The sequence below is a fragment of the Plantibacter sp. genome, assembly GCF_059073635.1.
Genome location: NZ_JCACOF010000005.1, coordinates 223,084 through 267,286 on the forward strand (window position 1 = coordinate 223,084; position 44,203 = coordinate 267,286).

The following is a 44,203-nucleotide window of genomic DNA, read 5'->3' on the forward strand; positions in this document are numbered from 1 at the left end:
GCCCCGCGCTCCAGCTTCGCGTAGTACTCGACACTGACCCCGGCGAGCGCCGCCACCTCGGAACGCCGCAGCCCGGCCACCCGTCGGTTGGGGCCCGCGGTGAGGCCGGCGAGTTCCGGGGTCAGCCGTGCCCGACGCGTCATGAGGAACTCGCGTACGTCTGCTCGATCGTCCATGCCTCCGACGATACGTCCTCGAAGCGAGCCGACAGGTGCCCTCTCGGTACACCTCTCAGGCGGGACTCCCTCCCGGGTCGGGCGGGGCGTTGACTGGTCGCCTGCACCACCCGACAGAAGGAGCACACATGCGCGCAGTCGTCATGCACTCGCCCGGCGACGTCCGGGTCGAGGACCGACCGGACCCCACCATCGTCGACCCGACCGACGCCGTCATCCGGCTCACAGCGACCTGCATCTGCGGGTCCGACCTGTGGCCGTACCGCGGGGTCGAGCCCGTCGACCACACGAACATGGGGCACGAGTACGTCGGTGTCGTCGAGCAGGTCGGCGAGGACGTGCGGACGGTCGCCGTCGGCGACTTCGTCGTGGGCTCCTTCGTGACCTCCGACAACACCTGTGAGATCTGTCAGGCGGGGTACCAGTCGAAGTGCGTGCACGCCGAGTTCGTGTCGGTCGCCGCGGGCACGCAGGCTCAGCTCGCACGCATCCCCCACGCCGACGGCACACTCGTGGCGACGCCCGGGCAGCCGGACGCGGAGCTCATCCCCTCGCTGCTCGCCGCGTCCGACGTGCTCGGGACGGGCTGGTTCGCCGCGGTCGCCGCCGAGGTGGGGCCGGGGAAGACGGTCGTGGTCGTCGGTGACGGGGCCGTCGGGCTCATGGGCGTCCTCGCGGCCCGGGAGCTCGGGGCGGAACGCATCATCGCGATGTCGCGTCACGCCGACCGGCAGGCGCTCGCCCGTGAGTTCGGTGCGACCGACATCGTCGAGGAGCGCGGTGCGGCGGGTGTCGCACGGATCAAGGAGCTGACCGGCGGTCTCGGCGCGCACAGCGTCATCGAGGCGGTCGGCACCGAGGAGTCCATGCTGCAGGCGATCCGCTCCACTCGCGGTGGCGGCCACGTCGGCTTCGTCGGCGTCGCCCACGAGGGTGTCTCGCTGCCGCTCGACGAGCTCTTCTTCGCCGAGGTGCACCTCCACGGTGGGCCGGCGCCGGTGCGACGGTTCCTCCCCGAGCTCATCCGGATGATCTGGGAGCGGAGGATCGACCCGGGGAAGGTCTTCGACCTCACGCTGCCGCTCGAGGACGCCGCCGAGGGGTACCGGGCGATGGACGAGCGCCGTGCGATCAAGGTGCTGCTGACGCTGTGAGCCCCGCAGCACCGATCACCTCGACGCCGGACGCGCCGGTCGGGGCGTCGACCCTCCCCGTAGCCGGGACGCCCACCCGGATGCCCTGGTTCGCACTGGCGGCCCTCGCCGCGATGGGGTTCGTCCTCGTGGCCGCGGAGACGATGCCGGCCGGGCTCCTCCCGGTCATCGCCCGGGATCTCGACACGAGCGAGGGCCTGATCGGTCAGTTCATCAGCGTATGGGCGCTCGGGACCGTGATCGTGACGGTCCCGGCGCTCGCCCTCACCCGTGGCATGCGTCGCAAGCCACTCCTCCTCGGCGCGATCGTCGGGCTGATCCTCGCGAACACCGCGACCGCGGTCGCGGGGGACGTCGTCGTCGCGCTGGTGTCGCGGTTCGTCGCCGGTGCGTTCTGCGGGGTGATCTGGGGCATGCTCGCCGCCTACGGGCGTCGCATCAGCCCGCCCGACCGTGGAGGCCTCGCACTGTCGATCGTGTCCGTCGGAGCACCCGCCGGGCTGGCACTCGGGACACCGCTCGGCGCCTGGCTGGGCACCGCGTTCGACTGGCGCTGGGCGTTCGGAGGACTCACGGTGCTCGCGCTCGTCGTGCTCGTGTCCATCGCTGTGTTCGTACCCGACGCGGCAGGGCAGCCTCGCTCGGCACGGCTCCCGCTTCGGCGGGTGCTCGTCCTGCCCGGTGTCGCGGTCGTCCTGGCGGTGATCGTCGTCTGGATGCTGGCTCACAACACCGTCTACACCTACATCGCGCCGTTCCTTCGGGCTTCGGGCACGGGGCTCGGGGCCGATCTCGTGCTGCTCGTCTACGGTGTCGCATCCATCGCGGGCATCGGTCTCACGGCGGCGCTCATCGATCGGGCTCCGCGCGCGCTGCTCCACGGGAGCGTCGCGACGTTCGTCGTGGCGGGCGCGCTGCTCCTGCTCGGCCACGCGTCGATCGTCGCCGTCCTCATTGCGACTGTCCTGTGGGGGCTGGCGTTCGGTGGCTCCTCCGCCCAGCTGCAGTCGGCGCTCACCCGATCGGGACGCGAGCACTCGGACGTCGCGAACTCCTTCCTGCCCGTCGCGTTCAACCTCGCGATCTTCGCCGGCGGTGTCCTCGGGGCTCTCCTCCTCGGCACCTTCGACGGGCTGATCCTCCCGGTGGTCATGATCGCCCTCGGACTCGCTGCGCTGCTGCTCACGATCGTGGGACGCCGGTCGGCCTTCGCCGCGGGGTGACGCGGAGGCCGAGCCGGTGGCGGCGGTCGCGTGAGACCATCGGGCATGGCTTCCATGGACGACGCACCGCGGATCGGGGACCTCGAGGTCGACGGCGACGCACTCACCGGCGACGGCACGACACTCTCGGAGCTGGCGGACGAACTGGCCTGCGGCGTCGACGAGACCACCGCCGGGGCACCGCCGGCTGGTTGGCGGGTGCTCCGCCGGTTGGAGAGCGGTGCGGTGTATCTCGGTTCGCCGGTCGACGCGGACCACCGGCACCTGGCGCGTGGCACAGGTGCATCCGGGAGAGCAGCCTCCGGTGGTGCGCGTGCACCCGGACACGTTGGTCGTGCGCCCGAGCCGGGCCGAGCGGCGACAGGGCTTGGTGCTGCGCTGGCCGTCGTTCGTGGAGGAGGTCAGCAGGACCCGAGCGAGCTCGTCGATCGACATCGTCAACGCGGGCGCCACCAGATGGACGCCCGAGAACGAGGGATTCCGTGCCGTCGGGGCGCTCACCGCACCAGGCGGAGACCGAATTCTCCTTCGGCTGGATGAGTTCCGCCAGCAGATCGCGCGGTCCCGCTCGACCCCGGGGAGTACGCCCGAGTCCCGGTGCAACTGCAGCTGCAGTCCGACCCGACCTCACTGGAGCCCGGCCGCCGTACGACCTCCACGTCGTGGTCGTCGAACTCGGGCTCCGCCTCGCCGAGCCGCTCCGGGTCGAGCTGACCGCTGAGCATGGTCGCGCGTCAGGTCGCCAAGCAGAACCGCCACCGGGCCGACCCCGCGAGCGAGCGCCGAGCGTTCGATCGACAGATCGAAGCAGAGCAGCTGCGAGTCGGCGCCCGGCGGTCCTGGCCCGCGATCGCCGAGGTGGTCGGGAGCGCGGTGTCGGACGACGAGGCGTTGGAGCGCATCGCGGCAGTGCTCGGGACCACGACGGAGCAGGCGGCATCGGTCTACGACGCATCACTCCGCGCGATGGTCAGGGCGGACGCCGACCGCCGTGACGAGCAACTGCAGGAACTCATCCGACAACGCGACGCCCTCGGGTGACGGCCCACCCACCGAGAGTGCAGAAGATGTCCGCTCAGGCCGCGTTTGAGAGCGTCTTGCGCACTCTCGCCGAGCGCATCAGCGCTCGCGCTCGCTCAGCCGGGCCGGATACGCTGGCGGGCGGGGCGAGACGACCGCTCGACCCACGAGGGGATGCCGGATGCTGACTGACGCACTCACCATCGTCCTGGCGGTCGTGTCGGCACTGCTCCTCGGATTCGCCGCGCGGCGGGTGCTCGACGCCCCGGTCGGATGGCCGCGCAGCATCCTCGTCGGGCTCGTCGTGTTCGTCACCGGCCCACCGTTCGTGAACTGGCTGCTGCAACAGACCGGCCTGGTCCAGCCTGGTGAGGCCGGAGATGCTCGAGCGGCCTTCGCAGCGATCGCCGTGGCGCTCCTCGCGATCGGTTGGATCTTCGCGCTCGGGCTCGGTGTCCTCGTCGCCATCGAGGTCATCATCCCGACCCGGCCGCTGATGAACCCGATCGACGTCGTCCGCTCGGCGATCAAACGACGGCGACGGACGAGGCGATACCTGCAGATCCTCACCATCGCGTCGCGGCACGGCGCGGGCTGGCTCGTGCACGGCCGATCCCGCGTCCAGCTCGAACTCACCACGAGTGAGCAGCGCGCCAACGCGATCATCGCCACGATCAACGACTCCGGCGTCACCTTCGTGAAGCTCGGACAGGTGCTCTCGACGAGACGCGACCTGGTGCCCGAGCCGTACCTCAGCGCCCTCGCGTCGCTGCAGTCCGAAGCGACCACGCTGCCCTGGCACGAGGTCCAGGTCGTCATCGAGACGGAACTCGGTGCTCCCATCGACACCGTGTTCGCGTCGATCGACTCCGAACCGCTCGCGGCCGCGTCCGTCGCGCAGGTGCACACCGCCGAGCTGCTCGACGGTACCCCCGTGGTCGTGAAAGTCCAGCGACCGGCCGCCCGGGTGCAGGTCGAGGCCGACGCCGACATCGTCGTCCGCCTCGCCGAGCGCGCTGAGACGCACACCAAGTTCGGGCAGGACCTCCGCCTCGCCTCCGTCGCGCGGGCCTTCACCTCGACGCTGCTCGAAGAACTCGACTACCGGATCGAAGCCCGCAACGTGGAGATGATCCGCAGCACCTTGAAGCGTCGCGAGGAGCGCGACGAGGGCGTCCGGATCACGGTGCCACGCGTCTACCCGGCGGCCTCCGGCGCCCGCCTGCTCACCATGGACCTCGTCGACGGGTTGCCGCTCAGCCGAGCACGGGACCGCATCGCGACCATCCCGAAGGAGGAACGCGAGACCCTCGCGACCGGCCTCATGGAGGTCGTGCTCGAACAGATCCTCGTGCACGGCGTCTTCCACGCCGACCTCCACCCGGGCAACGTCATCCTCCGCGAGGACGGATCGCTCGGGCTGATCGACTTCGGGGCCGTCGGCGTCATCGAGCGCAGCCAGCGGCAGCGACTCACCGCGGTCATGCTCGCGACCGTCAGCGAGGACGACATCGCGGCGACCGACGCCCTCCTGCTCATCGTCGACCTGCCTGAGGACGCCGACCTCGACGCCCTGCGCCACGACGTGGGCATCGTCATCACGACCGAGCGTCACCGCCCCGGTGGCGACGGCTCGATCTTCAGCCGACTCCTCGACGTCATCCGGCAGCATCACATCGCGCTCCCCGGCGACCTCGCCGCCGCGTTCCGCAGCTTCGCGACCCTCGAAGGGTGCCTCAAAGCGCTCGACCCCGACTTCGACATGTTCGAACAGGCCCTCCCGATGGTCCCGCGTCTCCTCCGCCGCTCGCAGTCCATCCGGCAGACCGCGGTCACCCTGCAGGCGCAGGCCGCCGTCACCGCCGCGTTGGCCCGCAACCTCCCACGTCGACTGGACTCGCTGCTGTCCGGACTCGAGGACGGGACCGTCGGCGTGACGCTGAAGGGCTTCGCCGACGAACCGGCGAAGGGGCTCGTGGAAGGCGTGACCGCTGAGATCGTCGGAACCCTGATCTCGATCGCCGCCCTGGTGATCGCCGTGGTCCTCGTCGTCACCGGTGCCGGCCCGGTCCTCCCCGGCGGCCTACGGGTGTTCGATCTCATCGCGGCGTTCATCGGGTTCCTCGGCTTCCTGGGGCTGCTGCGCGTCCTGCGGCAGACCGTCGTCCGCAGGGGTCGGTGACCGGAGCACCCCACTGTTCACCTGACGGCGCTACCGTGATCGGGTGAGCGACCCCCGACTGCAGCGACGCCTGGGCACGAGCGCCGCGGTGTTCATCGGCCTGGGCTCGATGATGGGCGCCGGGGTCTTCGCGGTGTTCCAGCCGGCGGCGCAGGTCGCCGGCGCGGGACTCCTCATCGGGCTCGTGATCGCCGCGGTCGTCGCCTGCTGCAACGCGATGTCCTCCGCGCAACTCGCCGCGCAACTCCCCTCGGCTGGCGGCACCTACCTCTACGGCCGCGAACTCATCGGGCCGTGGTGGGGCTTCGCCGCCGGATGGAGCTTCGTGGTGGGCAAGACCGCGAGCGCGGCAGCCATGGCGGTCGCTTTCGCCGCGTATGCGGCACCGGCCGAGTGGAGTCGTCCGGTCGCCGCGGTCGCGGTCGCCGCGGTGGTCCTGACCAACTGTCTCGGGGTCACCCGCACCGCGACCGCGACCCGGGTGATCGTGGTGGCCGTCCTCCTGGTGCTCGCCGTGGTCGTCGGTTCAGGCGTCGTCGGGCCGGAGGCCGGTTCGACCGGGGTCGCGTCGCTCGGGTTCGACGCCAGCCCGCTCGCCGTGCTGCAGTCGGCGGGGCTGCTGTTCTTCGCCTTCGCCGGGTACGCGCGGATCGCGACCCTGGGCGAGGAGGTCCGCGACCCGGCCAAGACGATCCCCCGCGCCATCGGGATCGCCTTCGTCGTCGCCGTGGTCGTCTACGTGGCCGTCGCCGTCGTGTCGTTGCTCACGCTCGGCGCGGACGGCCTCGCGTCCAGTGCGCGACCGTTGGCCGCGGTGGTGGAGACGAACGGGTGGCCGTGGGCTGCGACGCTGGTGCGACTCGGTGCGGCGGCGGCCTGTCTGGGGGCGCTCCTCGCGGTGTTCGCGGGCATCGGCCGGACCGCCTTCGCGATGGCGAGGACCGGCGACCTGCCGCGCGTCCTCGACGCGGTGCACCCGCGCTTCGCGACCCCCTACCGCGCGGAGCTGCTCGTCGGGGCGGTCGTCATCGTCCTCGTCCTGCTCGTCGACCTCCGGAGCGCGATCGGGTTCTCCTCGTTCGGCGTCCTGCTCTACTACGTGGTCGCCAACGTCGCGGCGTACCGCCAGACGCGCGAGCACCGACGGTACCCGCGGGCGGTGAGCGTGTTCGGCGCCGTCGGTTGCGTCGTGCTCATGTTCACGCTGCCGCCGACGTCGGTCATCGTGGGCACGGTGGTCGTGCTCCTCGGGTTCGCCGGGCGGGCGATGCTGGCACCTCGACAGGCTCGGTGACCGGAGGTCAGGCTCGGTGACCGAAATCGGTCCCTGCCCTTCGACACGCTCGGGATCCGCGTGTCGAAGGGCCGACCGGTTACAGCTGCGCGGAGAGGCGGAAGATGTTCTCGACGGCCAGCTCGGCGGCGATCGCGTCGCCGGCCTCGACCGCCTCGCGGAGCGCCGGGTAGCCCTGCTCCTTGGCAGCCCAGTCGGTGTTCTCCTCGGTGCGCGTCGCAGAGGACCGGTAGGTGAGGCCGTCGATGATGTCCTTCGTCGCCGCGACGAGCGTGGCGTTCGGGCAGGCGGCGATGAACGCGTCGAAGAGCTCCCAGCTGAGTCGCCCGTGCTCGGCGATGTCGCGCTGCTCGACGACCACGATCACCTGGTTGATCGAGCGGACGAGCGCCTTCTTCTGCGTCGCGCCGAGGCCGGGGACGGTGACGCGGACGACACCGCCGAGCATCGCGCCCAGCGTCTGCATGACCTCGGTGCGCTGCGCCGGGTCGGGCAGGGCGACGCGGGTGTACCGCTGTGCGGCCATCTCGATGAGGCCGACGCGGGCGAGGTCGTTGAGGGCCTCGCGGATCGGCGTGCGGGAGATCCCGAGCCAGGACTGCAGTTCGCCGTCGTTGAGGTGCTCGCCGGGCTCGAGGGTGCCGTCGAAGATGGCCGTGCGGATGCGCTCGACGGCGACCTCGCGGAGTGAACGACGCTCGACGGGCGGGTTGGCTGAGGGCACGGGCATGCGGGATCTCCTTCGTCGGCGAATGCTATGCCATCAGCGTACCGAATATCAGCGGATCCACCCGGGGTTGACGGGAGATTCGACGACACCTGACGGGCGGGGTCTCCGCGCGGACATCGCCGGGACGCCCTCCCGCAGGCGGCTAGTCCTGAGGGATCAGCGGGACGATGTCGCGGCTCGGCGGCACGACCTCGCCGCTCTTACTGCCGCCGATGACCTTGCCCTCGGGGCGGTCGTAGACGAGGTCGAACTCGGTCTCATCGGTGCGCACCCAGGCGCCGATCCAGCCGGTCGCCGTCTCACCGGCCGGTGTCGCCTGGAGGAGCGAGTAGCCGGCGGACGCCATCGGGGCCTTCAGCTCTTCGGGCGTTCCGAGGCCGAGCGTCACGTAGTCGAGGTTGACGGCGCGGGTGGTGACGGAGACCCGGTACGGGAAGACGCTGCCGCCGTACTCGTCGCCGGCTTCGAGTCGGACCTGCACGAGCATCGGACGCAGGCCGTCGGTGGTGCCTGCAGGCGCGGGGAAGTCGTCGACCATCGCGAGGGCGGTCACCTTCGTACCGTCGACGTCGTCGGTGAGCGTCTGCTCCTGGAGCGGCGTGCTCGGCGGCTGCGACACCGACGGCGTCGGCGAGGCGGAGGATCGACCCGCGTCCGACGAGGAGCCGGTGGAGCAACCGGTGAGGGCGATGGCAGCGACCGTGAGAGCAGCGGCCAGGGTCGTTCGACGAGAACTGATGCGCATGACTCAATTCTGCCAGACGCGCCCTGGTGCGATTCGTCGCCGGGTGGCCGGTCGCGGGTGACGCGGTCGGGCTCCAGAAATGTGCCGGGCGGCCTTCTCGGAGAACCGGCGACGGGCGCTCGCGCTGCAGCCGCTCAGACGGCGCCGCCGAAGTAGACCTCGACCTCCCGGACAGTGCCGTCGACGACGCGAGTCGCCTCCATATTGCGGTACGTCTTCCCGTGCACGACGTACTCGTAGCGGTGGAGGACGATGCCGTCGGTCTCGACGATCTGGAGCGTCACCCCCGGGGTGTCGAAGTGGTCGGCGCTCGGGAAGCAGCGTTCGAGCCAGGCAGCGCGATCGAGGTGGTCGTCCTGTGGGCTCGTGAAGACGAAGTCCGCGTGCATGAGCGCCTCGGCGGCAGCCCGATCCTGCTCGCGGAACGCACGCATGAACGCCAGAACCGTGTCGATCGCCGATGAACGCATGCGGTGATCCTACGCGCGGGCCTGGCGCTGCGGTCGGGGAAGGTGTTCGCGTGGGGCCCTTCCCGGACCGCACCTCGACGACTGCGGAGACTCGTTCCCTGAGCCTGTCGAAGGGCCCACGAGCAACCTCCCCCACCGCACCTCGACCGGCTCGGCGACCGCGTCACGGCCGGTCCCTGAGCTTGTCGAAGGGCGCCCCGAGCGAAGCATCAACTGTCGGATAAATACCCAGATCAGGGGCTGATTCGGTGCGCGTTCGAATGTCAGTGGTCCGTGTTTGGATGGACCCATGACCAGCACCGCACCGAACCCGCTCGCCGCCGCCGCGGCCGGGTTCGATGCGGTCTGGCAGGGCGCGCTCGATGCGATCCGTCCAGGCTCCGGTGTCGCGGAGCAGCTCGAGAACATGAACGACGAGGCGGTCCTCCGGGTCCTCGACGAGCTCGGTGCCGTGCAGCATGCGGTCGAGGTCCTCGCCGCCCGCGTCACCGGCGCGATCGCGTTGCGCCCGTCGCCTACTCGCCGCGACGGCACGCTCGTGCGCGCCGCTGGTTACGCGAACCCGGGCGTCATGGTGTCCGAGCGGTGGCGGGTGGCACGCGCCCGCGGCGCAGCGATCGCGGAGGTCGGTGCCGCCATCACGCAGCCGCGCGGGCTGCTCGGCGAGCTGGAGGAATGCCCGTTCCCCGCGGTCGCTGCCGCCCTCGAACCGGCACGCCGGTTCCGACGCCACAACCGACCCAGGCCGACGGACCCAGCGGGTCATCCTCGTCGGCCACCACGGATGGTGACGCGTCGGCTGCCCTCGGCAGCCCACGCGGCACCCCTGAGCGTCGACGGTGCCGCGGTCATCGTCCGGGAGCTCCGCAACGCCGGCCGCATCTGCACCAGGGTCGAACTCGCAGGCGGCGTCGGTCATCGCCATCGAGCACGCCGCCCACGCGCCCCTGCAAGACGTCACCCGCATCGCGAAACTCGTCCGCACCCGCCTCGACCAAGACGGCCGCGAACCCCGCGACGAACTCCTCCGCCGAGCAGAACGCTGCACCATCCACGAACTCCCCACCGGCATGACCCTCCTCCGCGCCGAACTCGCCCCCGAAAGCGCCGCCTTCATCCGCGCCGGCCTCGACGCCCTCATCGGCGCCACCACCCGCAAACCCCACTTCATCCACCCCGACACGGCCGACCCCGCCGACCAACCCGACGGATCCGGTCACCCCATGCCCGACGGACCCACGCTCATCCCCACCGACCGGCGACGCGCCATCGCCCTCACCGAGACCTTCCGACACCTGGCCGGCTGCAGCAGCGCCGCCACCGAACTCACCCCCGTCACCGTCATCATCCGCACCGACCACGACACCCTCGAAACCGGCCTCGGCGCCGCCACCATCGACGGCATCGACGAACCCATCGGCCCCGGCGCCCTCCGCCGCCTCGCCGCCGACGCCAACCTCATCCCCATGATCCTCAGCGGACCATCCCAAGTCCTCGACCTCGGCACCAGCACCCGACTGTTCACCCGCGGACAGAAACTCGCCCTCGCCGAACGCGACGGCGGCTGCGCCTGGACCGGCTGCACCCACCCACCATCCTTCACCGAAGCCCACCACATCACGATGGTGGTCACAAGGCGGCCCCACCAACCTCGACAACGGCATACTCCTCTGCCCCTTCCACCACCACCGCATCCACGACGACCACTGGACCATCACCATCCAAAACGGCATCCCCTGGTTCATCCCACCCAGCCACATCGACCGACACCAAACCCCCATCCGAGGCGGACGCCTCCACCTCGCCGCCTGAACCCGGGGCACCCCTCTGCCTGCACACCCGCCTGCCCTCCGACAAGCTCAGGGACCGACACGAGAACCACCCTTCGACAAGCTCAGGGACCGAGACGGGAACCCACCCTGCCTCGGACACGCTCAGCGACCGACGCCGTCCTCGACAACCCAGCCACCCCGGTCCCTGAGCCTGTCGAAGGGCCCACGAACAACCGTTGAACCTGCCCTTCGACAAGCTCAGGGACCAAGACGCGAACCACCCTGCCTCGACAAGCTCGGTGAACGTCGCCGTCCTCGACAACCCAACCACCTCGCCCCCTGAGCCTGTCGAAGGGCCCACGAGGAACCAACCCACCTGCCCTTCGACAAGCTCAGGGACCGAGACGGGAACCACCCTGCCTCGGACACGCTCTGCGACCGGCGCTGTATTCGACAACCCAGCCATCCCGGTCCCTGAGCCTGTCGAAGGGCACACGAGCGACCACCCGCCCTTCGACAAGCTCAGGGACCGAGGACACCGACTCAGGGACCGAGGACACCGACCCAGGGACCTGGGACACTGCCTCGAGGACCGTGGCTGCTGCCTCGGGTGCGGGGCGCCGGGCCGAGGAACGGGATCGAGCCCAGCTCAGGCGCTCGGCGCCGCCGTCGACTCCCGCACGATGAGCTGCGGCACCGAACGCACCACGCCGACGGAGTCCGCATCGCTCAGCACCTCGAGCAGCGTCGACATGATCGTCCGCCCGAGCGCCGGGAAGTCCTGCCGCATCGTCGTCAGCGGCGGCGCGAAGTGCTCAGCCTCCGGGATGTCATCGAACCCGACGACGCTCACATCACCCGGCACCCGCAGGCCCCGCTCCGACAACGCGTGGATCACCCCGAGCGCCATCTGGTCGTTCGCCGCGAACACGGCCGTGAACAGCCTCACCGACCCGCTCGCCGGACCGCCCGTCGTCATCGTCTCCGACACCGAGGCTCCGCCACGAGCTCCCGCCCGAGCCGGAACCCGCTCGCCGGCGTCCAGTCGCCCACCAACGGCTCCCGGGCGACGAGCCCGTGCTCGGACAGCGCGTCACGCCACCCCCGCACCCGCTCCAACGCGTCCACCGAATCCGCCGGACCCGCGAGATGCGACGATGCGGCGATGCCCCAACCCGACGAGGTGGTCGACGAGGATCCGCGCCCCCTGGTACTGGTCGATCGAGACACGGTGGAACCCGTCCCGACGACTCGACTCGACCGCGACGAGCGGCACCCCGAGCTCGATCCCGCGCACCGCGTCGAGCGCCCCACGATGCGCCGCGATGAGCACGATCGCCTCGACGTTCTGCCGCAGCAGCAACTCGACGGCCTGCCGCAGCGACGCCGGATCCGACTCCAGCATGCTCGCCATGCTCACGGCATACCGGGCATCCCGTGCAGCCTCGTTGAAGCCGAGCGCCGTGCTCGACGGCCCGTAGTCCGGCCCACCGGTCGTGATCAGACCGATCGTGCGTGAACGGCGGGTGACGAGTGACCGTGCGGCCTGCGAGGGCGTGTACCGCAGTTGGGCGATCGCCTGCTCGACCCGTTGCCGCGTCGCGGGGCGCACGTTCGGCAGATCGTTGAGCACCCGCGAGACGGTCTGGTGTGAGACTCCGGCCAGACGCGCCACATCGAAGATCGTCGCGACCCGTGTCTTCTCGTCGTCGTTACCCACCAGCCCCACCGGCTCCCACCTGGCGACGTCCGCACGTCTCGCTGAGAGCAGCGTATCCGTCGATGCGCGGCGTGTTCGCGCTCTCAGCGCACCTCCAGCGGTTCGTCAGGTCCGCCGCGATGGGCACCGCTCCCCATCGCGGGTGGACAGCCGACCTCGGTACCGTGATGGACGAGCCGACGGTCGCGCGGGTGCCGCGTGATCAGCTGCGCGTCGCGACCGACACCCGAAGAGGAGCACACATGATCATCTGGACCCGTTGGGGCATCGTCGTCTTCCTGATCTTCGGGCTCTCCGTCGGCGCCGGCTTCCTCATCAAGGCGATCGTCTCGCCCGACGGCGGATCGGCGCAGTCCGGGGTGTTCGTCGGCATCGGATTCCTGCTCGGCGCCGTCGCGTGCTGGGCCTTCGGGAAGTTCGCGCTGGCGAAGCTGGATGCGCCGCGGCCGGTCGTCGTGTGGCAGCAGCTCGCGCAGCCGTACGTCAACGAGCACGGCATCACCGTGAAGCAGGAGGCCGTGCCCGTGCGCCACCCGCAGACCGGCGAGCAGCTCTACAGTCGCCCGAGCTCCACACTCTTCTTCATCCCCGTCCGCTTCTGGGCGTACGTGATCGCCGCACTGGGTGTCGTCACGATCGTCGTGAACGTGGTGCGCGGCTGACGCTCAGCCCTGGCGACCCTTCCACCGCGGGTTCTGCTTGTTGATGACGAACACCCGGCCACGGCGGCGGACGATCTGCGACCCCGGCTTGTCCTTGAGCGACTTGAGTGATGCGCGGACCTTCATGGCGACCTCCTGGTGATCACGATGCGTGCTACCTTGTTGAGAACGATTCTCAACAGAACGCACTGTAGCACCCATCGACCAGGAGAACCCGCCGTGACCACGCCTCGCATCCCGCTGACCGTGACGCTCGTCCTCGGCACCTGTCCGCCGGAGCGTCGCACCGTCGCCCGACAGGTCGCCGGAAGGTCCGCGGCGCTCGTCACGATCGAGCGGCAAGACGACGCCGAGAGTGCCCACCCTGACATCGACGACGCGATCGACGCCGTCGCGCGACACCCGCTCGCTCCCCGGCACCTCGTCCTCGATTGCGGGAGCACGGTCCGCCCGGTCGACGCGGTCTCCGCCGTCCTCGGGCACCGCGACACGGCCGTCCTGGACGCCGTCGTGACCGTCGTCGACGCAGCCCATCTCCTGCACGACCTCCAGGACGACGAGTACGTCACCCACGACGAGGACGGCGACACGGCGTACACCGCGCGGTCGATGATCACCGTGGAGCAGCTCGAGTACGCGGACACCATCGCCGTCGCCGGCCGACGTGGCGTCACTCACGAGCGGCTCGCGGTGCTCCTCGCGCTCCTCAGCCACCTGAACCCGACGGCGCTGACGCGGATGGTCGAACCGGTCGCAGCCCGACCGCGCGTCACGCCCGGCACTCCGGCGACCGCGAGCAACCGTGAGCCGCTCGCGCGCTACCGCGACTCCCCGTTCGAACTGGACCGCTTCAGCACGTCCCCCGGGTGGATCGCGATGCTGAACGGCGAGCACCGGCCGTGGGTGGATCACGAGCGCGTGACCACCCTGCGGTTCGACAGCCCCCGACCGATGCACCCGGAACGACTCCTCGCGTGCTTCGACGGACCGATCGAGGCGGGGCGGTTCGGCCAGGTCATCCGTACGGCGGGGTTCCTCGTCCTCGCGACGCGCGCCTCCCGCGTCGGCGTCCTGCAGCACATCGGCTCGATGATCGATCTTGAACCCACCTCGTTCGAGACGAACGACCCCGGCGCACCGCTCGGCCAGGAGCTCGTCGTCACCGGGATCGACCTCGACGAGGTCGCCATCACCGCCGCCCTGCACGCCTGCACCCTGACGGACGAGGAACTCCTCGCCGGGCCGGCGGCGTGGGCGCACTACCCGGACGCCTTCACGCCATGGAGCACCACCCACGAGCACTGAGCGGCGGGCCCGTCAACTGCCCGAAACGGTTCGGATCCCGGTCGATGTCGTGCAGGTTTGGGCGACTCAGTGGATCCGCGCGCTCACCCACTCCTCGCGGACGAACCGCACGAACTGCTCGACGGCCGGCGACACCGCCCGGGCACGGCTGGTGGCGACACCGATCACCCGGACCGCCTCGTCGTCGAGCGGGACGAGCACGACGCCCTCCATACTCGTGGAATCGGGGAGGACCGCGATCCCGACACCGGCACGCACGAGACCGCGGAGCGTCGACAGCTCGGACACCTCCATCGTCACGCGGGGCACGACGCCATGCCTCGCGAAGTACGCGTCCGCGATCTGCCGGAGCCCCGAGTCCGTCGTCATCGCGAGGAACTCCGTCTGCTCGAGGTCGGACGCCGCCAACGACGTCCGATCGGCGAACACATGCCCGACCGGCACGCCGAGCGCGAGCCGCTCGGAGGTGAGCGGACGCCACTCGATGTCCGGATCCCGCGGTTCCGGGCTGAGGAAGGCGACGTCGGCCGAGCCGGAGCGGAGCGCGTCCAGCACGCTGTCGGCCTTCCCGCCGTCGAGGACGAACCGGATGTCCGGCAGCAGCTGGCGGTACTCGCTCACGATGCGCGGAATGAGCCAGCCACCGAGGGACGAGACGTAGGCGATGGACACGAGTCCGGCCGAGGGGTCGCGGAGCTCGTCGATCCGCGACTGCGCGTTGTCGAGCTCGGTCTGCGCCCGGAGCGCGTGCACGAGGAGGATCTCGCCGTAGCGGTTGAGTTCGAGCCGGCTGCGGTGGCGATCGAACAACTCGACCCCGGCGTCCGCCTCGAGCCGACCGATCGCCCGCGTGAGCGTCGACTGGGAGATACCGAGCGCCTCAGCGGCGTACGGGACGTGACCGTCTTCGGCGAGCGCCCGAAGGTACGCGAGTTCGTCGATCCTCATGCCCTCATGATGCCGCACCGGCGAGCCCGGCTGGGGCGGCACCTCGACAAGCTCGGGCCGGTGAGGCTCGGCGACCGGGCGCGCTAGCGTGGTGCAGTGATCCGCAGACCGCGACCGAGCCAGGCGGCGACCGGCGCCCTCCTCGTCCTGGCCGGACTCGTCTGCCAGGAGCTCGGCGCGTCGATCGCGGTCACGCTGTTCCCGCAGGTCGGTCCGATCGGCATGGTGACGCTGCGGCTCGTGTTCGCCGCGCTCATCCTGCTGGCCGTCGCCCGCCCGGCCCTTCGCGGACACCCGAGGAGCGCCTGGGGATCGGCGGTCGGCTTCGGGCTCGTCCTCGCCGCGATGAACGTCTGCTTCTACCTGGCACTGGACCGCATCCCGCTCGGCCCGGCGGTGACCCTCGAGATCCTCGGCCCGCTGGCGCTCAGCGTCATCGCGGGTCGTCGATGGACGAGTGCGCTCTGGGCGGGCGTCGCCCTCGTCGGCGTCCTCCTCCTCGGCGGGGTGCTCCTCCACAGCGGACCGACGGCCGCACTCGATCCGCTCGGCGTCGTCCTCGCGCTCGCCGCCGGCGCCCTCTGGATCGGCTACATCCTGCTGTCGGCGCGGACGGGGACGGAGTTCCCCGGCTTGAACGGTCTGGCGATCGCCGCCGCCATCGGCGCCCTCGTGACCATCCCGCTCGCCGCGACGACCGCCGGCACCGCCCTGTTCGATCCCGTCATCCTCCTGCTCGGGCTGGGTGTCGCCGCGCTCTCGTCGGCCGTGCCGTACGCGCTGGAGTTCGTCGCCCTCCGCCGACTCAGCGCCGCGACCTTCTCGATCCTGCTCGCGTCCGCGCCGGCCATCGCCGCGATCGCCGGACTCCTCGTGCTCGGTCAGGAGCTCACGACACCGCAGTGGCTCGGCATCGCCTGCGTGGTCGGTGCCGGAATCGGCGCCGTGCTCTCAGCTCGGCGCGGTCGCGCACCCGAGGTGCAGCCGAGCATCGCGCCGAGCTGATCGTCAGGTCAGGAAGCGGCGAAGCGGGCGTGCACCCGGGAGGACACGGTGATGTCCTCCGGCTTCAGGTCGAGGCCGGTGTCGCCGGCGGGTGCGGCGGCCCCGCGCATCATCGGCGCCGCGGTCTGGGTCCCCGAGGTGCGGGTCTCGTCACCCAGCATGCCGGGATCGGCCAGCGCAACAGGCCGCACGGTGCCCAGCCCGAGGCTCCGCGCGTAGGCGGTCGCGCGGTCCACGGCGTCGCGGACGGCGTTGTGCTGGGCCTCGGCCGTGATGCGGTGCTTCGTCGCCTCGGTGAGCGCCCACGTGACACCCGTCACCGTGACGCCGTCCTGGACCGCGATCTCCTCGGCCCAGCGGGCCAGCGCCTGGAGGTCGGCGAACTTCACCTCGAGCGCGACCGACGCATGGTGCACGAGCGGCAGCTGCTTCCCGTCCTTGTTCCACGGTCGCTCACTCCACACCCGCAGCCGGTCGGCCGACCACCAGGTCACGGCCGACTGCGCGCGGAACTGCTCCGCCGTCTGGCTGAGCGCCCGGTGCAGCGCGGTGGTCCGGGAGACGACGGGCTCACGTTCCGGCCCCTGGAACCCCGCCGAGATGAGGACGGTCCCACGCTCAGCCGGGTGGTGGTAGTCGAAGCGGCCCTCGACGGTGATGATCGTTTCGCTCATACCCGGCACTCTATCCCGCGACGGCGGCTACGCTCTGGACCATGACGGACGGCGGAACCTGGGCGGATCGACGACGTGGACGGCAGCGGGACGCACACGGTCCGGCGGGACGCGGGCTGCCGCCCGGCGACGTCGAGACGGTCGCGAAGTACCTCAAGGAGCGCGTCTACGCGACCTTCACCGGCCTCGCGATCGTCCTCGTGCTGGCGGCGAACGTGGAGCACCACGACGCGCCGGATGCGCTCTTCTCGCTCGTCATCGGCGTGGTCGGCATCACCCTCGCCGGCCTGGTCGCCGAGATGATCGCGCACCTCGCCGCCCACGGTGCGTTCCCCGACGAGCGCGGGTGGCACTCCATGCTCCGGATCGCGTGGGGCTCGCTCCTCACCGTCGCGACCCCCACCATCCTGCTCGTGCTCGCCGTGTTCGACGTCATGGAACTCGAGACGTCCCTCCGCGTGTCCGCGATCGTCTACCTCGTCACGCTCGGGCTCAGCGGGTGGGTCGCCGTCCGGCGCGCCCGGCTGTCCGTCTGGCAACAGCTCATCGCGCTCGCGGCCCTCGTGCTCCTGGGTGTCCTCGTCATCGGCGTGCAGGTCCTGGCTCACGGCTGAATCGCGGACCCGAGCTCGGACGCCGTCGGAAATGCCGGAGCGGTCGACGACGTTGCAGAGCACGTGAGCACTCCGGAGACCGTCGACGTCGTCGTGATCGGCGCGGGTCAAGCCGGACTGTCGGCCGCGTACCACCTGCATCGCCGCGGATTCGTCCCGCTGGGCACCACCGAGGCCGCGACCGCAGCACGCACCTTCGTCGTCCTCGACGCGAACGACGCCCCGGGCGGCGCCTGGCAGCACCGATGGCGGTCGCTCACCATGTCGACCGTCAACGGGATCTACGACCTGCCCGGCATGCCGAAGCCCGAGCTCGATCCCGCCTCGCCGAGTGTCGACGTCATCCCGCCGTACTTCGCGGCGTTCGAGGAGCGTTTCGCCCTCGCGGTCCGCCGCCCGGTGCAGGTCCGCGCCGTCCGCCGCGAGGACGACGACCCGCACGGTCGACTCCTCGTCGAGACCGCGGCGAGCGCCGACTCCTCAGGCACTGACTCTTCTGGCACCGACTCCCCCGCCGCCGTGTTCCGGGCGCGGGCGGTCGTGAACGCGACGGGCACCTGGACGAAACCGTTCTGGCCCGCGTACCCGGGACGGGAACGCTTCGCCGGACGCCAGCTGCACGTGGCCGACTACGTCTCCGCTGACGAGTTCCGCGGCCAACGCGTCGTCGTCGTCGGTGCCGGCATCTCGGCCATCCAGCTGCTCGAGGAGATCTCGCGGGTGGCGGAGACGGTGTGGATGACACGACGCGAACCGGAGTGGGTGGAGGACGACTTCGACACCGCCGCCCGGGTGGAGGCGATCAAGGGCGTCGAGGAACGCGTGCGCCAAGGCCTCCCACCGGGCAGCGTGATCTCCGTGACGGGGATGCACTGGACGCCGTGGGCGCGAGCGGCCGAGGCGCGCGGCGTCCTGGTGCGTCAGCCGATGTTCCGCCGCATCGAGGAGCACGGGGTCGTCCTCGCCGACGACTCGTTCCTCCCGGTCGACGCCATCCTCTGGGCCACCGGGTTCCGAGCGGCGCTCGACCACCTCGCACCGCTCGGCATCCGACTGCCCGGGGGCGGTATCCGGATCGACGGCACCAGGGCGGCCGACGAGCCGCGGGTGCACCTCATCGGGTACGGCCCCTCAGCGTCGACGGTCGGCGCGAACCGGGCCGGGCGGGCGGCGGTCATGGCGATCCTCGCCGACCTCGACGCCGCCGTCCCTGTCTCACACCGCTGACCCCGTCACTGCACCGCGACGGGGATCGGCACGGCGGGAGCCCGCTCGGAGCGCACGAAGCCGATCCCGAGCAGGATGCAGACTCCACCGAGGAGCTGCGCGAGCGACAGCTGCTCCCCCAGGAGGATCCAGGCGAACCCGGTCGCCGCGACCACCTCGAGGAGGCCCGCGAAGGAGGCCAGTCGGGAGCCGAGCATCTGACTCGCGGTGATGCTCGCCGCATAGGCGACGGCCGTCGACACCACCCCGACGAACAGGAGCGGCACCCACCACACGACGTCGGTGCCGAGCACCGTGACGTCGGCGTCGGAGGTCGTGAAGGGCACGCCGACGAGCCCCGCGAGCCACAGACTGAGCGCCCCGATGAGCAGACCGATGGCGGCGAACGCCACCGGAGGCAGCCCCTTCGCCGGCCGCGCCGAGATGACGTAGTACGCGGCGCAGCCCACCATCGCGAGGATGGCGAACAGCAGGCCGACCGGGTCGAGCGTCGAGCCACCGCTCGGAGCGACGACGAGCACGAGCCCGACGAGCGACACGACGGAGCCGACGAGCACGACCGTCGCAGGACGACGTCGGGTCAGCACCCATGCGACGGCGACGAGCAGCAGCGGTGCCATGTACTCGACGAGGATCGCGGTCCCGACGGCGATGGTCTGCAGCGCCGCGAAGTAGACGAGCTGCGTCGCCGCCACCCCGATGAGGCCCATGCCGAGCAGTCGCCAGCGTCCACGCCAGACCGCGTCCCAGCGACCGCGGAGCGCGATGAGGGCGAACGGGGCGAGTACCAGGCCACCGATCAGGGCACGGACGGTGACCGCGGCAGCGGGACTCCACCCCGATGCGAGCACCGGTTTGATGAACGCTCCGGAGGTGCCGAACGCGACCGCGGCGAGTACCGCGACGAGCAGACCGACCGTGGTCGAGGACGTGTGCTTCATGGGTGTCTCCAGCTGCCGCGAGTGGGGCCGGCAGAAGAGGTGGACGCCCGGCTGAGATGAAGCTACTCTCGGAGAGAGTAAGGAGTCAACTTGCATTTTGCCCCTGACACCGAGGATGCGCTGCTCTTCGCCGCGCTGCTCGTGAACACCCGCGCATCGGCGTCCCGGAGCGGACTCGACGAGCTCGCGACACCGCCGCAACTCGTCGAGCTCCTGCGGGTCAGTCGGTACTCGGGTCGGGTCGACGGCGATGAGCCCGAGCGGGCCGCGGTGGCCAGGCTCCGGGAACGGATCCACGCACTCTGGGCCTCCGACGCGGACGCCCCGGACACCCGCGACCGCGCCGTCACCGAGATCAACGCGATGCTCCGGGAGTCCGCCGCGCTCCCCCAGCTGCGCCGCCACGACGGCTTCGACTGGCACCTCCACGCCACCGAGTTCGACGCACCGCTCGTCGACCGCGTCCAGACCGAGATCGCCATGGCACTCGTCGACGTCGTCCGGTCCGACGCCTGGGACCGCCTGCGGCTCTGCGCCGCCGAGGATTGCGACGGCCTGCTCGTCGACCTGTCCCGCAACGGTTCGAAACGCTACTGCTCCGTCCGCTGCAGCAACCGCGTCAACACGATCGCGTTCCGCGCGCGGGCGCAGTAGCGGTCGTCAGCAGGCCCGGACGACGCTCACGACCGCGCGCTCGTCACATCCCAGAGATGGTGCACCGGGTCGTGGATGAAGTAGCGGCCGAGGGTCTCGGTCGTGAAGCGCGCGCCGTCGCTCCGTCGACCCGTCCGCGTGAGCGCCTCGTCCGGTACCCGCTCGAACGCTGCGGCGAGCACCGTCGCGGCCTCGACCAGCTCCGCCGAGACCCGCTTCGGGTCCTGCTCGCCGTAGCGCTCCTCGAGAGCCGTCGCATCCTGGTCCCAGTTCTCGAACGCGGGATCGTCCTCGTCGAGGACGAGCCGCAGCCGGACGTCGAAGATGCGGAACACGTCGCGCACGTGGGCCGCGTACTCGAGCGGCGACCAGGTCTGCGGGTCGGGCCGCTCCCGGACGTCGGCACGCTCCAGCACCGCCGGCCACGCGGCGGCGTTCGCCAGGATCAACCCGGGGAGGTCCCGGAACCCGAACCGCGACGTGTCCATCCCGCACTCGGGACAGGCGCGCTCGAGGACCCAGGTCCAGTTCTTCGTGTCCGGGACGATGGTGTCGTCGTCGGGGGTGTTCGTCGTCATGGGTTCACTCTAGGAAGCGGCACGGCCCAGCGCCCTCGCGAAAGCGTCATCGTGCCGCGATCCGCCGCCACCGTCCGCTGGCGGCGCCGTGCCGATGCCTCCGTTACCCGGCGGGGGCGACCGGCGGGGCGCAGACCATCGCCGAGGCGGCGAGCTGCTCCGCCATCTGCTGCTCGGACCACGGGAGTGCGATCTCGGGGGCCTTCTGCCCGCTCGCCGGTGCCGCCTTCGCACCGATCGAGGCGAGCTGCATGGCGAGCGTCTGCGCGAAGCCCGCACCGAGCGTCGAGTTGTTGAGCATGACGACGACCGTCAGTCCGGAGGCCGGGTCGGAGAAGGCCGCCGAGAGCGAGCCGGGGATAGCGCCGGCCTGCCCGCGGAACGGACCGATCTGCAACCCACCCACACCGAAGCTCTTCCAGGTCGGCTCAGCCTCGCCCAACGAGACGGGGTCCTTCCACTGCTTCTTGTAGGTGCTGTCGTTCAGCAGCGAGCCGGACGCGAAGGACTGCGTGAACTTCCGCAGATCGTCGACCGAGGAGACGACGCCACCGGCGGTCCACACCATCGAGGGCGACAGCTCGGTCTCGTCCGTCGGTGCGTCGCACTGGTAGGTGCCGTCCGCGATGCGCGGCGTCAGGTACCCCTTGGGGTGCGACCCCGGAAGCTCGACGGTGGAGGCGTCGGGGAAGCTGGACTTCGACATGCCGAGCGGCGAGAAGACGTAGTGGTCGTACAGGGACTGCCAGGACTGACCGGTCAGCTCCTCGAGCGCCATGCCGAGCAGGATGTAGCCGGTGTCACTCGAACCGAAGAGCGCCCCCGGAGCCGTCCGCGTACCGCTCGCGAGGCCGTTCGCGAGGATCTCGGCCATCGACCAGTTGCGGGTCGGGTTGGTGACGAACTGCGCGTTGAGCGCGGGCGTGTAGGTGCCGAGTCCCGACGTGCCGTTGCACAGCTGCTGGTAGGTGATGCCCTCGATGCCCTGGACCTGCGGGAGGGTCTTGTGGACCTGGTCGGTGAGCTTGATCTTGCCCTCGTCGACGAGTTCGAGGAGCACGGTGCAGGTCATCGGGCGCGTGGTGTCGCCGATGCGGTAGACCATGGACGGGTCCATCTTGGTCTTGCCACCCGGCTCGGTCGTGCCGACGCCGGCCGTGAAGCTCCCGGCCCACGGCGCCCAGACGCCGACGATGGCACCGGAGGATCCGGACTGGGTGACGGCGGCCTCGACCGCCGCCGTGATGGCGTCGGTCGTGTCGCCCGCGAGCGTGCCGCTGACCTGGTCGGGGAAGTCGGTGTCGGACACCGAGGGGCCCGAGCATCCGACGAGCACCGTCGCGAGGGTCGCCGCGGTAAGGAGTGCGGCGAGACGCCGGCGCCTCGGAGCTGTTGCAGTCAAGTCATCCCCCTGATGAGCGGTCTGCGGAGCTGCAGACTGTTCCCGATTGTAACCGGGCGCGGCTGAGAGCTGCGGTCGCACGCCGCGTGCCGGTCACTCGGACGGCGGACCTGGTGCGGGGCCCGTCGATGGTGTTCCCTGGAGAGGTGACCTCGAACGCCTTCCCCCAGACCACCGTCGACGCCGTCCTGGCACACATGAACGGCGACCACCCCGACGACAACGTGCTCATCGTGCGCGCCTTCCTGGAACCGGCAGCCGAAGCCGCCACCATGATCGCGCTGGACGGGACGGGTGGCGAGTGGACCTGGACGGTCGACGGCACCGCCGCGGGTGGGCGGGTGCCCTGGCCCGCCGGCACCATCACCGAGCGCGGCGAGATCCGACGCGAGGTCGTCGCCCTCTACGACGCCGCGTGCGCCCGTCTGGGCGTGGAGCCACGCCCGCACGACTGAGCGACGGCCGCCCCTCGGCCGTCGACCGCCGATGACCGCCTCAGGTGACCAAACCGTCGACGCCCGCACCTCCGAACTCCTCAACGCCCCGAGACGATTCGCGGCACGAAGGATCAGGAGGCATTCCCATGCGTCATTCACCCAACCGGCTCCTCGCCGCCGTCTTCGGCGCGGTCTACGTGGTCGTCGGACTCCTCGGCGGGATCGTCGCGGGCGGCCTGCCGTTCCTCACCACCGAGGGCGGTCTCCTGCTCGGGGTCTTCGAGGTCAACCCGCTGCACAACATCGCGCACGTCCTCATCGGCGCGGCACTGCTCATCGCCGGGCTCTCGAACGTCGTCGCGGCCAAGACCGTCAACACGGTGATCGGTGGTTTCTACCTCCTGCTCGGTGTCGTCGGATTCTTCATCGTGGGCTCCGCGCTCAACATCCTCGCGCTCAACACGGCCGACCACTTCCTCCACCTCGCGAGCGCCGTGGTGCTGCTCGGTGCCGGACTGGCTGCGGACAAGCGCACGCACCGGGTGGCGACGGCCTGACATGTCGGTCTCCGTCGAGCGTCAGGACGTCCGAGCGGGAGGCGACACCGCGGTCCGCACCGGTACGACGTCGATCTCGAACAGCCTGCTCGCGATGTGCGCGCTCGGCGCCGGTCTCGTGCTGATCGCGACCGGCGCCGGGTCCTCCCCCGTGGGCGCGATCCCGCTCGTCACCCTGGGCGTCGCCGCACTGCTGTGGTCCGTCGTGGTCCTCGTCCGCGACCGGGTGCCGGGCCTCCGAGCGTCCTTCGCCGGCACGGTGGGCACGGTCGTCGTCTGGGTGGCGCTGTACGGACTCGCCTCCCTCGGTGTCACGACCGTGCCGCCGTTCCTGCCGACCCTCTCGTCCACGGTCCTGCTGCTCATCGTCGCCGGGGTGCTCGCACGGCGACTCCGGCGGGTCACCCTCGCCTCGACGGCGCCGGACGAACTCGAGCTCGACGCCCTGCTGACGCGAGCGAGCCGTCGGCGACGTCGCGAGCCGAGCACCGGACGGTACGTGCTCACCCTGCTCGCCGGGGCAGCGGTCGTGGCGGCGATCACCACACCGGCACTGGCCCAGACCAACGCCGGTGCGTTCGCGGTCCCGCACGGTTCCCTGCACAGCAGCCACTGATTCCCTCCACAGCGACAGATCCACCCTCCCGTTCACGAGCCCTGCCCGTTACACTTAGGCAACCCTTACCGAACCAGCCGACGCGGAGTCCGACATGAGCACTGTGATCCCCTTCTCCCAGGCCCTGCGCGAGCGCACATCCTCCGGCCACTCCTCCAGCGAGGGGGCGGACTTCATGAGCGACCTCATGACCGGGAAGGGTTCGAAGGAGGACTACATCGCCCTCGTCGCGCAGCACTTCTTCATCTACGAGGCCCTCGAGGCCGCAGCCGACCGCATGCGCGCCGATGCCGTCGCCGCTCCGTTCATCAGCGACAAGCTGACGCGGCTCCCCGCCATCGTGCAGGACCTCGAGTTCCTGATCGGTCCGGACTGGCGCGAACAGATCACGCCGCTGCCCACTACCGCCCGGTACGTGGCACGGATCAACGAGGTCGGCGCCGTCTGGCCCGGCGGCTTCGTCGCGCACCACTACACCCGGTACCTCGGCGACCTCTCGGGCGGGCAGATCATCCGCACGCTCATGCAGCGCCAGTTCGGCTTCGACACCAACGGCGTCGGCTTCTACCTCTTCGGCGACATCGCGAAGCCGCGCGAGTTCAAGGACACCTACCGCGAGCAGCTCGACGCCGTCCCGTGGGACGACGAGGAGCAGGCCCGCGTGATCGACGAGGTCATGGTGGCGTACCGCTTCAACACCGACCTCTTCCGCGACCTCGCGACCGCGAAGGCCGCAGCGACCGCCGTCGCCTGACCTGTCCGCCAGGCCTCGGCCGGGTGCCGTGCGGTCTGCGAAACGCCCCTCCCGCCGCTCGCCTGCCGGGCGTAGCATCTCGGGCATGGACGTCATCCTCGTACCCGGCTTCTGGCTCGACGCATCCTCGTGGAGTGCGGTCACACCCCCGCTCGAGGCAGCCGGCCACCGGGTCCGACCGCTCACCCTCCCCGGCCTCGAAAGCGTCACTGCTGACCGCGCCGGCATCGGCCTCCGCGACCACGTCGACGCCGTGGTCGCCGAGATCGACGCCGGCACCGAGCCCGTCGTGCTCGTCGGGCATTCGGGCGGCGGCGCCATCATCTCCGCCGCGATCGACGCCCGCCCTGACCGCGTCGTCCGCGCCGTGTACGTCGACTCGGGTCCGCTCGCCGACGGCGCGTGCATCAACGAGGAACTCCCCTCGTCGGGTTCCGATATCCCACTGCCCGACTGGACGGTGTTCGACGCGGAGGACCTCGTCGACCTGGACGAGGGGCTCCGCGAGCAATTCCGGGCCAGGGCCGTCCCGCAACCGAAGGGCGTCGCCGTCGACCGACAGCAGCTCTCGGACGACGACCGCCGCCTGTCCGTCCCGGCGACGGTGGTCGCGTGCGAGTTCTCGTCTGAGATGCTCCGCGGCCTGATGGAACAGGGCCACCCGTACGTCGCGGAACTGGCGCGGCTGCAGGACGTCGAGTTCGTCGACCTCCCGACGGGCCACTGGCCGCAGTTCACGAAGCCGGCCGAGCTCGGCGCGATCCTGCTCCGGGCCGTCGACCGCACCTGACGTCTCCTCAACCCACGACCAGGCTGGTCAGCGCGAAGCGTCGACGGGCGCTCAGGTCATGAGGTACGCGAGCGGCAGGATGCCGAGTATCGCGATGAAGACCACTGCCAGCACGGCGTACACCGCGATCTGCGCGCCGCGTCCCTTGATGACCGCCTGACCCCTCGGAGCGAGCGAGCCTGAGACCCACTGCTGCGCCGGCGCGATGTAGTCGAGCGTCGGCGCCTCGCCGGGCTGCAGCAGGTAGTCGGCACGGCCGAACTCCCACAGCCACGCCATCGAGCACGAGACCTGCACGGGCCGGTCGGCCGGAACCGTGAACTGCGACGGTCCCCAGGTCGGGCGGTGCTCGAAGCCGTCGATGCGCACGACGAGTGGGATGAACCCCCAGTATCCGGCGAACGGCGGCTTGCTGGCGTTCAGCTCGAGCGTGCGCCAGGCGGTGATCGGACCGGGCTGCGGCCAGCCCTGCTGCATGGGATGCGTCATAACCGACAATCGTAGGGTCATCGACCCCGTTCGTTCGCCCCTTTTCGGGCGACGGAGCGCCGATTCGCCCAACAATGGGCGAACGGACGCTACTGCCCCGACATGAACCGCTTCACGTCGGTGTCGACGATGATGTCGCTCGGGCGCAGCGGCCGGGAGAGGTAGAGACCGTCGAGCGTCGAGATGCGGCTGAGTGCGACGTAGCTCTGCCCCGGGCTGAACGCGCGGCTGCCGAGGTCGACGATCGCGCGGTCGTAGGTCTTGCCCTGCGACTTGTGGATGGTGACCGCCCACGCGAGCCGCAGCGGGAACTGCGTGAACTCGGCCACGATGTCGCGCTTCAGCTGCTTCGTCACCGAGGAGTAGGAGTACTTGTACTTCTCCCACGTCGCCGGCTCGACCTCGAACTGCTCGCCGTCGACCTCGACCCAGACGGTGGAGTCGATCTTCACCACGGTCCCGAGCGTGCCGTTCACCCAGCGACGCTCGCTGTCGTTGCGGAGGAACATGACCTGCGCACCGACCTTGAGGTCGAGCGCCTCGTCGGCGGGGAACGCCCGCCCGCCGAAGTCGCCCGAGACCTCCGCGTTGGCGGTGAGCGGCTTGCCGTCGAGCTTGGCGAGCGCCGCCTTGTTGATGCGGTCGACGGTGTCGTTGCGGCTCGCGAGGGTGATGACGCCGTCCTCGGGAGGGGTCCTGGCGCCCATGCCGTTCAGCCGGCCGGCCATCTCGGCGGTGACCTGGCCATGCCGGACGCCGTTGAGGAGGTACTTGAACTCGGCCTCGTGCTGGCGGTGGATCTCCGTGAGCTCGACGAGCTGCAGCGGCGTCTCGGACCACACCTTGGCGTCGAAGAACCAGAACGAGCGGTAGGTGTCGGCGATGTACGCCCGTTCCTCGAGGCTGCCGGGCACCGGAGCGAGCTGGTACGGGTCGCCGAAGAGCACGATCTGCACGCCGCCGAACGGCTCGCGCGGCCGCTGCCGGGCCTGCCGGAGACTCCGGTCCATGGCGTCCATGAGGTCGGCGCTCACCATGGAGACCTCATCGACGACGAGGGTGTCGATGGAGTTGAGCAGCTTGCGGGTCTGATCGTTCTGGTCGATCGTGTGGTCGGCGATGAGCCCGATCGGCAGGCGGAACAACGAGTGGATCGTCTGGCCGCCGACGTTCAGCGCGGCGACACCCGTCGGGGCGCAGATGGCCAGCTGCTTCGAGGTGTTCCAGGCGAGGTGGTTGAGGAGCGTCGACTTCCCGGTGCCCGCTCGACCCGTCACGAACAGGTGCTCGCGGGTGCTCTCGATGCGGTCGAAGACGGCTTGCTGCTCGGCGGAGAGGGCTACGCTCATGATGCTTCGGTTCCCTCCCGTTTTCGCCCTCCAATCCTACGCGAGGTGCCCGCCTAGGATGTCAGGATGAGCCATGTCGCGACACGTGGGGAGCTGCGACGCCCGGGAACGGTGCGCGGTGCGCTCGTCCGCGCCGTCGTGCTGTGGCTCTGCATCGCGGCGCTGCTCGTCGCGGCCATCGTCTCCGCCTGGTCGGCCGTCGCCCGCGACGTCTACGGCGCCGGTTCCTTCGCGCGCGGCTACCTGGACGCCCTCGCAGACGACGACGCCGCGACCGCGCTCGCGTTGCCCGGAGTCGCCCTGAGCTCCGCCGAACTCGCCGACGCGGGCCTGCCCGCCGAGAGCTCGGACGCCCTGCTCCGGAGCGAGGCGCTCGGCACCATCGAGAACGTGCGCCTCGTCTCCGACGTCACGACCGCGTCGGGCGTCCACCAGGTGACCTTCTCGTACCGACTCGCGGGGCAGCCGCACAGCACGGTGTTCTCGATCACGAGCGGCGAGCGCACCTTCGGATTGTTCCCGTCGTGGCGCTTCGAGACGAGCCCGTTGAGCGTCGTCCAGCTGACGGTAGCGCACACGACCGGGTTCCGGGCGAACGGTTTCGAGCTCGACACCCGCCGCGTCGCGGAGGGGACCGAGGGGGCCTTCACCTCCACCATCCCGCTCCTCACCTTCACGCCGGGCAGCGTCGACTTCGACGTCGACACCACCTACCTGGCGGCGTCAGTGGAGACGGCGACGACGACCGAGGTCGCGAGCGTCGTCGACGCCGAGGTGACCGCGAGTGCCACCTCGGACTTCGTCGGGGAGGTCCAGACGCAGATCGACGGCTACCTCGACAACTGCGCCACGCAACAGGTCCTCCAGCCCACCGGGTGCCCGTTCGGCATGGTGATCCGCGATCGCGTGGACGACCTACCGGTGTGGTCCATCGCGGCCTACCCCGTGGTGGCGGTCCAGCCGGGCGACACCGGTTGGCAGATGCCGGCGACGGCCGGAGCCGCGCACCTCGTCGTCGACGTGAAGTCGCTGTTCGACGGCACGGTCTCGACCCTCGACGAGGACGTCCCGTTCACGCTGTCGGCATTCGTGACGATCCGCGACGACGGCTCCCTCTACATCGACCTCCGCTGAAGCCCGCGAACTGTCACTTCGACACAGTCCGACACCCCTCACACTGTTCCGGAGTGACAGTTCGCGGGCTAGGAGCGGGTGTCGTTGGCCGCCATGCGCGCGAGACGCTCGTTGTACTCGTTGAGCTCCGCGTCGTTCGTGCGGTCCGCGTTGCGATCGAGTCGCTTCTGGTCCTTCGCGTCGCTCTTGCTCCACGAGATCGCGACGGCGACGGCGAGCGCCAGGGTCGGGATCTCGCCGACGCTCCAGGCGATCCCGCCGCCCGTCTGCTGGTCGAGGAGCGGTGCCTGCCCCCACGTGCGTCCCATCGCCCCGAACCAGTCGGCGAGGAACAGCCCGGTCGAGGAGATGATCGCCAGCCCGAAGAACGCGTGGAACGCCATCGTCGCGAAGAGCAGCAGGAGCCGCATCGGGTACGGCAGGCGATACGGGACCGGGTCGATGCCGATGAGCGACTGCACGAAGAGGTAGCCGGTGATGAGGAAGTGCACGACCATCCACTCGTGGCCGATGTGGTCCTCCATCGACCAGCGGAACAGCGGCGTGTAGTAGAACACCCAGAGTGATCCGGCGAAGAGCACCGCGGTGACGATCGGGTTCGAGATGATCCCCGCGAACTTCGAGTGCACGGCCAGGAGCACCCACTCCCGACCCCCTCGGGAGTCGTCCGAGCGCTTCCGCACCGCCCGCGCGAGCAGTGTGACAGGCGCTCCGGGGACGAGGAGCACGGGGACGAGCATGGTGAGGCCCATGTGCCCGAGCATGTGCACGCTGAAGAGGTACGGCTGGTAGACGTTGATGCCACCGCAGGTGAGGTAGAAGAGCACGAGCAGCCCGAGCACCCAGCTGACGGTGCGCAGGATCGGCCAGGAGTCGCCACGGCGGTGGAGGCGGACGACACCCGCGATGTAGAAGAAGATGCCGAAGGCACAGGCGAGCAACCACAGCAGGTCGATGTTCCACTCGGTGAAGTACCGCGCGAAGGTCAGTTCCGGCGGCAGTTCCTCCCCGGTGAGCAGCACCGCGGGTGTCGGCGCGGTCGGCACGGTCTGGTCGACCGGCGGGGCCGTCTTCGCGAGGGCTGCGGCGGCACCGGAGGCGATGCCCATGAACCCGAGCTCGAGGGCGACCAGCCACCAGAAGGTGCCCGTGCGGCCCGCGGGGGTGTCCGCACGTGCAGCGGCGGACCGCTCGATGCGGCCGATGAGCACCCGACGCTGCAGCGCACCGAACAGGCCGAGCGCCAGCAGTGCGAAGACCTTGACGAGGACGAGGATGCCGTACGGGGTGCCCAGGCGGTCGAGCGAGCCGATGCGCAGCTCGGCGCTCACGTATCCGGAGACGGCCACGACGACGAAGGACACGAGTGCCACGGTCGAGTACCGCATGAGCACGGGGGCGAGCCGGCCGTCTTCGAGGGTCTTGCGGATGAAGACCAGCGTGAGCAGACCGCCGAGCCAGATGGCGGCGAACACGAGGTGCAGGCCGAGCGCGGTGACGGCGGCGTTGTGCCCGCTCGCCTCGGCGGAGTGACCCTGCTGGGCCATCGGCAGCAGCGACACGAGGGACAGCCCGAAGACGAACACGAGCACCGTGTGGTTGCGGACGGCGAAGCAGAGCACCGTCACGGCCGCGGCGATGAGGGTCGTCTGCAGCCAGGCCTGGCCCGACTCGATCCCGGTGAAGAAGAGGCTGAGCTTCGCGCCGAACGCGTCGTCGAAGGTGAGCGGCACCTGCGTGACGTTCAGGAAGGTGAAGAAGCCCGTCACGCCGGACGCGACGGTGAAGACCGCGGCGCCGGCTGCGGCGACGTCGAGCGCCGCGCCGTACTCGCGCCGGTCCGGGCTGAGCGCCCAGCAGGCCATGAGCAACGCGCCGATGGTGACGGCGGCGCTCAGGTTGACGAGCAGTTGTGCGATCGGGAGCCCCCACCGCACGACGGCGCCGGGGTCGCCCAGGAGTTGCGCATCCGCTCCACCGCCGAAGGCCAGACCCGCGAGGAGGGTCGCCACAGCCACGAGGAGCAGGAGGGCAGGACCCGCGAGGCGGACGACACGATTCACGCTGCAAGCCTACGCGGCGCTGCTGGGAACCCCGACCGCAGCGGGCTCAGCCGGCGCTCCGGTCCCTGAGCCTGTCGAAGGGCGCCGCTCACGCCCGGACGAGCAGGGTCGAGGAGCCGTCTTCCAGCCGCCGCACCTCGATGCGTTCGCCGATGCGCTGCTTCATCTCCTCGACGTGGCTGACGACGCCGACGACGCGGCCGCCGGCCGAGAGCCGACCGAGCTCGGCCATCACGGTGTCGAGCGTCTCGGGGTCGAGGCTGCCGAACCCTTCGTCGACGAAGAGCGTGCCGAGCTCGACACCGCCGGCCTCGCCCGTCACGACGTCCGCCAGCCCGAGTGCGAGGCAGAGCGAGGCGTAGAACGTCTCGCCACCGGACAGCGACTTCGGATCGCGACGCCGGTCGGTCCGGTGATCGTGGACCGTGAGCGACAACCCGACGCGCTGGCTGCGGGAGGGTCCTTCCTTGACGTCGCTGCGGACGAGCTCGTAGCGCCCGCCTGACATCGACTCCAGGCGCGCGTTCGCCGCCGCCACGACATCCTCGAAGCGGCGCAGGAGGACGTAGGTGCCGAGGGTGACCTTCGTGCTGTTCTCGCTGCCCGTGGCCGACACCACGTCGGCGAGGCGGACGACGGCCGCGGCCTCGCGGACCGCGTCGGCGTTCTCGTCGGCCGCCTCGGCGAGCGCCGTGCAGGCCGCCGCCGCGTTGGTCGCTCGTCGTGCGGAGACGGCGGCCGCTGCGGTCGCGGTGCCTGCCGCCGCCTCGGCGTCGGCCAGTCGTCGGGCCGTCGCTTCGACGTCGGGGGCGGCGGTACCGGCGACTCCGGCGATGGCCGGGCTCGCGAGTGCTTCCGCGTTCGCGGTCGTGTGACGCAGGTGGTCGGCCACCCGCGCCTCGGCGCTCGCCCGTTCGACCCCGTTCATGGCTGCGGCTTCCGCGGCCGCGCGGTCGGCGAACCCGGCCCGCTCGAGTGCCGCCTCCAGCTCGACCGCGCGCTCGGCGTCACGCAGGCGCCGGTCAGCGACGGTCGCTCGTGCCGCCGCGAGCAGGGACAGCGAGGAGAGCTCGGCCTCGAGCATCGCGTCGAGCTCGGCAAGTGAAGCCGCTCGACCGGCGAGGACACCGGCCACCTCGGCGCGGGCCTGCTCGTGGGCGCGCTGCGCGGCGGCGAGCCGCTCGGTCAGTGTCGCCCGAGTGGCGGTGCGTTCCGACACCGCGACCACGCCGGCCAGGTGCTCGTCCGCGAGGCGCCCGGCCTCCGCGACCTCGGCGTCCGCCTGCTCGGCGGTGACCACGGCCTCCGCGTACTGCCGGTCGGCCTCCGCAGCGGCCGCATCGACGGCCGCCCGCGCAGCGACCGGGTCGAAGCCGGTCGTCGCCGTCGAAGCGTCGGACGAGCCGGTTGCAGCCACGTCGCCCGGGTCGTCGGCCAGCGCGAGGAACTGCTCGACGAGGCGACGACGCTCCGCCCGGGCGATGTCCCGGGCGTTCTGCGCCGACTGCATCGTCGCCTCGGCATCGGCCCGCGCGACGGATGCCGCTTCGACCGCGTCCGCGTCGGGGTGGTCTCCGTCGAGCACCGCGGGCGCCGGATGGCTCAGCGAACCGCAGACGCTGCACGGCTCGCCGTCCCGCAAGCCGGTGGCGAGTTCACCCGCCATGCCCTCGATCCTCCGGAGGCGCAGCGACGTCTCGACGTCGATCGCCGCCTTCGCGGCCGTGGCGGCCTCGGTGACCTCGTCGGCGAGCCCCTCGAGGCGTTCGTCGGCCGCGTCCACCCGATCCAGCACCGCACGGCGTTCAGCCACGCGCTCGACGGACCGGGCGGCCCTGGCCGACTCGGTGGCCGCACGCGAGGCGCGCTCCGGTGCCGAGCTGAGCGCTGCCCGGCGGGCGTCCCGCCGGGTCTGTTCCGCAGCGAGCTCGGCGAGCCGTTCGTCGACGGTCGCGAGCTCCTCGGTGAGTGCTGTGAGCGCGCGTTCGCGGTCGGCGTCGGCGGCTTCGAGGACGAGCACGGCCGCCATCGACGCCCGCTCGACGGTGAGGGATTCGCGGCGCGCGGCGACGGACGCGTCGTCGAGTGCGACGATCGCCTCGTCGGCCTGCTCCTCCATCGCGGCGAGCGACGCGATGGCATCCTGGAGCGCCGCCGATGCCGTGGCCGCTCCGGCGAGCGCGGACGCGACGGTGTCCGCCCGAGCCGCTGCCGCGATCCGTTCGGAGAGCCGCGCGACCGGTTCGTCGTCCACCGAGAGCAGCTCGCGCTCGGTCAGCAGCTCCGCGCGACGTTCGATGGACGCGAGCAGCGTCTGGGCCGCGGCGTGTTCGGTGCGAGCGCCCTCCAGGGCGACCCGCGCCTCGCCAGCGGTCGAGGCGTCGGCGGCGGCGTGGCGCTCGAGGACGGCGACGATACGCGTGGCGTCACCGACGAGGTCTTCGGAATCGGCTTCGAGCGGGACCGCGAGGGTCGCGACGTCGGGATCTGGGTCGGGCTCCGCAGCCGACGGCTCACCGGCAGTCGCGGGAGCACCTGAGTCGGCATCGACCGCCGCTGGGACGTCCATCCCGGCCGGGGTGTCCGCTCCCTTGCCCGCGACGAGTTCCCGTGCGTCGTCGAGTTCGGCCGCTCCCGCGAACCGGGCGATCGCGCGGCCCAGCGCCTCTCGTGCGCCTTCGATGTCGCGTTGGGCCTGCCGACGCTGCTCGACGAGGTGCTTGGCGACCCGCTCGTAGTGCTCCGTCCCGAACAGGGACCGGAGGAGCTCGCTGCGCTCCTCACCGCCGGCGGCGAGGAACTTCGCGAACTCGCCCTGCGGGAGGACGATGGTCTGGACGAACTGCTCCCGGGTGAGACCGACGATCCGGCTGATCTCAGGACCGATCTCCTGCGCGCGGGTCGACAGGGTCTCTCCGGCCAGTGCGTCGGGATCGGTCAGGCGGACGAGGGTGGCGCTCGCCTGCTGCGGTGTGAAGCCGGCACCGCGCTGCTTCGGCCGCTGGTAGGCCGGCGTCCGCCGCACCCGGTACACGCCGGATCCGGTCTCGAAGACGAGTTCCACGAACGGTTCCGTCCCGGGCTGCGCGTGGTGCGAGTGGAGGCGGTCCTTGCTGGCCCCGGTACCGGCGAGTTCGCCGTACAGCCCGAACACGATGGCGTCGATGATCGTGGACTTGCCGGCGCCGGTCGGTCCCTCCAGGAGGAACAGACCAGCCCGCCCGAGTTCGACGAAGTCGATGGTGTGCTCACCGGCGTACGGCCCGATGGCCTGCAGCGTGAGTCGGTGCAGGCGCATCAGGCACTCACCTCCGCGGCGAGTGCTGCCTCGTTCGCCGCCGCGATGAGCTCCCGCTCGCGAGTGGTCGCCGGTGCACCCGTCGCGTACTCGATGAACTCGGCGGTGACCTCGACCGGGTCGGAGACCGCCGTGACGGCTGCGGCGCGAGCCTCCTCGGAGCGGTTCGCCGGCGCGTGCGACCAGACGAGCAGGTGCGGGAAGCGCCGGGTCAGCGTCGCGTACAGCTCCGGTGGCCGGACGTCGTCGGTGACCGTGGCGCGCACCCAGGCGTCGACGGCGTCGTCTCCCGCGGGGCCCTGCAGCTCTGCGAGGGTTCCGGTGACGTCGACGAGCCGACGCGGCACCGGCGCCGGCAGCAGCTCCAGGTGCACGGAGCCGTCGGCGGCGAGGTCGACCAGCACGCTCGACTTCACCTGGTTGCGTTCGGAGAAGGAGTAGGCGAGCGGCGACCCGGAGTACCGCATGCGTTCGACGCCCGTCGCGGCCCCGACGCGCTGCGCACCGTGGAGGTGGCCGAGCGCGACGTAGTCGAAGTCGTCGAACAGCTGGGCGGGCACCGCATCGACCCCGCCGATCCGGATGTCGCGTTCGCTGTCGCTCGCGAGACCACCGATGACGAAGGCGTGCGCAGCCACGACCGATCGGACCGCTCCGTGCTCGCGACGCTGCGCGAGATCGGCTCGGACGCTCGCGAGGGCTGCACCCATGACGGCGGCGTGCGACCGCGCGAGCGGCTGGTCGTCCGGGGCGAGCACCCCTCGTGCGGTGTCGGGGTCGAGGTAGGGCAGTGGGTAGAAGGCGACGGGCCCGTGTTCGTCGTCCACCAGGACCGGTTCGCCGACCCGCGCGAGGTCGGCTCGGATGTCGATCCCGTCGCGCAGCATGGCGGCGCCGAAACCGAGCCGGATGGCCGAATCGTGGTTGCCCGGGGCGAGGATGACGCGGGTGCGGCCCGCCAGCCGCCCGAGCGACTCCGACAGCAGCGTCACCGCCTCGACCGGCGGGATGGCGCGGTCGTAGATGTCGCCGGCGACGAGGAGGACGTCGACCTCGTGGTCCACGACCGTCTGCTCGAGGTGCGCCAGGAAGTCGCGTTGGAAGGGGAGCAGGTCGACCCCGTGCAGCGAACGGCCGAGGTGCCAGTCCGAGGTGTGGAGGATCCGCATGACAGCAATGCTAGGCCGAGCCGCCGACACCTCGCCGCGCCCCGGACGGCACCCGGACGAACGACAGCAGGGCGTCGCTCTCGCGACGCCCTGCTGTGTGGTCTGAACCGGCGGAGTGTCTCCGCGGTCCGAGTCCGTGCGGGCTCGACGCCCGCGACGACTTACTTGACGGAAGCCTTGAGCTTCGAGCCGGCGGTCACCTTGACGCGCTTGCCGGCCGGGATCTGGATCTCGGCGCCGGTCTGCGGGTTGCGGCCCGTGCGAGCGGCGGTGTCGGTCTGCTCGAAGGCGATCCAACCCGGGATCGAGACCTTGCCGCCCGTGGCGACGGTCTCAGCGACGGTGGTGAACAGCGCGTCGACAACGCTGCCGACGGTCGCCTGGCTCTGGCCGGTCGATGCGGCGATGGCGGCGACGAGTTCGGTCTTGTTCAAATTTGCCATTGTGAGGGTCCTCCTCGGACGTTGCTGCAACGTACAGCTGATGTGTTGGTAGCGAAGGTGTCGCTGATACGGCACCAACTGGTCGGTGTGACCGCCTCGAATGTAGCAGCAATCCGCGAGATTTCGCGGATTTCTCCGCTCTACGCGGACAATCGGGCCTGCGTGTCGGTCGTTTCCCAGCTGGGAGCCGTCGGTGTGGCCGCTCAGCGGACCCCGATGACGCTGTGCCCGGCAGCTCGCGACAGCAACCACGCCTCGATCGTCGGGAAGAGGGTCAGGACGGCGATCGCGAGGAACGCGAACTGATACGGCAGCAGCTGGCCGCCACCGACCCCGTCCTCGAGGGAGAATCCGGTCGTCAGCAGGATCGCCCCGACGGCGACACCGAAGCCGCTCGCGACCTGTTGCAGGGTCGAGTTGAGGGTGTTGGCGCGAGACATCGCAGCGGGTTCGACGTCGGCGAAGGTGATGGTGTTGTACGCCGTGAAGCCGATCGACCGGGCGACCCCGCTGAGGAAGAGCAGCAGTGCCATGAGCACGATCGACGTGTCAGCGGTGAGGAACGCCATCCCGGCCATGCACAGGACTCCGATCAGGTTCGACGACACGAGCACCAGACGGAATCCGAACCGCCGCAGCATCCAGGTCGTCGCCGGCTTGATCGCGAGGTTGCCGGCGAAGAGGAAGAGCACCATCGAACCGGCCTGGACGGGCGTCCAGCCGAATGCGTCCTGGAAGAGCAGCGGCAGGAGGAAGGGGACGGCGCTGATGGTGAGCCGGTAGACGCTGCCGCCGGCGTTGGCCAGACGGAAGGTCTCGATGCGCAGCGAGCGGAGGTCGACGAATGGGTGGGGGGCACGGAACAGGTGCCGGATCGCGAGGGCGAGCAGGACGACACCTGCCACGAGCGACCCGATGAACCACCGGGCGTCGAACCCGGCGCCGGACACCAGGGACGCCGCCACGAGGAGCGACGCGAGCCCGACGCAGGCGAGCGACAGGCCGAGCCAGTCGAGCGGAGGCACCTCGTCGGCGGCGAAGTCGGGGACGATGCGGAGCGCCACGATGAAGGCGACGACACCGATCGGCACGTTGATGAGGAAGATCCAGTGCCAGGAGGCGTACTGGGTGATCACCCCACCGAGGAACGGCGCGATGATCGGGGCGGCGAGGGCGGGCCACGTCAGGAGGGCGATGGCCTGGATCAACCGCTCCTTGGGCGTCACCCGGAGCACGGCCAAGCGGCCGACCGGCACCATCAACGCCCCGCCGACACCCTGGAGCACCCGGAAGCCGACGAGCATCGGCAGGCTCGAGCTCAACGCACACAGGACGGAGGCGATCGTGAACACCGCGATCGCCAGCGCGAAGATGCGCTTGGCACCGAACCGGTCCGTCAGCCAGCCGCTGACGGGGATGAGGACAGCGACCGTGAGCAGGAACGCGGTGACCGCGAGCCCCACGGCCGTCGACGAGGTCCCGAGGTCGCGGGCGATGCTCGGTGCGGCTGTGGTGAGGATGGTCCCGTCGAGGTTCTCCATGAAGAAGCAGCCGGCGACCAGGAGGGCGATGGCTCGTTGCGTGCGGACGTCCAGCAGCGCCTCCTCGGTGGGTGTGGGAATCGTTCGATCCTTGCAGCTGTCGCCGACAACGCGAAAGGGCCGCCCGCGATGCGGACGGCCCTTTCGGTGTTGCGATGCTGTGTCAGCGGAATGTGAGCTCCGACTGAGCGGGTGTTACCAGCTCGACTTGCGGACGCCGGGCAGTTCGCCCTTGTGCGCCATGTCGCGGAAGCGAACGCGGCTGATGCCGAACTTCGAGAGGTTGCCTCGCGGGCGACCGTCGATCGCGTCGCGGTTGCGGAGGCGAACCGGCGAAGCGTTGCGAGGAAGCTTCTGGAGGCCGAGGCGAGCTGCTTCACGCGACTCGTCGGTCCCGGCGGGGTCGACGAGAGCCTTCTTCAGCTCGGCGCGCTTCGTGGCGTAGCGGTCGACGATAACCTTGCGCTGCTCGTTACGGGCGATCTTGCTCTTCTTAGCCATGTTTAGCGCTCCTCTCGGAATTCAACGTGCTTGCGCACTACGGGGTCGTACTTCTTGAGCACGAGACGGTCTGGGTTGTTGCGACGGTTCTTCTTGGTCACGTACGTGTAACCGGTACCAGCCGTCGAACGGAGCTTGATGATTGGACGGACGTCCTGCTGCTTAGCCATTAGATCTTCACCCCACGAGCGAGAATGTCCTTGACGACGGATTCGATGCCACGGGCGTCGATCACCTTGATGCCCTTGGCGGACACCTTGAGGGTGACGTTACGACGCAGCGAGGGCACGTAGTAGGTCTTCTTCTGCACGTTCGGGTCGAAGCGGCGCTTCGTGCGACGGTGCGAGTGCGAGATGTTGTGACCGAAGCCGGGAACGGCTCCTGTCACCTGGCACACTGCTGCCATAGTAGTTTCTCCTTCATTACCGCAGGGCGACTGCCCTGCCCAAGATCTCTTGTCGGCGTGCGCGATCCCGGTCTGCGTGAGCGGTGGGGGATCGTGGACACGATGTGGACATGGAGCGTCCACACCAAGGGTCAAGCGTACGCTGTGACCAGGCGTTTTGCAAATTCGTGTTTCTACCACTCAACGCGCTGCGCGTTAACGCGCTGCGCGTGTTAACGCAAAATGGCCACCCAAGAACCTTGGGTGGCCATTTCAACGAAGAAGTCCGGCGGTGTCCTACTCTCCCACAGGGTCCCCCCTGCAGTACCATCGGCGCAAAGAGTCTTAGCTTCCGGGTTCGGAATGTGACCGGGCGTTTCCCTCTCGCTATGGCCGCCGAAACACTATTGATGTATCAAAGTGAACAAGCAAACCAACACGCTGTGCGAACACAGTGGTGTTGTTTGCGGGTTCTCGACCGTACATCGAGAACCACTCAGTGGACGCGTAGCATCTTCGTATTCAAACAAAGAAAGTGTTATCAAATTATCGGCTTATTAGTACCGGTCAGCTCCGAGAGTCTTTCGTCCTCTCTTCCACATCCGGCCTATCAACCCAGTAGTCTGGCTGGGAGCCTCTCGCCCGAAGGCATGGAAATCTCATCTTAAGGCCGGCTTCCCGCTTAGATGCTTTCAGCGGTTATCCATCCCGAACGTAGCTAATCAGCGGTGCTCCTGGCGGAACAACTGACACACCAGAGGTTCGTCCAACCCGGTCCTCTCGTACTAGGGTCAGATCCTTTCAAATTTCCTGCGCGCGCAGCGGATAGGGACCGAACTGTCTCACGACGTTCTAAACCCAGCTCGCGTACCGCTTTAATGGGCGAACAGCCCAACCCTTGGGACCTACTCCAGCCCCAGGATGCGACGAGCCGACATCGAGGTGCCAAACCATGCCGTCGATATGGACTCTTGGGCAAGATCAGCCTGTTATCCCCGAGGTACCTTTTATCCGTTGAGCGACAGCGCTTCCACAAGCCACTGCCGGATCACTAGTCCCGACTTTCGTCCCTGCTCGACTTGTCAGTCTCACAGTCAAGCTCCCTTGTGCACTTACACTCGACACCTGATTGCCAACCAGGTTGAGGGAACCTTTGGGCGCCTCCGTTACTTTTTGGGAGGCAACCGCCCCAGTTAAACTACCCACCAGGCACTGTCCCTGAACCGGATTACGGTTCGAAGTTAGATATCCAGAGTGACCAGAGTGGTATTTCAACAATGACTCCACCTGAACTAGCGTCCAAGCTTCAAAGTCTCCCACCTATCCTACACAAGCCACACCGAACACCAATACCAAGCTGTAGTAAAGGTCACGGGGTCTTTCCGTCCTGCTGCGCGTAACGAGCATCTTTACTCGTAATGCAATTTCGCCGAGTTCGCGGTTGAGACAGCTGGGAAGTCGTTACGCCATTCGTGCAGGTCGGAACTTACCCGACAAGGAATTTCGCTACCTTAGGATGGTTATAGTTACCACCGCCGTTTACTGGGGCTTAAATTCTCAGCTTCGCCTTGCGGCTAACCGTTCCTCTTAACCTTCCAGCACCGGGCAGGCGTCAGTCCGTATACATCGTCTTGCGACTTGGCACGGACCTGTGTTTTTAGTAAACAGTCGCTTCCCACTGGTCTCTGCGGCCTTCAAACGCTTTCGGAGCAAGTCCTAATACGCCTCAGGCCCCCCTTCTCCCGAAGTTACGGGGGCATTTTGCCGAGTTCCTTAACCACGATTCTCTCGATCTCCTTAGTATTCTCTACCTGACCACCTGAGTCGGTTTGGGGTACGGGCCACTAGAACCTCGCGTCGATGCTTTTCTTGGCAGCATAGGATCACCTACTATCCCTTACGGGTCCGTATCGTGTCTCAGCCTTCACGAGAGACGGATTTGCCTATCTCTCAGCCTACGCACTTACACCGGGACAACCATCGCCCGGCATAGGCTACCTTCCTGCGTCACACCTGTTAATACGCTAAACGCACCAGCATGGGGTCGAGCGTTAGACCGGACCCATCATCCCCGAAGGGAATCAGTCGTCCGGGTTAGGACTCTTAGCACCACTGGATTGTCTTGGGCGGTTCTTCGCGGGTACGGGAATATCAACCCGTTGTCCATCGACTACGCCTGTCGGCCTCGCCTTAGGTCCCGACTTACCCAGGGAAGATTAGCTTGACCCTGGAACCCTTGGTCTTTCGGAGGACATGTTTCTCACATGTCTTTCGCTACTCATGCCTGCATTCTCACTCGTGTAGCGTCCACGGCTGGTTTACACCGCCGCTTCACTCGCCACACGACGCTCTCCTACCCATCAATACGGCTGGACCACGAAGGCCTACCAAAAATATCAATGCCACAACTTCGGTGGCGTGCTTGAGCCCCGTTACATTGTCGGCGCGGAATCACTTGACCAGTGAGCTATTACGCACTCTTTCAAGGGTGGCTGCTTCTAAGCCAACCTCCTGGTTGTCTGTGCAACTCCACATCCTTTCCCACTTAGCACGCGCTTTGGGACCTTAGTTGGTGGTCTGGGTTGTTTCCCTCTCGACGATGAAGCTTATCCCCCACCGTCTCACTGCTGCGCTCTCACTTACCGGCATTCGGAGTTTGGCTGACGTCAGTAAGCTTTTGGGCCCCATCGGCCATCCAGTAGCTCTACCTCCGGCAAGAAACACGCAACGCTGCACCTAAATGCATTTCGGAGAGAACCAGCTATCACGAAGTTTGATTGGCCTTTCACCCCTATCCACAGCTCATCCCCTCAGTTTTCAACCTAAGTGGGTTCGGTCCTCCACGACGTCTTACCGTCGCTTCAACCTGGCCATGGATAGATCACTTCGCTTCGGGTCTAGGACATGCGACTGAATCGCCCTATTCAGACTCGCTTTCGCTACGGCTACCCCACACGGGTTAACCTCGCCACATATCGCTAACTCGCAGGCTCATTCTTCAAAAGGCACGCTGTCACACCAACAAGGGTGCTCCAACGGTTTGTAAGCAAACGGTTTCAGGTACTATTTCACTCCCCTCCCGGGGTACTTTTCACCTTTCCCTCACGGTACTTGTCCGCTATCGGTCATCTGGGAGTATTTAGGCTTATCAGGTGGTCCTGACAGATTCACACGGGATTTCTCGGGCCCCGTGCTACTTGGGATACTCCTCGCACGATTGCAGCATTTCGACTACCGGGCTGGCACCGTCTCTGGCTGGGCTTTCAATCCCATTCGTCTATACCACGTTCTAATGCTCCCCGAATATCAGTTCGGAGTGAGAAGTCCCACAACCCCGGACATGCAACGCCTGATAGCTATCACACATGCCCGGTTTAGCCTCTTCCGATTTCGCTCGCCACTACTGACGGAATCACTGTTGTTTTCTCTTCCTGGGGGTACTGAGATGTTTCACTTCCCCCCGTTCCCTCTACCCGCCCTATATATTCAGGCGGGAGTCACCAGATCACCACAAGGGGCCTGGCGGGGTTTCCCCATTCGGAAATCCTCGGATCACAGCTCGTTTATCAGCTCCCCGAGGCTTATCGCAGATTACTACGTCCTTCTTCGGCTCCAGATGCCAAGGCATCCACCGTTTGCTCTTAGAAATTTGAAATCACATGAGTTTGAATCGATCGGCACCAGTTACCTGATGCAGATTGACCAATGATCAACATCACTTCCGAAGAAGCATGTTTTGATCTTTGTGATCCACAACCCCGAAGGGTCATGAATCTAAGATGCTCGCGTCCACTGTGTAGTTCTCAAAGTACGGGCGGTACCTCTCTCCTTGACCATTGATGTCAAGCAAAAGAGGCCCTGAGGTTCGTCCTTCCTCCACCGAAGCGGAGAAGATCCGGTCCCTCAGGACCCAACAGCGTGCATATGCAAACCCTCCAGCCGGCCACCGTTCCAATCTCCCGAAGAAGACGTACTTGCTGGCAGACTCTCACGTCTGCATCAATGTCAATGTTCCACCCATGAGCGCCACCCGAGAACATTCGTCTCAGTGTGACTTGGCAACGTAAACCTCGCTGTATACAGACGAGCGTTGCACATGCTCCTTAGAAAGGAGGTGATCCAGCCGCACCTTCCGGTACGGCTACCTTGTTACGACTTAGTCCTAATTACCGATCCCACCTTAGACAGCTCCATCCTTGCGGTTAGGCCACTGGCTTCGGGTGTTACCGACTTTCATGACTTGACGGGCGGTGTGTACAAGGCCCGGGAACGTATTCACCGCAGCGTTGCTGATCTGCGATTACTAGCGACTCCGACTTCATGAGGTCGAGTTGCAGACCTCAATCCGAACTGGGACCAGCTTTTTGGGATTCGCTCCACCTTACGGTATTGCAGCCCTTTGTACTGGCCATTGTAGCATGCGTGAAGCCCAAGACATAAGGGGCATGATGATTTGACGTCGTCCCCACCTTCCTCCGAGTTGACCCCGGCAGTATCCCATGAGTTCCCACCATTACGTGCTGGCAACATAGAACGAGGGTTGCGCTCGTTGCGGGACTTAACCCAACATCTCACGACACGAGCTGACGACAACCATGCACCACCTGTTTACGAGTGTCCAAAGAGTTGACCATTTCTGGCCCGTTCTCGTATATGTCAAGCCTTGGTAAGGTTCTTCGCGTTGCATCGAATTAATCCGCATGCTCCGCCGCTTGTGCGGGCCCCCGTCAATTCCTTTGAGTTTTAGCCTTGCGGCCGTACTCCCCAGGCGGGGCGCTTAATGCGTTAGCTACGACACGGAAACCGTGGAATGGTCCCCACATCTAGCGCCCAACGTTTACGGGGTGGACTACCAGGGTATCTAAGCCTGTTTGCTCCCCACCCTTTCGCTCCTCAGCGTCAGTAGCGGCCCAGAGATCTGCCTTCGCCATCGGTGTTCCTCCTGATATCTGCGCATTCCACCGCTACACCAGGAATTCCAATCTCCCCTACCGCACTCTAGTCTGCCCGTACCCACTGCAGACCCGAGGTTGAGCCTCGGGATTTCACAGCAGACGCGACAAACCGCCTACGAGCTCTTTACGCCCAATAATTCCGGACAACGCTTGCACCCTACGTATTACCGCGGCTGCTGGCACGTAGTTAGCCGGTGCTTTTTCTGCAGGTACCGTCACTTTCGCTTCTTCCCTGCTAAAAGAGGTTTACAACCCGAAGGCCGTCGTCCCTCACGCGGCGTTGCTGCATCAGGCTTTCGCCCATTGTGCAATATTCCCCACTGCTGCCTCCCGTAGGAGTCTGGGCCGTGTCTCAGTCCCAGTGTGGCCGGTCACCCTCTCAGGCCGGCTACCCGTCGTCGCCTTGGTGAGCCATTACCTCACCAACAAGCTGATAGGCCGCGAGTCCATCCTTGACCAAAATTCTTTCCAGCAACTCACCATGCGGTGGAAGCTCGTATCCGGTATTAGACGTCGTTTCCAACGCTTATCCCAGAGTCAAGGGCAGGTTACTCACGTGTTACTCACCCGTTCGCCACTAATCCACCCAGCAAGCTGGGCTTCATCGTTCGACTTGCATGTGTTAAGCACGCCGCCAGCGTTCGTCCTGAGCCAGGATCAAACTCTCCGTAAATGTTGAATTGCACGACCACCGAAGTGACCGGCACATTTCGCGCACCATGCCACCGGAATAGGTGAACACGATGCAAGTTTGAAACTGACAGAACAAATCATTACTGACTTGCTTTGTTTTGTTTAAATGTTTTCCAAAGGAATCTCTTACAACATCAACCAACCGAAAAGGAAGGCATCAATTGCACGAGGTTTTTGGCATTTGACATTGTGCACGCTGTTGAGTTCTCAAGGATCGGATGCTCCTGCCTTTGGCCATCACGACCGCCCTGCAGGGCAACTTCTCTATCTTACATCTTCCCGGCTTGTTGTCAACTCGGCGTTTCAGCCGCTCTGCGAACAGAGTCATGCTGAGCACGAGTGACACCAGGAGGAAGTCATCCAACCGAGACTTGAAACGGTAACATCGAAATGTTCTCGCTTTTGGCTGGGGATTGTCCCCGCTTGAGGCCGAGAAGCTCTTCCGCTTCCCGCACCTTTGGGGTGACGAGTGATTACTCTACGTGTGTCTCGGGATCGTGGCAAATTCCGCTTGCATCCCGGGCGTGTCGCCC

At 68.2% G+C, this 44,203-nt stretch carries 41 protein-coding genes and 3 rRNA genes (1 of these 44 cut by a window edge); 18 read left to right on the forward strand and 26 right to left on the reverse strand.

Annotated elements, in window-relative coordinates; translation table 11 throughout:
- Positions 1 to 176: the start of a helix-turn-helix domain-containing protein gene (locus AC5JOC_RS04850; RefSeq protein ID WP_191942060.1), read on the reverse strand. 757 nt of this gene lie to the left of the window's left edge; only the first 176 of its 933 coding nucleotides appear in the window; it begins with the start codon at positions 174 to 176; its stop codon lies off the left edge, out of view.
- A gap of 128 nt (positions 177 to 304) precedes the next feature.
- On the opposite strand from AC5JOC_RS04850, the gene AC5JOC_RS04855 reads away from it, so the two are divergent.
- From AC5JOC_RS04855 to AC5JOC_RS04875, 5 genes are all read left to right on the forward strand, one after another.
- Positions 305 to 1,330 carry a zinc-dependent alcohol dehydrogenase family protein gene (locus tag AC5JOC_RS04855; RefSeq protein WP_430893546.1) on the forward strand — a complete coding sequence of 342 codons (1,026 nt, stop codon included), beginning with the start codon at positions 305 to 307 and terminating at the stop codon, positions 1,328 to 1,330.
- Positions 1,327 to 2,553 carry an MFS transporter gene (locus AC5JOC_RS04860; RefSeq protein ID WP_494245590.1) on the forward strand — a complete coding sequence of 409 codons (1,227 nt, stop codon included), beginning with the start codon at positions 1,327 to 1,329 and terminating at the stop codon, positions 2,551 to 2,553. The genes AC5JOC_RS04855 and AC5JOC_RS04860 overlap by 4 nt, the downstream gene beginning before the upstream one ends.
- A gap of 723 nt (positions 2,554 to 3,276) precedes the next feature.
- The gene (locus tag AC5JOC_RS04865) at positions 3,277 to 3,594 is read left to right on the forward strand and encodes a hypothetical protein (protein WP_494245592.1); all 318 of its coding nucleotides are present in this window, start codon (positions 3,277 to 3,279) and stop codon (positions 3,592 to 3,594) included.
- Between the two features lie 160 nt (positions 3,595 to 3,754).
- On the forward strand, positions 3,755 to 5,755 hold the full coding sequence (locus tag AC5JOC_RS04870; RefSeq protein ID WP_124767668.1) for an ABC1 kinase family protein: 2,001 nt from the start codon (positions 3,755 to 3,757) through the stop codon (positions 5,753 to 5,755).
- Between the two features lie 43 nt (positions 5,756 to 5,798).
- Positions 5,799 to 7,049, forward strand: coding sequence for an APC family permease (locus tag AC5JOC_RS04875; protein WP_494245594.1), 1,251 nt, complete (start codon positions 5,799 to 5,801; stop codon positions 7,047 to 7,049).
- A gap of 79 nt (positions 7,050 to 7,128) precedes the next feature.
- On the opposite strand, the gene AC5JOC_RS04880 is transcribed toward AC5JOC_RS04875, so the two are convergent.
- The 4 genes from AC5JOC_RS04880 to AC5JOC_RS04895 all read right to left on the reverse strand — a co-directional run bounded on the left by AC5JOC_RS04880 (position 7,129) and on the right by AC5JOC_RS04895 (position 9,727).
- Entirely contained in the window at positions 7,129 to 7,779 is a 651-nt protein-coding gene (locus AC5JOC_RS04880; RefSeq protein ID WP_124767670.1) for a GntR family transcriptional regulator, read from the reverse strand.
- A 142-nt stretch (positions 7,780 to 7,921) separates the two neighbouring features.
- Positions 7,922 to 8,524: a hypothetical protein gene (locus AC5JOC_RS04885; protein ID WP_494245596.1), complete on the reverse strand. Its 603-nt coding sequence runs from the start codon at positions 8,522 to 8,524 to the stop codon at positions 7,922 to 7,924.
- Between the two features lie 134 nt (positions 8,525 to 8,658).
- Positions 8,659 to 8,994, reverse strand: a complete 336-nt coding sequence (locus AC5JOC_RS04890) for a nuclear transport factor 2 family protein (RefSeq protein ID WP_494245598.1) — start codon at positions 8,992 to 8,994, stop codon at positions 8,659 to 8,661.
- Between the two features lie 163 nt (positions 8,995 to 9,157).
- Complete coding sequence (locus AC5JOC_RS04895; RefSeq protein WP_494245600.1) at positions 9,158 to 9,727, reverse strand: hypothetical protein; 570 nt, start codon at positions 9,725 to 9,727, stop codon at positions 9,158 to 9,160.
- 106 nt (positions 9,728 to 9,833) lie between these two features.
- Between AC5JOC_RS04895 and AC5JOC_RS04900 the strand changes: the two genes are divergently transcribed.
- The gene (locus AC5JOC_RS04900) at positions 9,834 to 11,006 is read left to right on the forward strand and encodes a DUF222 domain-containing protein (RefSeq protein ID WP_494245602.1); all 1,173 of its coding nucleotides are present in this window, start codon (positions 9,834 to 9,836) and stop codon (positions 11,004 to 11,006) included.
- A 409-nt stretch (positions 11,007 to 11,415) separates the two neighbouring features.
- Here the strand turns inward: AC5JOC_RS04900 and AC5JOC_RS04905 are convergent, their stop codons facing one another.
- Together AC5JOC_RS04905 and AC5JOC_RS04910 are read right to left on the reverse strand one after the other, a co-directional pair.
- On the reverse strand, positions 11,416 to 11,757 hold the full coding sequence (locus AC5JOC_RS04905; RefSeq protein ID WP_494245604.1) for a substrate-binding domain-containing protein: 342 nt from the start codon (positions 11,755 to 11,757) through the stop codon (positions 11,416 to 11,418).
- 102 nt (positions 11,758 to 11,859) lie between these two features.
- Positions 11,860 to 12,486, reverse strand: coding sequence for a LacI family DNA-binding transcriptional regulator (locus AC5JOC_RS04910; protein WP_494245606.1), 627 nt, complete (start codon positions 12,484 to 12,486; stop codon positions 11,860 to 11,862).
- A gap of 242 nt (positions 12,487 to 12,728) precedes the next feature.
- Here AC5JOC_RS04910 and AC5JOC_RS04915 point away from each other — a divergent pair, with 242 nt between their 5' ends.
- On the forward strand, positions 12,729 to 13,148 hold the full coding sequence (locus tag AC5JOC_RS04915) for a hypothetical protein (protein ID WP_064294781.1): 420 nt from the start codon (positions 12,729 to 12,731) through the stop codon (positions 13,146 to 13,148).
- A gap of 3 nt (positions 13,149 to 13,151) precedes the next feature.
- Here AC5JOC_RS04915 and ykgO read toward each other — a convergent pair whose 3' ends face one another.
- On the reverse strand, positions 13,152 to 13,274 hold the full coding sequence (gene ykgO, locus AC5JOC_RS04920) for a type B 50S ribosomal protein L36 (protein ID WP_079707423.1): 123 nt from the start codon (positions 13,272 to 13,274) through the stop codon (positions 13,152 to 13,154).
- Positions 13,275 to 13,367: 93 nt separating this feature from the next.
- Here ykgO and AC5JOC_RS04925 point away from each other — a divergent pair, with 93 nt between their 5' ends.
- The gene (locus AC5JOC_RS04925; RefSeq protein WP_494245609.1) at positions 13,368 to 14,453 is read left to right on the forward strand and encodes a GTP-binding protein; all 1,086 of its coding nucleotides are present in this window, start codon (positions 13,368 to 13,370) and stop codon (positions 14,451 to 14,453) included.
- Between the two features lie 66 nt (positions 14,454 to 14,519).
- Here the strand turns inward: AC5JOC_RS04925 and AC5JOC_RS04930 are convergent, their stop codons facing one another.
- On the reverse strand, positions 14,520 to 15,401 hold the full coding sequence (locus AC5JOC_RS04930; protein ID WP_274500098.1) for a LysR family transcriptional regulator: 882 nt from the start codon (positions 15,399 to 15,401) through the stop codon (positions 14,520 to 14,522).
- A 96-nt stretch (positions 15,402 to 15,497) separates the two neighbouring features.
- On the opposite strand from AC5JOC_RS04930, the gene AC5JOC_RS04935 reads away from it, so the two are divergent.
- Entirely contained in the window at positions 15,498 to 16,406 is a 909-nt protein-coding gene (locus AC5JOC_RS04935; RefSeq protein WP_494245611.1) for an EamA family transporter, read from the forward strand.
- An 8-nt stretch (positions 16,407 to 16,414) separates the two neighbouring features.
- Here AC5JOC_RS04935 and AC5JOC_RS04940 read toward each other — a convergent pair whose 3' ends face one another.
- Positions 16,415 to 17,080, reverse strand: coding sequence for an SIMPL domain-containing protein (locus AC5JOC_RS04940; protein ID WP_124767676.1), 666 nt, complete (start codon positions 17,078 to 17,080; stop codon positions 16,415 to 16,417).
- A gap of 41 nt (positions 17,081 to 17,121) precedes the next feature.
- Between AC5JOC_RS04940 and AC5JOC_RS04945 the strand changes: the two genes are divergently transcribed.
- Positions 17,122 to 17,694 carry a hypothetical protein gene (locus AC5JOC_RS04945; RefSeq protein ID WP_079707427.1) on the forward strand — a complete coding sequence of 191 codons (573 nt, stop codon included), beginning with the start codon at positions 17,122 to 17,124 and terminating at the stop codon, positions 17,692 to 17,694.
- 63 nt (positions 17,695 to 17,757) lie between these two features.
- The gene (locus AC5JOC_RS04950) at positions 17,758 to 18,921 is read left to right on the forward strand and encodes an NAD(P)-binding domain-containing protein (RefSeq protein WP_494245613.1); all 1,164 of its coding nucleotides are present in this window, start codon (positions 17,758 to 17,760) and stop codon (positions 18,919 to 18,921) included.
- A gap of 5 nt (positions 18,922 to 18,926) precedes the next feature.
- Here AC5JOC_RS04950 and AC5JOC_RS04955 read toward each other — a convergent pair whose 3' ends face one another.
- Positions 18,927 to 19,862 (reverse strand): EamA family transporter, encoded by a 936-nt coding sequence (locus tag AC5JOC_RS04955; RefSeq protein ID WP_079707429.1) that lies wholly within the window; start codon positions 19,860 to 19,862, stop codon positions 18,927 to 18,929.
- A gap of 90 nt (positions 19,863 to 19,952) precedes the next feature.
- Between AC5JOC_RS04955 and AC5JOC_RS04960 the strand changes: the two genes are divergently transcribed.
- Positions 19,953 to 20,516, forward strand: a complete 564-nt coding sequence (locus AC5JOC_RS04960; protein ID WP_192006889.1) for a CGNR zinc finger domain-containing protein — start codon at positions 19,953 to 19,955, stop codon at positions 20,514 to 20,516.
- Between the two features lie 26 nt (positions 20,517 to 20,542).
- Here the strand turns inward: AC5JOC_RS04960 and AC5JOC_RS04965 are convergent, their stop codons facing one another.
- Both AC5JOC_RS04965 and AC5JOC_RS04970 read right to left on the reverse strand, forming a co-directional pair.
- Entirely contained in the window at positions 20,543 to 21,094 is a 552-nt protein-coding gene (locus tag AC5JOC_RS04965; protein ID WP_494245615.1) for a DinB family protein, read from the reverse strand.
- 103 nt (positions 21,095 to 21,197) lie between these two features.
- On the reverse strand, positions 21,198 to 22,496 hold the full coding sequence (locus tag AC5JOC_RS04970) for a serine hydrolase domain-containing protein (RefSeq protein WP_192006891.1): 1,299 nt from the start codon (positions 22,494 to 22,496) through the stop codon (positions 21,198 to 21,200).
- A 146-nt stretch (positions 22,497 to 22,642) separates the two neighbouring features.
- Here AC5JOC_RS04970 and AC5JOC_RS04975 point away from each other — a divergent pair, with 146 nt between their 5' ends.
- From AC5JOC_RS04975 to AC5JOC_RS04995, 5 genes are all read left to right on the forward strand, one after another.
- Positions 22,643 to 22,951 carry a DUF2470 domain-containing protein gene (locus AC5JOC_RS04975; RefSeq protein ID WP_341864867.1) on the forward strand — a complete coding sequence of 103 codons (309 nt, stop codon included), beginning with the start codon at positions 22,643 to 22,645 and terminating at the stop codon, positions 22,949 to 22,951.
- Positions 22,952 to 23,079: 128 nt separating this feature from the next.
- Positions 23,080 to 23,490, forward strand: coding sequence for a DUF4383 domain-containing protein (locus tag AC5JOC_RS04980; protein WP_274500091.1), 411 nt, complete (start codon positions 23,080 to 23,082; stop codon positions 23,488 to 23,490).
- Position 23,491: 1 nt separating this feature from the next.
- Positions 23,492 to 24,106, forward strand: coding sequence for a hypothetical protein (locus AC5JOC_RS04985; protein WP_494245617.1), 615 nt, complete (start codon positions 23,492 to 23,494; stop codon positions 24,104 to 24,106).
- A gap of 94 nt (positions 24,107 to 24,200) precedes the next feature.
- Positions 24,201 to 24,860, forward strand: coding sequence for a biliverdin-producing heme oxygenase (locus tag AC5JOC_RS04990; protein WP_079707436.1), 660 nt, complete (start codon positions 24,201 to 24,203; stop codon positions 24,858 to 24,860).
- A gap of 85 nt (positions 24,861 to 24,945) precedes the next feature.
- Positions 24,946 to 25,650 (forward strand): alpha/beta fold hydrolase, encoded by a 705-nt coding sequence (locus AC5JOC_RS04995; RefSeq protein WP_192006895.1) that lies wholly within the window; start codon positions 24,946 to 24,948, stop codon positions 25,648 to 25,650.
- Between the two features lie 51 nt (positions 25,651 to 25,701).
- Here the strand turns inward: AC5JOC_RS04995 and AC5JOC_RS05000 are convergent, their stop codons facing one another.
- Both AC5JOC_RS05000 and AC5JOC_RS05005 read right to left on the reverse strand, forming a co-directional pair.
- Positions 25,702 to 26,139: a hypothetical protein gene (locus tag AC5JOC_RS05000; RefSeq protein ID WP_079707438.1), complete on the reverse strand. Its 438-nt coding sequence runs from the start codon at positions 26,137 to 26,139 to the stop codon at positions 25,702 to 25,704.
- 89 nt (positions 26,140 to 26,228) lie between these two features.
- Entirely contained in the window at positions 26,229 to 27,488 is a 1,260-nt protein-coding gene (locus AC5JOC_RS05005; protein ID WP_079003639.1) for an ATP-dependent DNA helicase, read from the reverse strand.
- Positions 27,489 to 27,554: 66 nt separating this feature from the next.
- Here AC5JOC_RS05005 and AC5JOC_RS05010 point away from each other — a divergent pair, with 66 nt between their 5' ends.
- On the forward strand, positions 27,555 to 28,622 hold the full coding sequence (locus tag AC5JOC_RS05010) for a hypothetical protein (protein WP_494245620.1): 1,068 nt from the start codon (positions 27,555 to 27,557) through the stop codon (positions 28,620 to 28,622).
- A gap of 68 nt (positions 28,623 to 28,690) precedes the next feature.
- Here AC5JOC_RS05010 and AC5JOC_RS05015 read toward each other — a convergent pair whose 3' ends face one another.
- The 11 genes from AC5JOC_RS05015 to AC5JOC_RS05065 all read right to left on the reverse strand — a co-directional run bounded on the left by AC5JOC_RS05015 (position 28,691) and on the right by AC5JOC_RS05065 (position 43,650).
- On the reverse strand, positions 28,691 to 30,685 hold the full coding sequence (locus AC5JOC_RS05015) for a bifunctional copper resistance protein CopD/cytochrome c oxidase assembly protein (RefSeq protein WP_079707440.1): 1,995 nt from the start codon (positions 30,683 to 30,685) through the stop codon (positions 28,691 to 28,693).
- A gap of 88 nt (positions 30,686 to 30,773) precedes the next feature.
- Positions 30,774 to 33,983, reverse strand: a complete 3,210-nt coding sequence (locus AC5JOC_RS05020) for an AAA family ATPase (protein WP_494245622.1) — start codon at positions 33,981 to 33,983, stop codon at positions 30,774 to 30,776.
- Entirely contained in the window at positions 33,983 to 35,152 is a 1,170-nt protein-coding gene (locus tag AC5JOC_RS05025) for an exonuclease SbcCD subunit D (protein WP_494245624.1), read from the reverse strand. Before AC5JOC_RS05025 ends, AC5JOC_RS05020 begins: the two co-directional genes overlap by 1 nt.
- A gap of 161 nt (positions 35,153 to 35,313) precedes the next feature.
- Positions 35,314 to 35,595, reverse strand: coding sequence for an HU family DNA-binding protein (locus tag AC5JOC_RS05030; protein ID WP_064294762.1), 282 nt, complete (start codon positions 35,593 to 35,595; stop codon positions 35,314 to 35,316).
- A 203-nt stretch (positions 35,596 to 35,798) separates the two neighbouring features.
- Positions 35,799 to 37,217: a DHA2 family efflux MFS transporter permease subunit gene (locus AC5JOC_RS05035; protein WP_338000164.1), complete on the reverse strand. Its 1,419-nt coding sequence runs from the start codon at positions 37,215 to 37,217 to the stop codon at positions 35,799 to 35,801.
- A 114-nt stretch (positions 37,218 to 37,331) separates the two neighbouring features.
- Positions 37,332 to 37,637 (reverse strand): 30S ribosomal protein S14, encoded by a 306-nt coding sequence (gene rpsN, locus AC5JOC_RS05040; RefSeq protein ID WP_064294760.1) that lies wholly within the window; start codon positions 37,635 to 37,637, stop codon positions 37,332 to 37,334.
- A gap of 2 nt (positions 37,638 to 37,639) precedes the next feature.
- Positions 37,640 to 37,807: a 50S ribosomal protein L33 gene (rpmG, locus tag AC5JOC_RS05045; RefSeq protein WP_056010525.1), complete on the reverse strand. Its 168-nt coding sequence runs from the start codon at positions 37,805 to 37,807 to the stop codon at positions 37,640 to 37,642.
- On the reverse strand, positions 37,807 to 38,043 hold the full coding sequence (gene rpmB / locus AC5JOC_RS05050) for a 50S ribosomal protein L28 (protein ID WP_056010522.1): 237 nt from the start codon (positions 38,041 to 38,043) through the stop codon (positions 37,807 to 37,809). The genes rpmG and rpmB overlap by 1 nt, the downstream gene beginning before the upstream one ends.
- Positions 38,044 to 38,306: 263 nt before the next feature.
- A 5S ribosomal RNA gene (gene rrf, locus AC5JOC_RS05055) occupies positions 38,307 to 38,423 on the reverse strand.
- 136 nt (positions 38,424 to 38,559) lie between these two features.
- Positions 38,560 to 41,677 (reverse strand): 23S ribosomal RNA (locus AC5JOC_RS05060).
- A gap of 452 nt (positions 41,678 to 42,129) precedes the next feature.
- Positions 42,130 to 43,650 (reverse strand): 16S ribosomal RNA (locus tag AC5JOC_RS05065).
- The 16S, 23S and 5S rRNA genes sit together here, the layout of an rRNA operon.
- Positions 43,651 to 44,203: the final 553 nt, after the last annotated feature.

Bases quoted from the DNA above. Each gene is read 5' to 3' on its own strand.
- AC5JOC_RS04885 (WP_494245596.1), bottom strand. From the start codon at position 8,524: ATGCGCATCAGTTCTCGTCGAACGACCCTGGCCGCTGCTCTCACGGTC.
- AC5JOC_RS04990 (WP_079707436.1), top strand. From the start codon at position 24,201: ATGAGCACTGTGATCCCCTTCTCCCAGGCCCTGCGCGAGCGCACATCC.
- AC5JOC_RS04890 (WP_494245598.1), bottom strand. From the start codon at position 8,994: ATGCGTTCATCGGCGATCGACACGGTTCTGGCGTTCATGCGTGCGTTC.
- AC5JOC_RS04945 (WP_079707427.1), top strand. From the start codon at position 17,122: ATGACGGACGGCGGAACCTGGGCGGATCGACGACGTGGACGGCAGCGG.
- AC5JOC_RS04955 (WP_079707429.1), bottom strand. From the start codon at position 19,862: ATGAAGCACACGTCCTCGACCACGGTCGGTCTGCTCGTCGCGGTACTC.
- rpsN (WP_064294760.1), bottom strand. From the start codon at position 37,637: ATGGCTAAGAAGAGCAAGATCGCCCGTAACGAGCAGCGCAAGGTTATC.
- AC5JOC_RS04915 (WP_064294781.1), top strand. From the start codon at position 12,729: ATGATCATCTGGACCCGTTGGGGCATCGTCGTCTTCCTGATCTTCGGG.
- AC5JOC_RS05020 (WP_494245622.1), bottom strand. From the start codon at position 33,983: ATGCGCCTGCACCGACTCACGCTGCAGGCCATCGGGCCGTACGCCGGT.
- AC5JOC_RS04865 (WP_494245592.1), top strand. From the start codon at position 3,277: ATGGTCGCGCGTCAGGTCGCCAAGCAGAACCGCCACCGGGCCGACCCC.
- AC5JOC_RS04965 (WP_494245615.1), bottom strand. From the start codon at position 21,094: ATGACGACGAACACCCCCGACGACGACACCATCGTCCCGGACACGAAG.
- AC5JOC_RS05000 (WP_079707438.1), bottom strand. From the start codon at position 26,139: ATGACGCATCCCATGCAGCAGGGCTGGCCGCAGCCCGGTCCGATCACC.
- AC5JOC_RS05025 (WP_494245624.1), bottom strand. From the start codon at position 35,152: ATGCGGATCCTCCACACCTCGGACTGGCACCTCGGCCGTTCGCTGCAC.
- AC5JOC_RS05005 (WP_079003639.1), bottom strand. From the start codon at position 27,488: ATGAGCGTAGCCCTCTCCGCCGAGCAGCAAGCCGTCTTCGACCGCATC.
- AC5JOC_RS04870 (WP_124767668.1), top strand. From the start codon at position 3,755: ATGCTGACTGACGCACTCACCATCGTCCTGGCGGTCGTGTCGGCACTG.
- AC5JOC_RS04880 (WP_124767670.1), bottom strand. From the start codon at position 7,779: ATGCCCGTGCCCTCAGCCAACCCGCCCGTCGAGCGTCGTTCACTCCGC.
- rpmG (WP_056010525.1), bottom strand. From the start codon at position 37,807: ATGGCTAAGCAGCAGGACGTCCGTCCAATCATCAAGCTCCGTTCGACG.
- AC5JOC_RS04930 (WP_274500098.1), bottom strand. From the start codon at position 15,401: ATGAGGATCGACGAACTCGCGTACCTTCGGGCGCTCGCCGAAGACGGT.
- rpmB (WP_056010522.1), bottom strand. From the start codon at position 38,043: ATGGCAGCAGTGTGCCAGGTGACAGGAGCCGTTCCCGGCTTCGGTCAC.
- ykgO (WP_079707423.1), bottom strand. From the start codon at position 13,274: ATGAAGGTCCGCGCATCACTCAAGTCGCTCAAGGACAAGCCGGGGTCG.
- AC5JOC_RS04940 (WP_124767676.1), bottom strand. From the start codon at position 17,080: ATGAGCGAAACGATCATCACCGTCGAGGGCCGCTTCGACTACCACCAC.
- AC5JOC_RS04985 (WP_494245617.1), top strand. From the start codon at position 23,492: ATGTCGGTCTCCGTCGAGCGTCAGGACGTCCGAGCGGGAGGCGACACC.
- AC5JOC_RS05030 (WP_064294762.1), bottom strand. From the start codon at position 35,595: ATGGCAAATTTGAACAAGACCGAACTCGTCGCCGCCATCGCCGCATCG.
- AC5JOC_RS04980 (WP_274500091.1), top strand. From the start codon at position 23,080: ATGCGTCATTCACCCAACCGGCTCCTCGCCGCCGTCTTCGGCGCGGTC.
- AC5JOC_RS05010 (WP_494245620.1), top strand. From the start codon at position 27,555: ATGAGCCATGTCGCGACACGTGGGGAGCTGCGACGCCCGGGAACGGTG.
- AC5JOC_RS04995 (WP_192006895.1), top strand. From the start codon at position 24,946: ATGGACGTCATCCTCGTACCCGGCTTCTGGCTCGACGCATCCTCGTGG.
- AC5JOC_RS04855 (WP_430893546.1), top strand. From the start codon at position 305: ATGCGCGCAGTCGTCATGCACTCGCCCGGCGACGTCCGGGTCGAGGAC.